A 56,925-nucleotide genomic window follows, 5' to 3' on the forward strand; every position below is an offset into this window, starting at 1 on the left:
TCCATGGCACTGCAGCCGACCCGCGACGACAAATTTTCTTTCGGCCTGTGGACGATCGGTTATAACGGCACCGATCCGTTCGGTGGTCCGACCCGGCCGCCGCTGGATGTCGTCGAGGCGGTGACCCGGCTCGCCGAGCTCGGAGCCTACGGTCTCACCTTCCACGACAACGATCTGTTTGCCTTCGGCTCCACAGAGGCCCAGCGTCAGCAGCAGATCGACCGGCTGACGCAGGCGCTGGCCGACACCGGCCTCATCGTGCCGATGATCACCACCAACCTGTTCAGTCAGCCCGTGTTCAAGGACGGCGGCTTCACCTCCAACGACCGCGGCGTGCGCCGGTTCGCGCTGCGCAAGGTGCTGCGCAATCTCGACCTGGCTGCCGAGCTGGGTGCCAAGACGTTCGTGATGTGGGGCGGACGTGAGGGCGCCGAGTACGACGCGGCCAAAGACATCCGGGCCGCATTGGAGCGCTACCGCGAGGCCGTCAACCTGCTCGGCGACTATGTCACCGACCAGGGGTACGACATCCGGTTCGCCATCGAGCCGAAGCCGAACGAGCCGCGCGGCGACATCCTGCTCCCGACCGTCGGGCACGCGCTCGCGTTCATCACGACGCTCGAGCGGCCGGAATTGGTCGGCATCAACCCCGAGGTGGGGCACGAGCAGATGGCCGGCCTCAACTACGCGGCCGGGATCGCGCAGGCCCTGTACCAGGGCAAGCTCTTCCACATCGACCTGAACGGGCAGCGCGGCATCAAGTACGACCAGGACCTCGTCTTCGGCCACGGCGACCTGCACAACGCGTTCGCCCTGGTCGACCTGCTCGAAAACGGCGGACCGGACGGCGGGCAGACCTACACCGGCCCTCGCCACTTCGACTACAAGCCCTCTCGCACCGAGGACATCACGGGGGTGTGGGACTCCGCTGCCGCGAACATGCACACCTACCTGCTGCTCAAGGAGCGGGCGGCGGCGTTCCGCGCCGACCCGGAGGTGCAGGAAGCGCTGGCCGCGTCCCGCGTGCCGGAGCTCTCGGTGCCGACGCTGGGCGAAGGCGAGTCGTACGCCGAGCTGCTGGCCGACCGATCGGCGTACGAGGACTTCGACGCCGACTCGTACTTCGGTGGCCGCGGCTTCGGCTTCGTGCGCCTGCAGCAACTGGCCACCGAGCATCTGCTCGGCGCGCGCTAGCCTCCCGCCCGGTCCCTGCATCCGGCTCCGCAGCATCCGTCGCCTCGCCTTCATCATTCAGGAGGGTGCGTGACTGACGGGGCTGCTGGGCTGGCTGAGGTCACCAGCAGCATCGTCTGCCACTGTGGTCACACAACCTCCTGAATGATGAAAGGGGCACGGATGCCATTGGTTGCGGGCGTTGATTCGTCGACGCAGAGTTGCAAGGTCGTCATTCGGGGGCTCGACGACGGCGCCATAGTGCGCACCGGTCGTGCGGCGCATCCGGGTGGCACCGAGGTCGATCCCGAGGCGTGGTGGGCGGCGTTGCGCGCGGCGGTGGCGGATGCCGGGAGTCTAGACGACGTGTCGGCGATCTCGATCGCCGGTCAGCAACACGGGATGGTCGTGCTGGATTCCGCCGGCCGCGTCATCCGCCCGGCTCTGCTGTGGAACGATACCCGCAGCGCACCGGCGGCCCGAGATCTTATCGACGAGGTCGGAGCGGAGGCCTTCGCGCAGCGCACCGGCACGGTGCCGGTCGCCTCGTTCACCATCACGAAGCTGCGCTGGCTGCGCGACCACGAACCAGACAACGCCGCCCGAGTGGCGGCCGTCGCCCTCCCGCACGATTGGCTGACCTGGCGGTTGCGCGGCTATGGCCCCCTTGGCGAGAGCGCCCTCGGACCCGACCTCGCCGCGCTCAGCACCGACCGCTCCGAAGCGAGCGGCACGTCCTACTGGAACCCGGGTACCGGCGCCTACGACCTCGACCTCGTCGCTCGTGCGCTGCGTCGACCGCTCCCCCTCGGAAATTCAGGAACCCAAGGGCTACCGATCCTGCCGACCGTGCTAGGTCCGGGGGCGCGTGCCGGCACGGTGGCCGGTTTTCCTGAATTTCCGGGGGGCGGGGCGGATGCCGGGCGGACCGACGGTCGGATCGTGGTCGGTGTCGGGATGGGTGATAACGCAGGCGCCGCACTCGGCCTGGGTGCCACCGCCGGCGACGTCGTCGTCTCGATCGGCACCAGCGGCACCGTGTTCGCTGTCACCGAGCGACCGGTGCGCGACGCGAGCGGTACGGTAGCCGGGTTCGCGGATGCCGCGGGCGGCTTTCTACCGCTGATCGCCACCCTGAACGCGGCTCGCGTGCTGGACTCGATGGCAGGGCTGCTCGGTGTGAATCACGCGGAACTCGCGCGTCTGGCACTCGAAGCGAATCCGGGCGCGGACGGCGCGGTGTTGCAACCGTACTTCGAGGGAGAGCGGACCCCCAACCTGCCGGACGCGACCGCGACGTTGTCAGGTCTCACGCTCGCATCCACGACCCGTGGCAACGTCGCGAGGGCGGCCATCGAAGGTATGCTCTGCGGGCTAGCGGACGGGCTGGACGCGATCCGGGCGCAGGGCGTCCATGCGCAGCGCATCCTGCTCATCGGCGGCGCCGCACAGAACGAGGCGGTCGCGACGATCGCAGGTCAGGTGTTCGACCTTCCGGTCGAGCTGCCGTCTCCGGCAGAATATGTCGCGCTCGGCGCAGCGGTGCAGGCCGCCTGGGTGCTGAAGAACAGCCGCCCGCAGTGGCCGCTGGAAGTGTTGGCCACGCCCAGGCACGACACGCAACCCATCATCCGCGAGCAGTACGCCGCTCGCCGCTGAATCGTCCGGTGCCGAATCGTCCGGTGCCGAATCGTCCGGTGCCGAATCGTCCGGTGCTGAATCGTCCGCGCTGAGCGGTGCCGTCGGCCCCGTGGTTACCCCTCAACCTCGGGAATCGTGCGGGTCGCAGCCAGCTGCGCGTACCAGAAGGCACTGTCCTTGGGCAGGCGCTCGAGGGTGTCGTAGTCGACCCGCACGATCCCGAACCGCTTCGAGTACCCGTAACCCCACTCGAAGTTGTCGAGCAGCGACCAGACGAAATAGCCGCGCACATCAACGCCCGCCTGGAGCGCACGATGCGCCGCCGTCACATGCCGTCGCAGATAGTCGACCCGGTTGCCATCATGCACCGCCGCTCCACTATCGTCCTCGATCACGACATCCTCGAATGCGACTCCGTTCTCGGTTACCATCAGCGGCAGATCCGGGAACTCCGCGTGCACGGACAGGAGGAGCTCTTCGAGCCCACTCGGCTCAATGTTCCATCCCATCGACGTGTAAGGCCCGGGCTGCGGCAGGAACTCGATGTCATCGGCTCCCGGCCAGGGCGAAACACCGACGGCCTTGTGCCCGTCCCAGCTGGAGCGCTCCCCGTGGCCGTCCCAAACTCGTACCAGCGTGGTCGCGTAATAATTCACCCCGAGTACGTCGATCTCCTGGTGGATGATCTGCGTGTCTCCATCACGCAGGAACGACCAGTCGGTGATCGCTGCGGTGTCTTCCAGCAGGTCCTGCGGATACGCCCCGTGCAGCATCGGCCCGGTGAAGACGCGGTTGCCGACCGCATCGATGCGGCGCACCGCCTCGGCACCGGTCGGCCCGTCGCCGCGCAGCGCATGCAGGTTGAGCGTGACGGAGAACTGCGGCTCGTTCGCGACCACCGTGCGCAGCGCCTGGATGGCCACGCCGTGCGCGAGGTTCAGGTGGTGCGCAGCCCGCAACGCCGCCAGCGGCTCGGTTCGACCCGGGGCGTGGGCACCGGAGGCATAGCCCAAGAACGCGGCACACCACGGTTCGTTGAGCGTCGTCCACACGGCGACCCGGTCCCCCAACGCCGCCCCGACGATGCGCGCGTATTCGCCGAAGGCAAGGGCAGTGTCGCGGTTGGCCCAGCCTCCCTTGTCCTCGAGCGCCTGGGGTAGATCCCAGTGATAGAGCGTCGCCACCGGCGTGATCCCGCGGTCGAGGAGCCCATCGACCAGTCTCGAATAGAAATCGAGACCGGCTTGGTTGACCGGCCCACGACCGGTCGGCAGTATGCGCGGCCACGCGATCGAGAACCGGTATGCAGCGAGGTTGAGACTTTCCATCAGGTCGAGATCCGCGTCGACGCGGTGATAGTGGTCATCGGCCACATCGCCGGTGTCTCCGTTCAGCACCCGTCCCGGCGTGTGGCTGAAGGTGTCCCAGATGCTCTGACCCCTGCCACCTTCCGCGACGGCGCCCTCGACCTGGTACGACGCGGTGGCCGATCCGAACACGAACCCCTCCGGAAACACCAGTCCACTGTCGCGATAATCCGCATTGTTGGCCGTCATCGTCCTGCCCTCATCTTTCGTCTCGTCGTACCGGTTCGATCCGCGCTGGCTCCAACCACACCCGTCACCGACTGCGGGGCAGCGAAGTCACCAGTTGTCCGGGGTCGCCCCGAACGGCACCGGTTCGGGCTGCTCTACCGTGCTCACCAGTTCGACAACCCGTTTCTCGGCGCCCGCACGGAGCACGGCATCCATGATTTCCAGCACATGGAACGCGAGGTCCCCCGACGCCCGGTGCGGACGACCAGTTTCAATCGCGTGTGCCATATCTGCCAGCCCGAACCCGCGTCCGGCGCCCGCATAGCCGGCGGATACCGGCACCCCTGTCCATTCCGGTCGGTCCACAGTCCAGACCTCGACGGGGTCGGAGAACCGGTTGGGATCAGGCACCGCGATCGTCCCCGCTGTTCCATACAGTTCGAACAACGGAACGCGCGATGCCCACACCTCGAAGCTCACCGTCAGGGTCGAAGTCAGCCCGTTCGCGTGTTCAAGGATCGCGCTGACGTGTGTGTCCACATCCACGGGGAATGTGGTTCCCGCCTGGCTGCCCTTGGCGATCACGCGCTGCCGGCCCGACCGCGTCGCGACGCCGGATACCCGGACCACGGGACCTAACAGCGTGACCAGGGTCGTGAGGTAGTACGGGGCCATGTCGAACAGCGGCCCGCCACCGTTCTGATAGTAGAACTGGGGGGCAGGATGCCAGAGTTCGTGTCCGGGCGAGCTCCAATGCACCGACGCGGCAACGGGTTCGCCGACCGCCCCGGACTCCAGTAGCGCACGGGCGGTCTGCACACCCGTGCCGAGCACCGTGTCCGGCGCGCTGCCCACTCGCAGTCCTCGCGTCCGCGCGAGTTCGAGCATCTCCCCTGCTGCGCCGGGGTTCAGCCCCAGCGGCTTCTCGCCATAGACGTGCTTACCTGCCAGGAGCGCCCGGGTCGCGAGTTCGACGTGCACGGCGGGGACGGTGAGGTTCAGCACCGCATCGATGCGAGGATCGGCGAGCAGCGCGTCGACGCTGAGCGCCTCGACCTCGTACTGCGCTGCCACCCGGGCCGCCCGAGATCCGTCGAGATCGGCGACTGCCAGGATGCACAGTCCGGGTAGCTTGGGGAACTCGGCGAAGTACTGGGCGCTGATCGTGCCCACTCCGATGACTCCGATGTTCATCGCGCCGCCCACAGAAGACCCCTCTCCACAATGGTGCGCACATTGGGGTCGTCGAGAATCTCGAGCCGGTGTCCTGGGGCGCAGACGAAGATCCGACCCTTGCCCCACTGCCTGGTCCAGACCGCGGGAGCGGTGACCGGCCGGTTCCAGGCGTCCCACGGCCGGACTTCCTGGGTGGTGGTCGCCAGCACATCGTTGTACTCATCGCTCAGCACCCAGTACTGTTCCGTGACCAGGTCGAAGTCGGCGATCCCCTGCGTGATCGGATGTCTGCGGCCGAGGTCGGTGATATGCACTGTGTATGGAATGTAGTTGTCGGACTGGTCGCCGGTGCGCTCGGCCGGGTTCTTGCCTGCGTGGTGGGCAAACTGCCCGCCGATCATGTGCAGGTAGTCGGCACTGTTGCGATACGAGTCCGCGATGCCGCCGTGCCATCCGCCCATCCCCGTACCGTTCAACACCGCGGTCTGGAGACCGGCGAGTTCGTCCTTGCTGATGGATGCCATCGTGTTGATCTGCAGGATGAGGTCGACGGTGGCGAGGTAGTCGGCATCCGTGTAGATGGCGGGAGACTCTTCGATGCGCACCGTGAACCCGTTTCTGGTCAGGAACGGAATCGTGGAATTGGTCGTCTCGACGGGCTGATGGCCGTCCCACCCGCCCCGCACGATCAGGGCATTGCGTCCGCCCGGCATGACGGTCACCGCGTGCTCGCTGTCTGGACAAAGTTGCTCATAGGTTTCTTCCCTGTTCTCGTTCCGCGGCATTGCCATGGTGCTCCACCCTGACCCAGCGACTGCCGTCGGCGGAGCTTGCCTCAACCGCTTCGAGCACTCGCTGCACCTGGAGGCCTTCGTCGAACGACGGCCGCGGCTGTGTACCGGCGGCGATATCGATCAGCAAGTCGCGCACCTGGTGCGAAAACGGGTGCTCGTAGCCGAGGCCATGGCCGGTCGGCCACCAGGCCGAAAGGTACGGATGCTCTGGCTCGGTGACGAGGATGCGGCGGAAGCCGTTCTGCCCGGACTGATCCGTGGCGTCGTAGAAATCGAGCTCGTTCATCCGCTCGAAGTCGAACGCTATCGCCCCCTTCGAACCGCTGAACTCGAGGCGGAACGCGTTCTTGCGCCCGGTCGCGTATCTCGTCGCCTCGAACGAGGCGAGCACGCCGCCGTCCAGCCGTGCGGTGAACAAGGCAACGTCATCGACGGTTACCCGGCCGCGTTCGCTCGATGCAGTGCCGCTGAGCCCAACCGACTCGCCGAGCAGTGGCCGCTCGGGTACAAGCGTTTCCAGGACTCCGCTGACGCTCGTCACCGGGCGGCCCGTGATGAACTGCACGGCGTCAATCGCGTGCGCGCCGATGTCACCGAGAGAACCCGAGCCGGCGAGGTCCTTGTCCAGCCGCCAGGTCATCGGTCCTTCGGCGTCGACGAGCCAGTCCTGAAGGTAGAGCGCGCGTACCTGTCGCAGCTGTCCGATCTTCCCAGCGGCGACCAGATCGCGGGCGAAGGTGATCGCGGGCACCCGCCGATAGCTGAATCCCACCATGGCGTAGGCGCCGTGTGCTGCTGCTCGCTCGGCTGCGTCGGCCATCCGTTGCGCTTCGGCGACCGTGTTGGCGAGAGGCTTCTCACACAGCACGTGTTTGCCCGCCTCCAGCGCCGCTATCGCTATCTCGGCATGGGTGAAGCCGGGGCTGCAGATGTCAACGAGGTCGATGTCGTCACGCTCGATCACCCGGCGCCACTGTGTTTCCGCCTCCGCCCATCCGAAGCGCTCCGCCGCCGCTTCGACGCGGGCCGGGTTTCGCCCGACGATCACCGCCATCCGCGGCTCGACCGGAAGTTCGAAGAAGCGCGGCGCGACGCGCCATGCCTGCGAATGCGCCGCTCCCATGAAGCCGTACCCGACGAGTGCAATGCTGAACTGTTTCTTGCTCATGTGTGCACACTCCCGTTCGTATGGTCGAGCGAACGGACCAGCCGATACTAGCCCGTGTCGTCACGGTATCCGGTCACGGCAGCCAACGCAAGCTTTCTCGTCTGGCTCAGAAACATATCGCTCGCATCTCGCTTCAATGCTGGCCGTGCCGGACTCAAGCCTTCGGCGGCGCCGTGCTCGCCCGCACGATGAGACTTGTCGCAAGATCGAGACGAACGAGCTTGTGATGCGGATCGTCGCGCATCGCGAGCACAAGACGCGTCGCCTCTTCCGCCATCTCGATCAAGGGCTGACGTACCGTTGTGAGCTTGGGGCCCATCCAACTGGCACTCGGAACATCGTCGTAGCCAACCACGGAAACATCGTCCGGGATGACCAGGCCCTGCATGCGTGCGGCTTCATAGACCCCGAAGGCCTGGAGATCGTTGCCTGCGAAGATCGCAGTCGGTCGATCCGCTCTGGTCAAGAGCCTCGTACCGGCAGCAACCCCATCCTCGTAGTGAAAGCTGCCAGCTTCGATGAGCGTCGCCTCGAACGGGATGCCCGCCTCGTCCAGCGCAGCGCGGTACCCGGACAGCCGAGCGCGCGAGCACAGCATTTCCTGCGGGCCATTGACCATGGCGATCCTGCGGTGACCGAGCTCGATCAGGTGCCTCGTAGCCGCCAGGCCGCCCGACCAGTTGGCCGACCCCACCGACGAGACATCCTGGTCCGGCTCCCCGGCCGGGTCGAGCACGACAAACGGAATGTTGCGGGTTCTCAGCTGTCTCTTGTGGTCAATCGAGAGGTCCGAAAAGAGCAGGATGACGCCGGCTGGTTGCCGTCGGAGGATTCCGTCGATCCAGTCGGGTGCGAGCGACAGGTGTCTCCCGCTTTCCGTGAGGATGACACTGAGACCCCTCTCCCGCGCGACGCTCTCGACTCCCCGGATGATCTGAAGCGACCACTCGCTGTCGATGTTGTCGAACACTAATTCAAGGAGGATGCCCTGTTCATGGGCGGTGCCACGCCGGCTATACCCCGCGGAGTGAAGCAGGCCTTCGATCTGTTCGCGTACCGAATCAGAGACGCCGGCTCGGCCATTGAGCACCTTTGAAACCGTCGACACCGACACTGAGGCACCGTGCGCAATCTCGGCGAGTGTGGCACGCGGCTGCGAAACCTTTTGCTGGCTCATGCGCTCATGGTACCGGTCAAACAGGCTCGCGCCGTGGCCGCTGGACGCAGTCCGTCTCGACTTTTTGTTGACAATGCCCGAGAACCCATGAATACTGATGCCGTCGCTGAACGAAACCTTTTCATGAACAGAGCGACAATTGCATCCAACGACGAATCAACACCGCTGCCACTGTCGACGGCGGCTGGAAAGGAAACTGTCATGGCTTCACAATCCACAGGATCTTCCTTCTCGAGGCGCGGTTTCCTGGGAATCGCCGGAGGCGTCGCAGCGACTGCCGTGCTCGCAGCCTGCTCGACCGGAGGGAAGGCCGGAGCCGGTTCTGCCAAGGCGATCAAGTTCTGGAACATGCCGTGGGGCGGCACCGAATTCAACCCGACCGACAAGAAGATCACGCTGGCGTATACACCCAAGAGTGGCCTCGGGGCGGCAACCTATCAAGAAATTCAGTGGGCGAACTTCACTCAGACGTTCTCGTCCGCCGTCGCATCCAACACCGGTCCAGCGGTGAGTTCCGGTGGCGGGACGCAAGCCTTCCAGTTCGCCCATCAGGGCAAGATCGCCTATGCAGATCACCTGCTCGACAGTTGGAAGAAGTACGGCATCTACGACGACTTCTTCGACGGCCTGGTAGACACGATGAAGACCGATGAGGGCTACGCGGCAGTGCCGTACAACCTTGACGTGCGGATCTCGTGGTACAACAAGACCCTGCTCGAACAGGCGGGTGTCGAGCCGCCAACAGACTGGGACTCTTACAGGAACGTCTGCGCAGCGCTCAAGAAGAATGGCGTCTACGGGTTTGGTCTCGGCTCCGGCGCCGGCAGCTTCACCGGCAGCCACATCCTCACGGCGTTCATGATCAACAACGGAGGCGGGCTGTTCAACGCCGATAAGAAACCAGACTGCGTCACCCCGCAGAACATCGAGGCCATGGAGTACATCCTGGATCTCGTGAAGAGCGGATACAGCGACCCGGCGGCAGCGACCTACACGAGCGCCAACGTGCAATCGCAATGGAAGGCAAAGAAGTTCGGCTTCGGGTGGGACGGCGCAGGTCTCGCCGCTGGAGCCGTGGGTGATGTTGCGGGCGACCTTGTAGTCGGGAGCCCGCTCACCAGTCCGAGCGGCAAGAAAGGCGGTCTGTACTTCCCGAACAACATCATGATGTACAAGAACACGCCGAGCCAGGAGAGTTCCGAGGCGTTCCTTACCTACTACTACCAGAACATGAAGGAGCTGTGGTTGAAGAAGACCGGGATCGGCCTGCCGCCGCTGAAGTCGATCTCGGAGACCGCTGAATTCCAGTCCGAACCGAACAATGTCAAGATCATCAAGGAATGGCAGCCCGTCTTCAAGACCTGGGCCGCACCGGGCGGTGACGGACTGTTCTACAACATTGCCAACACCGTCGACGGAACCGCTCCGATGATCACCTTCGCGCAGGCGATCCTCGGTGGAAGGACCGACGCAAAGAGCGCTCTGACCACGTTGCAGACTTCTATGGAAGGCCTCATGAAGTAAGGCCGAACGGGGGTGGGCCGAGCGCAAGCCGGGCCCGCTCCCCTTTGACCATCACCGGGATCTTCGAAGGAGAAGCACTATGGCGACCCTGTCCGTGATCGGAGCGCTCAAGAAGGCGCGGAGCGGCGTGGGGAACGCCGGGTCGCCGCGGCCCCGGCCATCCAGCAACCGAGAAACCAAGCGCGCGTTCTCCCACTCTCGGACATTCTTCTTTTTTGTGCTGCCGTCGCTGATACTGCTTCTGCTCTTGAACCTCTACCCGGTGATTTACGCGGGCCTGCAATCCCTGCGCAACGGCGACCTGCTGAGCGCGGGCGATTTTGTCGGCATGCACAATTACGTCTCGATCGTGCAGACCCCGGCGTTCTGGCACGCCACCGGCTTCACTATCGTCTTCACCCTCGTGGGCGTCTTCGGAAGTTGGGCCATCGGACTCGCGCTCGCCCTGCTGCTGCGCACCCGGATCCCGGCTAACGGCTTGTTCAAGGTGCTGCTGCTGCTGCCTTGGGTGGTCCCGGTCGTGGTTTCGGCGACATCGTGGAACTGGCTGGTGGCGACACCGCAATCGCCACTGCCGATGCTCGCGCAGGCGCTGGGCCTCGGCAACGTGCTGTTCCTCGCAGATCCGCTGCTCGCACAAGTGACGTTGTGCGTGTTCAAGGTCTGGATCAGCTTCCCGTTCATGATGATGATGATGTCCTCGGCACTGGCTTCGGTGGACATCAACGTTTACGAGGCATCCAGAATCGACGGCGCCTCGAGCTGGCAGATCTTCGGGGGCATCACACTGCCGATGATTTCGCGCTCGACATACATCAGCTGGATCTTGATGACGATCTTCTGCGTCAACGACTTCCCGAGTGTGTTCCTGCTGACCGGCGGCGGGCCGGTCAACTCCACGCAGACCCTCGTCGTCCTGGCCTACTCGACCGTCTTTCAGAACTTCCAGACCGGGCCGGGGGTCGCGATCGCCTTCATCATGACCATCGTGCTCGTGATCATCGCCACGATGCTGTACCGCCAGATTCGAAAGGTGAACATCGAATGAGTGTGATTACTTCGGAGGTCGCCGATACCCGCCTGAGCCAACCCGCGGCACCTCCTATCAAACGGCGTACCCTCACCCAAGCAGCGGAACGAGGCAAGTGGTGGCGTTTTCTCGCCGTGCTGATCATCTCCGCCATCGTGTTGGTCCCCATCGTCGCCGTGGTGCTGCTCTCGCTTGAACCGTCGCTCGGTAGCACGGAAACCGGTGCGACGCTGGAGAACTTCGGCAAGGTCTTCGCGCAGACGTCGGTAGGAGCGTGGCTCGCGAACAGCCTCATCGTCACCCTGGTCACCGTCGTCATCGCGGTGATCGTCGCGGCACCCGCTGGATATGTGCTCTCCCGAGGCCGCAGTCGGCTGGTCTCCGGCTACTCGCTCATCCTATTCATCGTGCAGTCGCTGCCGGTCGTCACCGCGGTGATTCCCCTGTTCATTCTGTTCGCCCAGGTCGGTCTGGTCGATAACTTGGCAGGCGTCACGATCATCTACGTGGGTTCGACCATGTCCGTTGCGATTTGGATGATGGCCGCGTACTTCGACTCGATTCCGATTACTCTCGAAGAGGCCGCATGGATGGACGGCTGCTCGGTTTTCGGCAGCTTTGCCCGCATCGTATTGCGTAACTCATTGCCTGGTGTGCTTTCCACCGCCATCTTCGCGTTTCTGCTTGCCTGGAACGACTACCTGGTCGCTGTGGTGTTCCTACGCTCCGACGCGAACTACACCCTGCAGATCGGCCTGCAGACGTTCTTCCAGCAGAATCAGACGAACTGGGGACTGGTCATGGCCGTCGCCGTCATCATGATGCTGCCACCGGTCATCCTGTTCGCGGTGCTGAACAAGTACTTCAGCGTCGGGGGGATCGGCGGCTCGCTCGCCGGACGCTGAATCCCCCGTCAGGCGGTGAACGCACCGGGGCGGAAAGGGAACATCGCCCGGGGTAACCGTCGTCAGTGCCCGCCGGAGCGCCGCTTGTTGAACACGTCGAACGCCACGGCGAGCAGCAGCACCAGGCCCTTGACCGCCTGCTGCCATTCGATGCCGATGCCCATGATCGACATGCCGTTGTTGAGCACGCCGATGATGAGGCCGCCGATGATGCCGCCGGCGATCGTACCGACGCCACCGTGGATGGCCGCACCGCCGACGAACGCGGCCGCGATGGCCTCGAGCTCGAATCCGTCGCCGGCCTTGGGGCCGGCGAGGTTGAGGCGTGCCGTGAAGACAAGCCCGGCGATCGCGGTGAGCACGCCCATGTTGACGAACAGCCAGAACGCCACGTTCTTCGTCTTGACGCCGCTGAGCTCCGCCGCGTGCAGGTTGCCCCCGATCGCGTAGATGTAACGCCCGAACGGTGTGCTCTTCATGACCACGCCGTAGACGAGCACGAGGATCGCCAACAGGATCAACGTGATCGGAAGGCCCTTGAAGGTCGCCAGCGCGTACGCCAGGAAGAGCACGCCGACGGACACGAGCACGAGTTTGGCGACGAACCAGGCGGCGGGTTCGACTTCTTGTCCGTAGCTCTGCCTGGCGTGCCTGGCGCGGGTCTGGGTCACGGCCAGGGCGACGATGGCGATGATCGCGATCCCCATGGTGACCGGGTCGACTTGGTATTCCCCGAGGAGGTCGGTGAGGAACCCGTTGCCGATCGCCCGGTATTCGAGCGGGAACGAGCCGATGTTGGCGTTGCCCAGTACCACGAGCGCAAGCCCGCGGAAGATGAGCATGCCGGCCAGCGTCACGATGAACGACGGTATGTCGACATAGGCGATCCAGAAGCCCTGCCAGGCGCCGGCCAATGCGCCGACCAGCAGCGACAGGATGATCGCAAGCCACCAGGGCAGCCCCATGTTCACCGCGAAGACGCCGGACACCGCTCCGATGAACGCGGCCATCGAGCCGACCGAGAGGTCGATGTGGCCCGCAACGATGAGCATCACCATCCCCATGGACAGAATCAGGATGTAGCCGTTCTGCACGATGAGGTTGGAGATGTTCTGCGGACGCAGCAACACGCCGTCCGTGAGGAACTGGAACAGCACCACAACGACGATGAGTGCGAGGAAGATCCCGTTTTTTCCGATGTCGCTGAGAATGTGGCCGAGTGCGGATCCCGGGGTGCGGTTGCCGTCGCGCTTGCCCGCATCCGCCTTGCCTGGCTTCGGCCGTTGCATGGTGTCAGTCATTGACGTGAAGTCTCCTTGTGAGTCTCGTGCGGCGCCTGCCTAGGACGCTTTTTCCATGGTCATGAGTTTGATGAGTGCTTCCGGGGTGGCCTGCGCGATCGGCAGTTCGCCGGTGATCCGCCCCTCGGCGAGCGTGTAGATCCGGTCGCAGGTTCCGATGAGCTCCGGCAGTTCGGACGAGATCACGATGATGCCTTTGCCCTCCGACGCCAACCGGTTGATGATCGTGTAGATCTCGTACTTCGCGCCGACGTCGATGCCGCGAGTGGGCTCATCCAGGATGAGCACCTCCGGGTCGGCGTAGATCCACTTGCTCAGCACGACTTTCTGCTGGTTTCCGCCGCTGAGCTGCCCGGTGTTCGACAGCACAGAGGGAGCCTTGATGTTCATGCTCTTGCGGTACTTGTCCGCGACGGCGTACTCCTTGTTGTCATCGACGAGTCCCAGCCGGGTCAGCTTGCCCAGCGACGCCATCGAGATGTTCCGCTTGATGTCCTCGAGCATGTTCAGCCCGTAGTTCTTGCGGTCCTCGGTGGCGTAGGCGAGCCCGTTAGCGATGGCTTCCGAGACGGTGCGGGTCTTGATCTCCTTGCCGTGCAGGTACACCTTGCCCGAAATCCGGCTCCCGTAGGAGCGCCCGAACAAACTCATCGCGAATTCGGTGCGGCCGGCGCCCATCAGCCCGGCGATGCCGACGATTTCGCCTCGGTTGACGGTGATGTTGACGCCGTCCACCATGACGCGCGTCGAATCCTGCGGGTGGTAGGCGGTCCAGTCCTCGACGCGCAGGATCTCCTCGCCGATCGATGGGGTATGGTCCGGGTAACGGTGTTCGAGGTCCCGACCCACCATGTCCTGGATCATGCGATCCTCGGTGACGTCGTCTTTGGCGATCGTCTCGATTACTCGGCCGTCGCGGATAACGGTGACGGCGTCGCCGATCTTCTTGATCTCGTTGAGCTTGTGGGAAATGATGATCGAGCTGATGCCCTCGGCCTGGAGGCTGCGAATCAGCCCCAGCAGGTGCGCGGAGTCGTCGTCGTTGAGAGCGGCAGTTGGCTCGTCGAGAATGAGGAGCTTCACCCGCTTGGAGAGTGCCTTGGCGATCTCCACGAGCTGTTGCTTGCCGACGCCCAGTTGCATGACGGGGGTGGTCGGGCTTTCCCTCAGTCCCACGCGTTCGAGCAGCGCCACGGCTTCCTGATTGGTCTTGTTCCAATCGATGAGCCGGTTCTTCCCCTTGATCTCGTTGTTGAGGAAGATGTTTTCGGCGATCGACAGGTAGGGGCTCAGCGTCAGCTCCTGGTGGATGATGACGATGCCTTGGGCTTCGCTGTCCCGGATGTTGCCGAACGCCACCGTCTCGCCCTCGAAGACAATGTCGCCCTCATAGCTGCCGTGCGGGTAGACCCCGCTCAGCACGTTCATGAGTGTGGATTTGCCGGCGCCATTCTCGCCGCAGATGGCGTGGATCTCGCCTCGACCGACGGTGAGAGTGACATCCTGGAGCGCTTTGACTCCGGGGAAGGTCTTGGTTATCGACCGCATCTCCAGGATGTTCGTCGTCACGTGAGTCACCTGTTCCTTGGGTCAGAAGATGTTCAGAAGTGTAGGGGTAACGGTGTGCCGGTGGGGGCGGAATGCGCCCCCACCGGTGTACCGCGCTCTGCTGCGATCAGCCGTCGATGTCGGACTGCTTGTAGTAGCCGACGTCAACCAGTGCTGTCTTGATGTTGTCCTTGGTCACCACGACAGGCTCCAGGAGGAACGACGGCACGACCTTCTTGCCGTTGTCGTAGTCCTTGGTGTTGTTGATCTCCGGCTTGCTGCCGGTGAGCACCGCCTGTGCCATGCTCACGGCGACCTTGGCGAGGTCGCGGGTGTCCTTGAAGATGGTCGAGTACTGCTCGCCCGAGACGATCGCCTTGACAGAGTCGAGTTCGGCGTCCTGACCGGTGATGATCGGGAAGTCGTCTCCGACCTTGTATCCGGCGTCGGTCAATGCGGAGATGATGCCGCGCGACAGACCGTCGTACGGTGCCAGAACACCCTGTACCTGCGACCCGTCCGAGTAGCTCTTCGTCAGAAGGTCCTCCATGCGGCTCTGCGCCAGTTCGCCATCCCAGCGCAGGGTGGCGACCTTGGTGAAGTCGGTCTGCCCCGACTTGACGACCAGCACGCCCTTGTCGATGTACGGCTGGAGCACGGACATCGCACCCCTGAAGAAGAACCCGGCGTTGTTGTCATCCGGGCTGCCGGCGAAGAGCTCGACATTCAACGGACCGGTGACACCCAAGTCCTTGCCGTCGGCGTCAACGACGCCCAAGCCGGTGAGCAACGAGGTGCCTTGCTGCACGCCGACCTTGAAGTTGTCGAACGACGCGTAGTAACTCACGTTCTTGGTGCCGTTGATGAGGCGGTCGTATGCGATGACCGGAATGTCTTGATCGGCCGCTTCCTGAAGCACGTTCGTGAGGGTGGTGCCGTCGATCGATGCAATGATGAGCACCTCGGCGCCCTTGGTGATCATGTTTTCGATTTGGTCGACCTGCCGCGGGATCTTGTCCTCGGCATACTGCAGGTCCACCTTGTAGCCGGCAGCCTCAAGTTGCTTCTTGATGTTGTCGCCGTCCTTGATCCACCGCTCGGATGACTTCGTCGGCATCGCGACGCCGATTAATCCGCCCTGGCCCGCTCCGTCGGCTCCGTTGGTGCCGGCTTTGCTGGAGGGCGCGCAGCCGACGAGACTGGCCACCATAGCTCCGGCGGCAAGCGACGCCAGAATCACTCTCTTCTTCACTCTTGTTTCCTCTCGAATCTTTCGATGGACGTCGTTGTCGTGCCTGTGCTGTGCGGATCCGGGTTGTCCATGAAGCCCGGCCGCTCGGGAACACCGAGTTGGTGCGCGCCGTGGAGCGTTGTATTGCGAAGGGAATCCCGCAATGTGACCGTTCACATTGCGTGACCTTATGCTGACCCTTCGCGGAGCGAGTTGTCAAGTCCGAGCGCCGGTCCAGTCGATTGGCGAAAGACGAATTCGGGTTGGGTGCGTGACGGACCCAGCTCTCGCCCTGCGAGCGCCTCCTGAAGGGTCACCATGATGCGCCGGCCCAGTTCGCCGAAATCCTGGCGCACGGTGGTGAGCGGCGGCGTGAAATGTTCCGATTCTGGAATATCATCGAAACCGACGATGCTGACATCCGCAGGGACCGAGATCCCCGCCTCGGTGAACGCGTGCAGCAGCCCGAGTGCCATTTGATCGTTGGCACAGAAGATGGCCGAAAACCCGCCGGTCGCGGCGAGCCTGCGGCCACAGCGGTAGCCGCTGCCTGCCAGCCAGTCGCCGACGAGAGGATCGGCCGCGGGAAGCCCCCGCTGTGTCAACTCCGCCCGCCAGCCACGCTCACGCTCGGCGGCGTCCAGCGATCCTGCCGGGCCGGCCAGGTGCAGGATGCTGCGGTGACCGAGGTCGGCCAGGTGAGCGGTTGCCATCCTGGCGCCGGCGAACTGGTCAATCGACACGCTGTGCAGCCCGGTACGGCCACTGCTCTCGGCCGTGATCAGTGGCACGCCAAGGGTGACCCCCTGGATCGCTTCGAGCGAAGATCGGTCCGCCGCCACGAGTACGAGTGCTTCGACATCCTGCCGCAGCAATCGGTCGACTGCGGCCAGCATCGCGCTGCGCTCGGCGATTGCCATGCTGGCGATACTGACCTGGTACCCGGCCTGCCTCGCAGCTTCGTTGAAGCCGAGCATGATGCTGGACGGGCCGTAGAGGGCGCTGCCCGTGCTGATCAGGCCGATCGTTCCGGTCTTGCGCGTGGCGAGAGCCCGAGCCGCGGCGCTAGGCCGGTAACCCAGCCGTTGGATGGCGTCCTCGACCCTGGCGCGAGTGCTCGCCCGCACCGTGCCTTCCTCGTTGAGCACCCGCGAGACGGTCTGGTGCGAGACGCCCGCGAGTTTCGCGACGTCGGTGATCGTGGCCACCGGTCAGAAGCCCCTGGCGAGTCGGTAATAGGCCTGGTTCCACCGCAGTTCGCGGGTGAACTCGCGCAGGGTGGTGTTCTGGTCGATGACGACGAGCTCGTTCTTCGCGATCTGTGCGAAGTCCTCGAAGACCTCTAGCCCCACCTGCGTACTCATGACGGTGTGGTGGGCGGCACCGGCGGTGAGCCACGCGGCGGCCGAGGTGGCCAGATCGGGCTCTGGCTTCCACACTGCTCGTGCCACCGGCAGCTTGGGCAGCGGGTGAGGCAGTGGCACGACCTCGACGACGTTGGCGACCAGGCGGAACCGGTCACGCATGTCCGAGAGGGCGACGACGATGCCGGGACCGGCATCCGTGTCGAAGACGAGGCGCACCGGGTCGTCGCGGCCGCCGATTCCGAGCGGATGGATCTCCAGGCGCGGGCGCGAGGAGGTGAGGCTGGGGCACACCTCAAGCATGTGAGCGCCGAGGATGACCTCCTCACCCGGGACCAGGTGGTAGGTGTAATCCTCCATCAGCGAGGCGCCGCCTGGCAGTCCCGCGCCCATGACCTTCGCGGCTCGGACGAGCACCGCGGTTTTCCAGTCGCCCTCAGCCCCGAACCCGTAGCCGTCGGCCATCAGGCGTTGCACGGCGAGCCCTGGCAGTTGACGCAGTGCGCCCAGGTCTTCAAAGCTCGTGGTGAACGCGCCGAACCCGCCGGCCTCGAGGAAGAAACGCAATCCCAATTCGATGCGGGCGCCATACCGCAGGCTGTCGTGCCTCGCGGCGCCTCGGCGAAGTTCCGGTGCCACGTCGTAGCTCTGCTCGTATTCCCCCACGAGGGCGTCCACGTCCTGCTCGCTCGCGGCAGCCACCGCGTCGGCGAGGTCATTCACCCCCCACGTGTTGACCTGCACCCCGAACTGCAGTTCGGCTTCGGTCTTATCGCCCTCGGTGACGGCGACGAATCGCATGTTGTCCCCGAACCGGGCGAGTTTGAGGTCGTGGGTGGCCGCCCAGCCGGCGGCCGCGCGGGACCAGGTGCCGATCTTGGCCGTGACCTGTGGGTTGGACGCGTGTCCCACCACGGTCTTGCGGGCGACCCCGAGGCGGGTCTGAATATAGCCGAACTCGCGGTCGCCGTGCGCCGCCTGGTTGAGGTTCATGAAGTCCATGTCGAGGTCTGCCCAGGGCAGTCCGACGTTGGCCTGCGTGTGCAGATGAAGCAGGGGCTTTCGCAGCAGGTCGAGGCCGGTGATCCACATCTTCGCGGGGCTGAACGTGTGCATCCAGGCGATGACACCGATCGTCTTGTCGCTGGCGTTCGCCTCGATCGCTGCGCGGCGGATCGACGCGGAGTCCGTCAGCACGGGTTTCCAGACGACGCGCACCGGAATGTCACCGGCCTCGTCGAGCATCCGGGCGATCGTCTGAGACTGCTGCGCGACCTGACGCAGGGTGTCCTCGCCGTAGAGCCCTTGGCTCCCGGTGAGGAACCACACCTCGAAGTCGGCGAGATCGGGGATGATGCTTCTGCTCACTGGTGTTCTCCTGACACGTGCTGGCCATAGACGTTCTGGTACCGGTTGAAGAGGGCGTCGATCTTGTCCGGCGGGATGGGGATCGGTTCGCCGAGTTGCCGAGCGAGGTGCACGGTGCGGGCGACGTCCTCGGCCATCACCGCGGCCTTCACGGCGTCGCGAGCGTTCCGCCCGATAGTGAACACGCCGTGGTTCTGCATCAGCACCGCCCTGGACCGGTGTCCGCTGAGCGTGGCGACGATACCTTCGCCGATCGACTCGTCGCCGATGATGGCGAACGGTCCGACGGGGATCTCTCCCCCGAATTCGTCGGCCTGGCCGGTGATGACGCACGGCACGGCTTCGCCGCGTGCCGCCCAGGCGGTGGCGTACGGCGAGTGGGTGTGCACGACGCCGCCGACTTCGGGCATATGCCGGTAGACGTATGCGTGTGCCGCGGTGTCGCTGGAGGGCGCAAAGTCGCCTTCGAGGACTACGCCGCCGAGGTCGCACACGATCATCGATTCCGGAGTCAGGTCGGCGTAGTCGACCCCGCTGGGCTTGATCACGAACAGATCGGTGCCGGGAACCCGGCCGGAGACGTTGCCACCCGTCCACACGACGAGGCCGTACCGCACCAAGTGCTGGTGCAACGCTGCGACGTCGGCGCGCACCGTTCGTATCGCATCCGCGGTCGCCGAACCGCTCACATCCTGGTTTGTCATGCCTGCTGCCTTTCTTCTGCGTCAGCCGTGCCGTCTCGCCCGGTGCGGAAGCCCTCGCGCCTCAGCGCCGTCAACCGGTGCATCACGTCGTTGCCGCCGCGGCCGAAGTAGTCATGCAGCTGCACATATTCGGAGTACAGCTTGTCGTAGGCATCCGCGGCCCGGGGGTCCGGGGTATAGGCGGCCCGGTTCACCGCACCCATCCGGTTGCCGGCCGAGCGGACATCCGGGTATGCGCCCGCGGCAACGGCCGCGTGAATGGCCGAGCCGAGAGCCGAGCCCTGGTCGCTGGCGATAGTGGAAATGGGCATCCGCAACACGTCGCTGTAGACCTGCATGAGGAACTGGTTCTTGAGCAGACCGCCCGCGACGATGAACTCGGTGACCGGAATACTGCCGGCTGAGAACGTCTCGATGATCCGACGGGTGCCGAAGGCGGTTGATTCCAACAGCGCGCGGTAGATTTCCTCCGGCCGAGTGGCCAGGGTGAGTCCCACGATGGTGCCGCTGAGTTCGTGGTCCACGAGCACCGAACGATTACCGCTGAGCCAGTCGAGCGCAACGAGCCCGTGGCCCCCGACCGGTTGGCTCGAGCACAGCTTCGTGAGGTACTCGTGGATGCTGACGCCGGCGGCGTGCGCCCGCTCGTGATAACTTCCCGGAACCTGATTCTTCACGTACCAGGCGAAAATGTCGCCGACGCCTGACTGGCCCGCCTCGTATCCGTACAGCCCGGACACGATGCCGCCGTGGACCACTCCGCACATGCCAGGGACGTCTTCCAACAGATCCGAGTTCATCACGTGGCAGGTGGAGGTACCCATGATCGCGACCATCTGCCCCGGCTCCACGGCGCGCGCGGCCGGAGCAGTGACGTGCGCGTCCACATTGCCCACCGCGACCGCGATGCCCGCCGGCAGTCCCGTCCAGGTGGCGGCCTGAGCAGTGAGCGTTCCGGCACTCTCACCGAGCTGCCCGATGTCGTGCGCCACCTTGTCCTGGGCGAACGACGCGAAGGCCGGATTCAGCGCGCCCAGGAAGTCACGGCTGGGATAGGCGCCGTCCTGATAGATGCCTTTGTAACCTGCCGTGCACGCGTTCCGCAGGTAGCGGCCGGTGAGCTGCCAGACGATCCAGTCGGCGGCCTCGACCCAGTGATCCATCCGCTCGTACAGCTCCGGGTCCTCTTCCAGTAATTGGAGCCCCTTGGCGAATTCCCACTCGCTGGAGATCAGTCCGCCGTAGCGCGGCAGCCAGCTTTCGTGCCGGGATGCCGCGAGTTCGTTGATGCGGTCGGCCTGCGGTTGGGCGGCATGATGCTTCCACAGCTTGACGTAGGCGTGCGGCCGGTTGACGTATTCCGGCAGCTCGCTCAGCGGGGTGCCGTCCTGGAGCACGGGCACCATCGTGCAGGCGGTGAAGTCCGTGCCGATCCCGATGATCCTGGCTGGATCGATGCCCGCCGCCTTAACCGCTTGGGGAACGGCCGTCTTCAGCACGTCGATGTAGTCCGAGGGCACCTGAAGTGCCCACTCCGGCGGCAGCGCGGCGTCGGCGCCGGCCACGGTAAGGCGCTGGTCCATCACCGAGTGCGGGTACTCAAGCATGGCACTACCGAGCTCCGTTCCGTCCGACACCCGAACCACCACTGCCCGTCCCGACAGCGTCCCGAAGTCGATCCCGATGACGAAGCTGTCATCAGCGTGCTTCGTTTCCGCATCCATCTGGAACCACCGCTCTTCCCCGAAATGTGACCGCTCACATTGATTGGTGCCATGCTACCGCGGATGGCTCTGCGGCTCACGCCAGAGGGCGCGCCGGCCCGGTCGACTCGCGGATCACCAGTTCAGGAACGATGCGGTGCCCGGCGTCGTCGCTGTCCGTACCCAGTTCGCCGAGCAACAGCCGGATCGCGCGACGGCCGAGTTCGGCGAAGTCCTGGTGCACGGTGGTCAGCGGCGGCCAGAAGTGGGCGGACTCCGGGATGTCGTCGAAGCCGACCACGCTGACATCGCCGGGAACGTTCAGGCCGGCTTCGCGGAACGCGTGCATCAGGCCGAGGGCCATCTGGTCGTTCGCCGCGAACACCGCGGTGAAGTCGCGGAACCGTGCCAGTTGCCGACCAGCGTGGTGGCCGAAGTCCGCCGTCCAGTCGCCGAGGATCGGCGGGTGCGTGCGCAGGTCGGCGTCGCCGATTTCCTGAAGGAAGCCGCGCATCCGTGCCTCTGCCTCGATCCAGTCTTGCGGGCCGGCGACATGCACGATCTCCTCGTGGCCGAGGTCGATCAGGTGCCGGGTGGCCAGGCGTGCGCCGGCGAACTGGTCCACCGCGAGGCTGCGGGCAGCATCCCGGTCGGTGGAGTCGAGGGTCACCAGCGGCACGTTGAACGCAAGCTCCTTGACCGCATCCAGCACCGTGACCTGAGGCGCGATGACGACGAGGCCCTCGATGGCTTGGCTCATCAGGTGTTGCAGCCCGTCCAGGATGGCAGCGCGGTCGCTTGTGGCCAGACTCGTCGTGCTGATCAGGTAGCCGGCTTCCCTGGCGGCCTGCTCGATCGCGTGCAGGCTCGTGGTGGGCCCATAGAACGCCGTCTGGGAAGTGAGCACCCCGATGGTCCTCGACCGGCTGGTGACGAGGGTCCGCGCGGCCTGGTTCGGCCGGAAGCCGAGCTCGTTGATGACGTCGAGCACCCGTTGTTTCGTGGCTGGGCGGATGTTCGGCGAATCGTTGAGAACTCGCGACACGGTTTGGTACGAGACGCCGGCCAGGCGTGCCACATCCCGGATGTTGGGCGCGCGAACCTTGTCAGGATCCATCTGTTCGCACCCGGCTTCATCGTTGATGTGTACGGTCACATCGTTCGGCGGTTGACACCATTATGGCGCAGTCAGGGTTCCCAGCTTCGCGTCACGCTCGCGGCCTCGTGCGGCGCTGCACCAGCGTGACGACCAGCGCGGCGATCGCCAACCCGGCGGCGATGGCGAGATTGACGCCGGCGAGTACGAGCAGCCCGGCGACCAGCACGCACGAGATGATCGCGAGCCACCAGCCCAGTGACCAACGCTCGAGCAGGCGCACAGCCGCGAGCATCCCGAGTGCGTAGACGGAGATCATGCAGCTGGTGTGGATGAGGATGAACGGCGTGAGGTCGAGCCCCTCACTCACCAGAGAGACCAGGTACACCGTCGCCAGGCCGCCCACCACAAGCAGGCTGCGCCGCGGGATGCCGCCGGTTTCGGCCCCTGCGGCGAGCCATCTGGGCAGGTCGCCGTCGCGGCCGAGGGAAGCGCCGAGTTTCGCGAACGCTCCCAGGTAGGTGTTGAGCACGCCCAGTGAGACCACGGTGGCCACGGCCGCGACGCAGGCGGGCCCGATCCCGGGCGCGGTGACGGCGACCAGGTCGAGCAGCGGCACGGGGCTGCCGCCTGCGGCCGTGCCCAGCACCGCGACGGTGACCAGCTGCAGAGCGAGGTAGGCGATGCCCACGGCGGCGATGGCGATGGCGGTGGCCAGCGGAATCGTGCGCCGTGGGTTCTTGAACTCGCCCGCGATGTGCGTGACTGCCTCCCAGCCGGCGAACGCCCAGACGAACAGGCTGACCGCGGCTCCGACGCCGCCCCAGCCGCCCGGTAGGAACGGCGTGAAATTCTCCGCCCGCGACGCCGGTGCTGAGACCGCAACGACGCCAACGACGATCACCACGAGCGCGCCGGTGAGCCAGAGCTGCACGGCCCCGGAGACCCGAAGGCCGTAGGCGTTCGAGACGAACGGCGGCACGAGAATCACCAGCGCGACGGTCACCACCGCCCAGGGCGGTCCGCCGAAGATCGCGACGATGTACGAAGCACCGAGCACGGCGACAACGGGGATGCCGACGGTAACGCCGAAGAAGAACCAGTATCCGGCCATCCGCGCCGCCGTGGGACCGAGGGCGAGCCGGACGAAGGTGGCGACGCCACCGGCATCCGGATAACGGGCGGCCAGGGCGGCGAACGTACCGGCCAGCGGTATGGACAGCAGCAGCACGGCCAGCACGGCCAGGATCGACGCGGGGCCGGCCTTGGCGGCGGCCAGAGCGGGAAGCACCAGAATACCGGTCCCCAGCACCGCGGCGATGTACAGGGCCGAACCCTGCAGGAGCCCCACGGTCGGCACGTGCGCGCGCGGGGCAACTACCGGCGAGACGTTTCGGATGCTCATGATCTCAATACTCGTCGTGGCAGTAATGCATCGTCCAGTGAAATCCGGTCACGCATGCGCGACTTCGCGCCACGAACGGCGCAGCCAGCCCATCTCAGGATGCCGGCAGTGCCTGCAGCACGTCGTCGACCAGGTCGCGCTCTCCCTCGATGCCCACCGACAGTCGCACGATGTTGTCGGCCACCTCGAGTTCGGTGCCGCGCACGGACGCATGGGTCATCTCGGACGGGTAGTTGACCAGCGACTCCACTCCGCCGAGGGACTCGGCCAGCTGGAACAGGTGCAGTGACTGCGCGAAGGTCCGCGCCGCCGCACTGCCGCCAAGCAGACCGAGCGACAGCATCCCGCCGAAGCCGCGCATCTGGCGCGACGCCAACTCGTGTCCTGGGTGGCCCGGCAGGCCCGGATAGTAGACGCACTCGACAGCCGGATGCCCCACCAACGCCTCGGCGATCGCCTGCGCATTGGAGGAGTGGCGCTCCATCCGCACGGCCAGGGTCTTGATGCCGCGGATGGTCAGCCAGGCATCCAGCGGCCCGGACACGGCACCGGCGGCGAACTGCAGGAAGCCGATCTTCTCGGCCAACTCGTCGTCGTTGACCACCAGCGCGCCGCCGAGGACGTCCGAGTGCCCGCCGAGGTATTTCGTGGTGGAGTGCACCACGACGTCGGCGCCGAGGGCCAGCGGGTTCTGCAGGTACGGAGACGCGAACGTGTTGTCCACCACCACGATCGCCCCGGCGGTGTGGCCGATCTCGGCCAGCGCGGCGATGTCGCTGATCTTCATCAGCGGGTTGCTCGGGGTCTCCAACCACAGCAGAGCGGTGCCGCGACCGACGCTGGCTCGCACGGCATCCAGATCCGACAGCTCAACGGTCTCCAGCGCGACGCCCCACGGCACGTGGATGCGGTTGACCAGTCGGTGCGTGCCGCCGTAGACGTCGTTGCCCATCACCACGCGGTCGCCGGGCTTCAGGATGGCGCGCAGCGCGACGTCTTCTGCGGCCAGTCCCGCCGCGAAACTGTAGCCGTGCTTGCCGCCCTCCAAATCGGCCAGTAACTCCTGCAGGCTGTCGCGGGTCGGGTTGCCACCACGGGTGTACTCGTACCCGCCGCGCAGGTCGCCGATCGACTTCTGCACGAAGGTGGAGGTCATGTATACCGGCGGGACGACCGATCCGGTGGTCGGGTCGAAACCCTGGCCGACGTGGATGGCGCGCGTTGCGAAGTCGTGGTTGGACATGGATGCTTTCTGTTGGGTCATGCGGAGAGGAAGGTCAGGAGGTCGTGCCTGGTGACAACCCCGGTGGGCTTGCCGTCGGTCAACACGAGCAGCGCATCCGCGGTGGTGAGCGCGGTCTGGGCCCGCTCAAGCGACTCGTTCACGCCGATCAGCGGGAGTCGGGGGGCCATCAACGGCTCGACCGGGTCGTCCGGTTTCGTCTGGCCACTGGTGAGCCTGGCCACCAGTTCCCGCTCGTGGATCGTGCCGATGACCTCTCCCAAGACGACGGGCGGCTCGGCGGAGAACACCGGCAGATCAGACACACCGTGCTCGCTCATGAGGGCGATGACCTGGCGCACCGTGTCGGAGGGACGCGCGTGCACCAGGAGCCGGCTTCCGGGTGCGCCACCGAGCGCGTCGGCGACCCTCGCACCCTCGGACGGCGCCGTGAACCCGTGCGAGGCCATCCAGTTCTCGTTGAAGATCTTGCCGAGGTAACCGCGGCCGCTGTCCGGCAGCAGCACGACCATGATGTCGTCGGCGCTGAGGTCCTTCGCCGCCTTCAGCGCGGAGGCGACGGCCATGCCGCTGCTGCCGCCCACCAGCAGTCCCTCCTCGCGGGCCAGCCGCAGTGTCATCTCAAACGCCTCGGCATCCGAGGATGCGACGATCTCATCCACCACGGACGGGTCGTATGCGGCGGGCCAGAAGTCCTCGCCGACGCCCTCTATGAGGTACGGACGGCCGGTGCCGCCGGAGTACACCGAGCCCTCGGGGTCGGCGCCGATGACGCGTACCGCGCCGCCCGACACCTCCTTGAGGTACTTCCCGGTGCCGCTGATTGTGCCGCCGGTGCCCACGCCGGCGACGAAGTGGGTGAGCTTACCGTCGGTGTCCGCCCAGATCTCCGGGCCGGTGGTCTCATAGTGGCTGAGCGGGCCGTTCATGTTGGAGTACTGGTTCGGCTTGAACGCGCCGGGGATCTCTCGAGCCAGCCGGTCGGAGACGCTGTAGTAGGACTCCGGACTCTCCGGCGCCACGGCAGTCGGGGTGACCACGATCTCGGCGCCATAGGCGGTGAGCACGCTGCGTTTGTCCTCGCCGACTTTGTTCGGCAGCACGAACACGCAGCGGTAGCCGCGCTGCTGCGCGACCAGAGCCAGCCCGATGCCGGTGTTCCCGGAGGTGGGCTCGACGATGGTGCCACCCGGCTTCAGCTTGCCCTCCCGCTCCGCGTCATCGATGATCTTGACGGCGATGCGGTCCTTGGACGATCCACCCGGGTTGAGGTATTCCACCTTGACCAGCACCGTCGCGGCGATCCCTTCCGCCACTGAATTCAGTTTGACGAGGGGAGTGTTCCCGATCAGATCGAGCACGGAATTGGCGTATTTCATGATGGCTTCAATCTATCAGCGGCCCCGCCGCTGCCTCAGGGTGGAATACCACCGGCGCTACCAGGTTTGACTAGAGGACGGTGATCTAGATTGTCACTATCCACGATTCATCAACAGTGAGGACATGCTCCGTGGCACGACCTACGCGCCCCTCCGCCGGCAATGCCGCGGACCCCGCCAAACCGGCTCGACCGCTGACGGTCAAGGAAGAGCGCCAAGAGCGACGGCAGGCGAAAGTTGCGGCATTCAAGCGGGAGCAGGTTCGCGCCAAACGTCGGCGTCGGCTGGCCGTCATCCTCAGCTCCGTGGCAGGTCTTGCCGTGGTCGGTCTCGTAGTGGGGTTTGTGATCACCGCCAACTCTTCGGATGCCGAAGCGCCTGCCGTCGACCTGAACGGCGTGCAGACGTGGGACGTACCCGGCGCGGTTCACGTGGATCCGAAGACCGTGGACTACAAGGGCGAATTCGGCATGGATCCCCCGGCGGGCGGCCCTCATTGGGCGGTGTGGCTCAACTGCGGCATCTACACCCAACCGCAGCAGAACGAGCGCGCCGTGCACGACCTGGAACACGGAGCGGTGTGGGTCACCTACAATGCGGACAAGGTTAAGGGGGAAGCGCTGGCCAAGCTGCGTGATCGGATTCCGGACACCTACGCTGTGCTGTCTCCGTACCCCGGCTTGGATGCCCCGGTGGTCGCCTCGGCGTGGGGAGCTCAGGTGAAGCTGACCGGTGTGGATGACAAGCGGCTCGATGAGTTCATCAAGAAATACTGGCAGTCGCCCGACGCCCCGGAGCCTGGCGCGCCCTGCACAGGAGGCGTGGATGGCCCAGGTCGAATCTGACCACCGCCTGCCCACCCGCCTGATCGTCGCCATCATTCTCGGCGCCGCCCTGTTGTTAGCGGTGGGCATCGGAGTCGGCCGGCTCAGTGTCCCGAACACCGCGATCCCCGACACCTTCAGTGCCGAGGCCGGCTTCGCGCGCGACATGCAGACCCACCACCTTCAGGCCGTGGAGCTGTCGATGATCATCCGGGACGCCACCGACGACCAGGAGATCAGGTCGCTGGCCTACGACATCGCCACCGCGCAGTCACAGCAGTCAGGTCAGATGCACGGCTGGCTGAATGTGTGGGGGCTGCCTCAGGCGGCACCGGAGCCGTCGATGACCTGGATAACCCGCCCCGCGCCCGGCGGCAGCGGCCATAGCCACGGCGCGCTGGGCAGCGGTCACGTTCCCGGTGCTCGGATGCCGGGCCTCGCGACCGACGATCAGCTGGCGCAGCTGCGGTCACTGACCGGCGTCGAGGCCGAGAAGCTTTTCCTGCAGCTGATGATCGCGCACCACAACGGCGGCATCGAGATGGCGGAGGCGGTGCTGGATCGCACCACCAACAAAACCGTCTCCTCGCTGGCGCGCGGCATGGTGAAGGCTCAACAGAGTGAGGTCGATTACATGGAGGGCTTGCTGGCCAGGCGGCGCTGACGCAGGTACTCGGCCCAGGTCAGCGGGCGCGCACCTGCTCCGTGTAGAGCCGCGCGTATTCGCCGCCGGCGGCGATGAGTTCGGCGTGGGTGCCGCGCTCCACCAGCCGGCCGGCCGCGATCACGAAGATGACGTCGGCATCCAGCACGGTGGACAGCCGATGCGCGATCGCGATCGTCGTCCGTCCGCGCGATGCGGCATCCAGTGCCTCCTGCACGATGCGTTCCGACACGGAATCAAGCGCGCTGGTCGCCTCGTCCAGGATGAGTACCGCGGGGTCCTTGAGCAGCACCCGGGCGATGGCGATGCGCTGCTTCTCTCCGCCGGAGAGCCGGTAGCCGCGCTCCCCCACGATCGTCGCATAGCCGTCGGGGAAGGAGCGAATAGTGTCGTGGATGTTCGCGGCTCTGGCGGCCGCCTCGAGTTCCGCGTTGCTCGCCTCGGGTTTGGCGTAGCGCAGGTTCTCGGCAATCGTGGCGTGGAAGAGGTAGGTCTCCTGGCTCACGATGCCGATGTTCGCCACGAGGGAGTCCTGCTCCAACTCGCGCACGTCGTCGCCGGCGAAGCGGATGCTGCCGCTGGTGGCCTCGTGGAAGCGCGGGATCAGATACGCGATCGTGGTCTTGCCCGCCCCGGACGGCCCGACGAAGGCCGCGAACTGGCCGGGTTCGATCGCGAACGAGACCCGCTTAAGTGTGGGCGGCGGCGCGACGCCGGCATCCGGGTAGGAGAACACCACGTCGTCGAACTCGACCCGGCCGAGCCGCGCCTCGTCCACCGGATGCGCGTTCGGCGCATCCACGATTGCCGGCTTCAGGTCAAGGTACTCGAAGATCCGGGCGAACAGTGCCTGCGAGGTCTGCAAATCGAGGGCGACCCGCATCAGCCCGAGCAGCGGGAACATCAGGCGGGCCTGCACCGTGGTGAATGCGACGATCGTGCCGGCGGTCACCGGCACCGAGCCGAGGATCAGCCAGGCAGCGACGAGGTACACCACGGCCGGAATGATGGCCAGGAAGATCTGCACCAGCGCGAAGAACCATTGGCCGCTCATCTGCTGTCGCACCTGCAGGTGGATTTGGTTGTCGTTCTCGGCGGCGTAGCGGCCCACCTCGGCGCCCTGCTGGTTGAAGCTCTTGGCCAGCAGGATTCCGGAGACCGACAGAGTCTCCTGAGTGATCGCGGTCATGTCGCTGAGCGACTCCTGCGTTTTGGTGGCAATGCGCGCCCGAACCCGGCCGACCCGTCGCTGGGCGGCGACGAGGATCGGCATGAGGATGACGGCGACCACGGTCAGCTGCCAGGACAGCAGCAGCATCGCCACGAACGCGGCGATCACGGTCACCGTGTTCCCCAGCACGCTGGAGACGGTGTTGGTGAGTACTCCGGCAACCCCACCGACATCGTTCTGCAGTCGAGACTGGATGATGCCGGTCTTCGTGTGCGTAAAAAACGCCAGTTCCATCCGCTGCAGATGGCGGAACAGCTTGACCCGCAGCGCGCCCATGACCTTGTTGCCCACCGTGGCGGTGAGCCAGGTCTGCCACACCCCGAGCGCGGCGGAGGAGACGTAGATGAGCACCATCAGCGAGACGATCTCGACCAGCACCGGCACATCGGGGCGACCGCCCCGCGGAAACAAGCCAAGGTCGAACGCGCTCTTGGTTAACAGCGGCGGCAACACGGACAGTCCGGCGCCGAGGATCACCAGCACCGCCGTGAGGATGAGCGCTCCGCGGTGCGGCAGGAACAGTTCACCGATTCGGCGCAGCAGGTGCGGCACGCGGGGCGCCGTGGCGTTGATGGCGCGCTGGGCCTGCGCGTCGCCGCTGCTGATGCGGCCACCGTGCCCGCCGCGCATCCCGCTCATCCCTTTATTATTCAGGGAACGGCTGGGTGCGGGGCTACTTGGTGGAGCCGGCCAGCAGCGCCGAGACGAAGTAACGCTGGAAGGCGAAGAAGACGATCAGCGGCACGATCATCGACAGGAACGCGCCCGAGGAGAGAATGTCGATGTTGGCGCCGAACTGGCGCAACTGCGACTGGATGGCCACGGTCACCGGCTGCGACGTGGCATTGGTGAAGATCAGCGCGACGAGCATGTCGTTCCAGGTCCAGAGGAACTGGAAGATCGCCAGGCTCGCGATAGCCGGCAGCCCGAGCGGCAGGATGATCCGACTGAAGATGCGCCACTCGTTCGCTCCGTCGATGCGGGCCGCCTCCAGCATCTCCCCGGGCACCTGGGTGAAGAAGTTGCGCAGCAGGAAGATCGCGAAGGGCAGGCCGTAAGCGGTGTGGAAGATGATCACCCCCACGATCGACCCGAACAAGCCGATGCTGCCGTACAGTTTCGCGATCGGGATCAGTGACACCTGAAGCGGCACGGCGAGCAGCACGATCACCACGACCAGCAACCAATCCCGGCCAGGGAACCGGATCCACGCGAACGCGTACCCGGCGAGCGCCCCGATGATCACCACCAGCACGGTGGCCGGCAGCGTGATCGCGATCGTGTTGACGAACGAGCCCATGAACTGCGCGTTGCCGAGCAGATTGGCATAGTTGTCGACGGTCAACTCGGCCGGCTTGGTGAACACCGTCCACCAACCGGATGCGCTGTTGTCGGTGCTGGAACGCAGTGACGCCAAGAACAGCCCGATCGTTGGCACCAGCCAGAACACCGCGACGATGATGAGCACGATGTTGACGACGCCCTTGCCGAAGAACTCGGCGATGCGGCCGCCCACGCCGCGCTTCGGCCGAACCATCGTCAGTTCGGTCATTGCTCCCGCTCCATCCTGAACCGTCGCACGTTAATGATCATGAACGGAAGCACGAGCACCAGCAGGAGGATGGCCAGCGCGCTGCCAAGACCCTGATCATTGCCGCCGCCGAAGGAGACGGACCACAACTGCACGGCAATCACCGTCGCGGAGGGCAGCGAGGAGCCCGGTGGGATCACATAGACAAGATCGAATATCTTCAGCACGTTGATGATGAGCGTGATGAAGACGACGATCAACACGGGAGCCAGCAGCGGCGCGGTGATCCGGCGGAACACTTGCCACTCATTCGCACCGTCCATCCGTGCGGCCTCCTGCAAGGAGACATCCATGGCCGACAAGCCGGATGCGATCATCACCATAGAAAAGCCCGCCCAGATCCAGACGTAGGCCAGGATGATGACCGCGGTGACCAGACTCGGACCGAGCCAGGAGACACCGGAATATGGGGCGGTGAAGTTCGACGCCGGCAGCCCGATATTGTAACTGCCGGACTTCAGTCCATCGATGACGTAGGTGCCGTTGTCGGCGGTGGTCGCCGAGGCAACCACCGTTCCCGAGGAGTCCACGGCGTTGACCACCACCCCGGGCAGCCCCTTCTTCCCGTCACCCAGCTCTCCTGCGGTACCTCCTCCCCCTCTGACGAAGTCAAGCCAGACGGTGCCGGAAATCTGATCGCCGGCCGGATTGGCGGCGTCCACCGCGTCTTTCGCACTACTCGGCACCGTGTTTTGGAGGATTCCGACGAGCGGGAAATCCTGCGTGCTGCCGACATCGACGGGCCCGGAGGTCAGCACGCCACGATCCGCCACGGTGAGATTGGTGTTCTCCCGAGGCCGGGCGCCGGGATAGGCCGCCCCGCCGGAGAAGGCGCTGTGTACCGCGACCAGGCCGGCATTCACCGCCCCGAGATTGGGGTTCTCCTGGAACAGCGTGCGGAAGATGACCCCGGAGGCGACCATCGAAATCGCCATCGGCATGAAGATGATCAGCTTGAACGCGGTAGCCCACTTGATCCGGTTCATCAGCACGGCGAAGATCAGTCCGAGGATGGTGCAGGTGATCGGCGCCACGATCACCCAGATGATGTTGTTGCGGATCGAGATGAACGTCGCCGGATCGGTGAACATCGTGACGTAGTTTGCTCCGCCGACGAAGTGGGAGCCGCTCGCGTCATACAGCGAGCGCACCAGCGAGTAGATGACGGGGTATCCGATGAGGAATCCGAGCAGCACCAGCGCCGGCGCAAGGAAGATCAGCGCCGTGACCAGCTTGCGGCGGCCCCCGGCGCGGGGAAGGCGGCCGTTCCGTTCCAACCCGGAATCGGTGCCCTCCCCGCCGGCCAAGATCGCCGGCGCGGCTTGCCCAGTGGACACGCCGGCCCGTTCAGCCCGTGTACGCGGACGCCGCAGCCGCCTCAAGCGCGGCCGCCGTGCCCTGGATGTCGCTGGGGTTGTTGTAGAAGTCGATCAGGATCTTCCATTCACCCGAACCCGGCGTGCCACCGAACGCGCTCGGCGCCTGGTCGGACATGTCAAAGCGGAAGGTCTTTGCTCCCACCAGCGCCTCGGCGATCTGCCGCGAGGTGTCATCCGGGTAGTCGCCGGTGTCGACGGCCTTGTTGGGCGAGGTGAATCCACCCAGCTTCACCCAGATGGACGCCGCCTCCGGCGACGCAAGGTAGGTCATCAGCGCAGCGGCGCCCTTGTTGTCCTTCAACTGGATGGCTGCGTTACCGCCGCCGACGACCGCAGGGTCCGAGCCGTTGATCGACGGGAAGTCGTAGAACTTGGCGTCGGTTCCGATCTTGGCTTTCGTCTGTGAGGTGATGTTCCCCGCGACAAAGTCACCTTCGTACACCGTGCCGGCCTTGGGTGGATCGCCGAACACCTCGGTCACCGAGTCCCCGAAGGTGCGCTGTGCGCCGCCGGGCTCGAGGATCGTGGTGTCGCTCCAGAGCTTGGACAGCACGGTCAACGCCTCGATCACCGACGGATCGGTCCACGGGATCTCGTGCTTGGTGAGCTGGTCGTACTTGTCCGGCCCTGCCGTGCGCAGGTACACGTTCTCGAACCAGTCGGACAGCGGCCAGCCGACGTCCGCGCCAACCGACAGACCGGCGACGCCGGAGTCGGAGACGAGTTTCAACTGCGCAACGAAGTCATCCCACGTCTTGGGCACTTTCGCCCCGGCATTGTCGTACACCGAGGTGTTGTACCAGACCGTCGACTTGTTCGATCCCTTGAACCACACTCCGTAGGCCTTGCCGTCCACGGAACCCAGGTCGACCCAGTCTTTCGAGAAGTTCTTGTTCACGGCGTCGAGTGTGTCTTTGGACAGCTCGATCAGGCTGCCGCCCTTGACCAGCGACTGCAGCAGCCCAGGCTGCGGGATCACCGCGACGTCGGGCGGGTCACCGCCGGCGATCTTCGTGTTGAGCGTGGTCGCGACGTTGCTTCCATAGCTGGTGTAATTCACCGTGGCGCCGGTGTTCTTGCTGAAGGCGTCGAGTACTTTTTCGAAGTTGGCCTGCTCAGCGCCGGACCAGTCGGCTGCGACGTTGAGGGTGACGCCCTTGAGCTCTGCTCCCCCACCACCGCTCGTGCCGGGGGTCGGCGTGCCCGAACTGCAGCCGGTGAGGATCATCCCGACGGCCCCGATCGTGGCGATGGGAGCCAGTAGGCGGCGATGGAAGGTGGAAAGCATGGCTTCTCCTCGATGTCTCTCGGATGCGCAGTGGCATGAGCCAGGACGCCACTGGAAGACATCACGCTAGGCGTGAGGGGGAGGTCTGAAAAGGGGTAGTTTTCGCCGATTCGTCGAGATTTACCCAATCGTTACCGATGGCGAGTGGGCAGCCCCGTCGCCGGGACTGCCCACTGCGCGTTACCAGCGAAGCGGGGTTCGGGGCACCCGCTCCCTTCACCCGCACCAAACATCTGCCATTGGCTAGCCAGAGGGTAAGACTGTCTAGAATTTCGCGGACGTGGTGTGGTGAGCACGGCACTGGTATCAACAATCGGGGGGCCGATGTGTGATGTCCTCATTATGGCGGACACGAACAATCCGGCACAAGACTTTTTTGGGAGATCTTCACGAAAAATCCCCCGGCCGAATTCGGCCGGGGGATTTCGCGAATGTAGCTGTTCCGGCGCCGCTGGGCGCCTCAGGCTCGCTACTTGAGGGTGACGGTGGCGCCCGCCTCTTCGAGCTGGGCCTTGGCCTTCTCGGCGTTCTCCTTGTTCGCGCCTTCCAGCACGACCTTCGGTGCGCCGTCGACGAGGGCCTTGGCCTCTCCGAGGCCGAGGCTGGTGAGGGTGCGCACCTCCTTGATGACCTGGATCTTCTTGTCGCCAACGGCCTCGAGCACGACGTCGAAGGAATCCTTCTCCTCGACCTCTTCCGCGGCGGCCGCACCGTTGCCGGCGGCGGCAACGGCCACGGGGGCGGCTGCGGTGACCTCGAAGGTCTCCTCGAACTTCTTCACGAACTCGTTGAGCTCGATGAGGGTCAGGTCCTTGAATGCGTCAAGCAGCTGGTCAGTTGTCAGTTTTGCCATGATGTTCTCCTTGTATTACGTGTGAAACGTTGTGGACTGGTTCGCGCCGCTACTGCGCTTCTTGCTTCGCGCGCAGCGCATCGACCGTGCGAACGGCCTTCGACAGCGGCGCGTTGAACAGGTACGCGGCACCGAACAGCGACGCCTTGAAGGCGCCAGCCAGCTTGGCCAGCAGCACCTCCCGGCTTTCGAGCTCGGCGAGATCGTTCACCCCGGCGGCGGTCAGAGGGTTACCGTCGAAGTAACCGCTCTTGATCACGAGCAGGGGGTTTGCCTTGGTGAAGTCGCGCAGTGCCTTCGCGACGGTGACCGGGTCACCGTGAACGAAAGCGATGGCGGACGGGCCGGCCAGGTCGTCGTCAAACGAACTGATCCCTGCCGCGTTGGCCGCGATTTTGGTGAGCGTGTTCTTCACCACGGCGTATGTTGCGTGCTCACTGATCGACATCCGCAGCTGCTTGAGCTGGGCGACGGTGAGACCGCGATACTCGGTGAGCAGTACGGCGTTCGAGCTGCGGAACTTCTCCGTGAGCTCAGCGACCGAAGCTTCCTTGTTCGCCATGGCACTCCTTCTGGTTAGTGACAGCAGGCGGAGCGCACATAAAAAATGCTCCGGCGCAAGGGCACGGAGCTGGACAACCTTGCCGACTGGTCAGCAGCCGGCAATCAACTTCACACACCTGCGCGGGCCTTCGCATGAGCGAACCTTCGATCGACGCATCCGTCGTTCCGAAGAACAACAGGGCGCCGAAAACCTGCGGTCTTTGGCTCCGGTAAGACTATCGGGTCAGTTCTCCTCCGCGCAAACCGGTGCCGGCGGGGTCTCCGGCACAGTGACCGCCTCCGGTGCCGGCGCCTGGCGATTGGAGCGGACTCGCCGACGGTCCGGCAGGAGGACGAAGGTCGCCAGAAGCACCACCACGACGCCGAGGGTGATGCCGGCGATCAGCAGTCCTTGGTTCACCGGGGTGGCCGGTGTCGGCGCGGCCGCGCGAGAGAGGCTGGCCTGGTAGTCCTGCACCGGCGTCGGCGTCCGCACGCCGGACGTTCCGGTGACCAGCGGGGTCAGCACGCCCTCCGCGAGGGCGAACCAGGCCGAGTGGTCCTGATCGTGCAGCAGTGTCGCATCCGCCGGCAGCGCCGCTATCGCGGACACGATGCGCGAACCGGCGGTGAAGTCGGCCAGCTCTGGCAGGTTGGTTGCCGGGTTGATCCACACGATGGCCAAGCCCAGCGGCCGGTCCTTGACCCGGACGGGTGCCACCCAGCTGTTGGTCAATTGAGTCGGAATCTTCGTGTGTGTTCCGGCCAGGAACGGGGCCGTCCACTCGCGAACTCGTGAGATATGACCGGCCTTGGTATCGGCGACCGAACCGGCATCGGGGCCGTACAGGTCGATCAGTCGCGGGACGAGGCCGGCGGTGAAGTACTCGCTGACCTGCTCTGGCACCGGATCGGCGTCGGCCCGGGCCGGCATGGCGCCGAACACCGCCGTGAGCAGGGCAATCCCGAACACGATCAGTCCGGCGACGATTCGATATCGCGGCACCGGCGTCGCCTGCGCCCCAGTGCCGCGAAGAAGATCAGGCATGGTCACGCCAAGAGTGCTGCGGGTCGTATCCCAGCACCCTTCGCGCTTTGTCGATGGACAGCAGCGTCTCGTGCTCGCCAAGAGTCTTTCTGACCTCGACATCCGGGAACACTTCGGCGGCCAGACTGGTGCTGGAGCGGCTCATGACGGTGTCCTCCGCGGCGATGATGTAGGTGTCGAACCCGCGTTTGTGCAGTTCCAGGGCCTTCGCCACCGCCTGGGCGCCGTCGCGCGCATCGATGTAGCCCCAGAGATTCCACTTGCGGATGCCCGGGTCAGCGTCGAAGTCATCGAACGCCGCATAGTCCTCCGGGACCATGACATTGGAGAATCGCAGCGCGGTAATGCTCAGCTCCGGATCCCAGCGGACAAGCTTGGACGCCAACTCCTCCTCGAGATGCTTCGTCAGCGCATACACCGACTCCGGGCGGGACGGGTATTGCTCGTCTACCGGAAGGTAGGGCGGCGGCACATCGAACGGGATGCCGAGCAGCGTCTCGCTGGCGGCGTAGACGATGGTCTTGATCCCGGCCCGGCGACAACCTTGGAACACATTGAAGGTCGCCAGCATGTTGTTGTGGAAGGTTTGCGCATCCGCCAGGATGCCACCGGCGGGGGCCGCGGCGAGGTGCACGACGGCGTCCAGGCCGTTGTGACGATCGTTGATGCCGAACAAGGCGTCGACGGTCTGTCCGTAGTCGGTGAGGTCGATCTGGGTGAAGCCCGGTCCGCGCTCGCCCACGGCATCGAGCACGTGAACGGCGTGCCCCGCCTCTTTCAGCACGCGCACGACGGTGCTGCCCAGTTTTCCGGAGCCTCCGGTTACAGCAATTCGCATTCGGGTTCCTCACACTGCACGGGTAGTGCCAGTGTGGCACGATCCCGGCACCACAGAGGCGGCGACAGGCTACCGGCCGCCAGCCAGCGGAAGTTCCACGCGGAAGACCGTGTCGCCGGGCACGCTGGTCACCGATACGGTTCCGCCGTGGCTGGCGACCACGGCGCGCACGATCGCGAGGCCGAGCCCTGTCGAGCCGGTGGCCCTCGAGCGGGAACGCTCACCGCGCGCGAACCGCTCGAACAGCACCGCCCGGATGTCATCGGGGATTCCGGGGCCATTGTCGGCGACAGCGATGACCGCGGTTGCCTCGCCGGTGCCGAGCGTGACGGTGACCTGGGTGCCCGCTGGAGTGTGGATCCTCGCGTTGGCCAGCAGGTTCATGACGACCTGGTGCAGCCGCGTCGCGTCTCCGCTGACCACGACCGGGGCATCCGGTACGTCGAGGCGCCATTCATGCTCCCCTCCGGCGGCGTGCGCGTCACTGACCGCGTTGACCAGCAGTGGACCCAGATCGACCGGGGCGCGCTGCAGGTCGCGGCCTTCATCGAGACGTGCCAGCAGGAGCAGGTCCTCCACGAGTGACGTCATCCGCACCGCCTCGGATTCCACCCGGCCAATCGAGTGCACCACGTCGTCGGGCAACACGTAGTCTCCACGCCGGGTGAGTTCGGCATACCCGCGGATCGACGCGAGCGGTGTGCGCAATTCGTGACTCGCATCCGCTACGAACTGCCGCACCTTGTTCTCGCTCGCCTGGCGGGCGGTGAGGGCGGAGGCGACGTGGTCGATCATCCGGTTGATGGCGGCGCCGACCTTGCCGACCTCGGTGCTCGGGTCGGCGTCGCGCTCCGGCACGCGCACAGCCAGCGCGACCTCGCCGCGGTCGAGCGGGAGGGCCGACACGTCCGAGGCGGTCTGGACCACGCGGTCGAGCGGACGCAAGGCCAGACGCACGATGGCGGTGCCGCCCACGGCGGCGAGCGCGAGCGCGGCGGCCGTGACCAACGCGATCACCACGACGAGTCGCACGAGGGTGGCCTGCACTTCCCCCATCGGCAGCCCGGTGACCAGGAGCGCATCCGCCGCGATGCGATTCACCGCGACGCGGTAGTCCCCCAGCCCGCCGCCCAGGCCGACCGTTGCGGGTTTGCCGTCGGCGTGGACGGTGAGTAACCGGGAGATCTGCTCGGCGGACAACGCATGCTCCGCACCGGACGCATCCAACACCCCGGCGACGCTGCCGCGGCTGGTGATCACGGCGCCGAGCATCTCGGGACGTTGCCCCGGCAGGGTGAGAAAGCCCGGGGTGGCCACCGAGGCGTCCGGCTCACCGACCACCTGCCGAGACCGTCCGGTGGTGGACGTGAGCTGGCTGTCCAGCCGATCAAGCAGGAAACCCTGCAGCGCAAGCACTCCCACCGTGCCGATGATGATGCTGGTCACCGCCAGCAGTCCGACGACGCTGACGACGAGCCGGCGGCGCAGGGTCCAGCCGGCGGGGTGGAGAACTGCTCGCATCCGGTGCGACGGCGGATACGGCACCGGCGGTGCGGCATCCATCATCCAGGCGCCTTGATCATGTAGCCAACACCGCGCACGGTACGGATCATCGGCTTCTCGCCGGCGTCGATCTTCTTGCGCAGGTAGGAGATGTAGATCTCGACGATGCTCGACCTGCCGCCGAAGTCGTAGCTCCACACCCGATCGAGGATCTGCATCCGGCTCATCACCCGCCTAGGGTTCCGCATGAGAAAACGGAGCAGTTCGAATTCTGTGGCGGTCAACTCGATCTGCCGATCAGCGCGGCGCACCTCATAGCTTTCCTCGTTGAGCACGAGATCTCCCACCTGCAGCAGCGGGTCGACGGTCTCGGACACGACGGTGGTGGAGCGGCGGATCAGCCCGCGCAGCCTGGCCACCAGTTCCTCGAGGCTGAACGGTTTGGTGACGTAGTCGTCCCCGCCGGCGGTGAGCCCGGCGATCCGGTCGTCCAAGGAATCCTTCGCGGTGAGGAAGAGCACCGGGATGTCGGTGCCGTCGGCACGCAGCCGGCTGAGTACGCGCATCCCGTCCAGGTCGGGCAGCATGATGTCGAGGACAACGACGTCGGGCCGGAACTCCCGAATCAGACTCAGCGCGCTGTGTCCGTCGGCAGCGCTGCGCACCTCCCAGCCCTCGTAACGCAGCGCCATCGACAGCAAATCGGTCAGCGATGCCTCGTCGTCCACCACGACGACACGAACCGGGGAACCGTCGCGGCGCCGGAACCGGGCGCTGGCCGGCGCGACAGCATCCTCTACGCTCATGCCTTCCAACTATCGCCAGAATTCTGAGAGAAGACTATGAGCCTGCTGGGTTTCTCACCGGTGGTTTGGCGCTGAACGCGGCATCGAAGGAGGCGGCCGGCAGCTCCCAGAGCAGCGAGCGGATGTACTGCAGCGCCTCCTTGGCGCCGTGCAGGCGGTCCATCCCGGCGTCTTCCCACTCGATGGAAATCGGCCCGGCGTAGCCGATCGACCGCAGTGCGCGGAACGCGTCCTCCCAGGGCACGTCGCCGTGGCCGGTCGAGACGAAGTCCCACCCGCGTCGCGGGTCGCCCCACGCCAGGTGCGAACCGAGGATGCCGCCGCGGCCGGTCTGAGGCCGCAGCCGGGTGTCCTTGCAGTCCACATGGTAGATCCGGTCGGCGAAGTCGACGATGAAGCCGACGGTGTCGATGCCCTGCCAGATCAGGTGGCTCGGGTCCCAGTTGAACCCGAACGCGTTCCGGTGATCGATGGCCTCCAGCGTGCGCACGCTCGTCCAGTAGTCGTAGGCGATTTCGCTCGGATGCACTTCGTGGGCGTAGCGCACACCCTCGCCGTCGAACACGTCGAGGATGGGGTTCCATCGATCGGCGAAGTCCTGGTAGCCGGCGTCGATGATCGACGCGGGCACCGGGGGGAACATCGCCACATACCGCCAGATGCTGGAGCCGGTGAAGCCGACCACCGTGTCGACGCCCAGTTTCCTGGCCACCTTGGCGGTGAGTTTCAGTTCCTCGGCAGCGCGCTGACGCACTCCTTCGGCCTCACCGCCGCCCCACACCCTGGGGCCCACGATGGCCTGGTGACGGAAGTCGATCGGGTCGTCGCACACCGCCTGGCCAGCCAGATGGTTGGAGATCGCGAACACCTGGAGGTTGTAACGGGCCAGAAGGTCGAGCCGCCCCTTCAGATAGGCGTCGTCCTCGGCGGCACGCCAGATATCCAGATGCTCCCCCGAACAGGCGATCTCCAGGCCGTCGTATCCCCAGTCGCTGGCGTATTTCGCGACTTGTTCCAGCGTTAGGTCGGCCCATTGTCCGGTGAACAGGGTGACCGGGTGGGTTGTTTCCGTCATGTCAATCGTGTCCCTTCGTTTCGTCACATCGCTCCGGCACCAGGGTGGCGGCTCTGGGATCCCACTCTTCCTCGAGGGCCGGGGCGATCTGCACGGTGCTGGTGATGTCGACACTGTCGTGACGCTCGCCGGATTCGATCGTGGAGGCCATCACATCGAGCACGTGGAAGCCGAGTTCCCCGGATGCGCGCTCCGGGCGGCCGGCACGGATGGCCCTGGCCAGTTCGACGACCCCGATGCCGCGGCTGGTCGTGGTGCCCTTCGCCGGCCAGGTGGTGATCTCGTCCCCACTGCGATGCACCGAAATATCGCCGTCGAAGAAGTTGGGGTCCGGAACGACCATGCTGCCGTCGACTCCGGCGATCTCGAACTGGGTTCGGCGGATGTTCGAGTCGAAACTGAACACGCTCTGCGCGCTCTGACCGCCGGCGAACTCGTAGAGCGCCCCGACATGCGTCGGCACCGTCACGTCGAAGCTCTCGCCGGACCGCGGACCCGAGGCGATGGTGCGCCGCATCCTCGACCTGGAGGTTCCGGCGCTCACCCGGGAGATCGGCCCGAAGAATTGGACCAGAGCGGTGATGTAGTACGGGCCGACGTCGAACAGGGGACCGGCGCCGTCCTGGAAGAGGAAGTCCGGGCTCGGATGCCACAGTTCCGGTCCGGGGTTCTGCATGAGCGTCAGTGCGGTGAGCGGCGTCCCGATCTCGCCGCTTTCCACCAGGCGCCGAGCCGATTGCAGGCCGGCGCCGAGGAACGTGTCCGGAGCGGATGCGGCGCGCAGTCCGGCGGCGTGGGCTGCGTCGAGCAGTTCCCTTCCGCTCGCCCTGGTGATCGCGAACGGCTTCTCGCCCCAGACGTTTTTGCCGGCCGCGAGCACCTGGAGAGCGACCTCAACGTGCACCTTGGGAATCGTGATGTTCACCACGATCTCGATGCCGTCATCGGCGAGCAGTTCGGCAACCGATCCGAAACCCGGGACGCCGAACGCGGCGGCCTGGGCCTGCGCCCTGGGCTGGTCGATGTCGGCAATGAACCGCACGTCGAGGTCGGGAAAGGCCGTGAGGTTCTTCAGATATTGGGTGCTGATCACGCCGGCGCCGATGACGCCGACGCCGACCGCGCCGGTGTCCATCACGCGGCCGTCCCGGTGGTGAGGAACGCGAGGCTGTCGGCGATGGCCTGGAATCGGTCGCCTCGGGAGTCGTCCAGTTCGATGACCCGCAAGGCGTCGGGGGCTGAGGCGATGATGTCCCAGATCGCCAGCGAACCGGCACCGACGGCGACCTGGTCCTTCGTGTCCGGTGTTCCCGGGCCGTCCTTGATGTGCAGCGCCTGCACCCGTCCGCCCAGGTTGTCGAGTACCGTCACCGGGTCCTGGCCGGCCACCGCGACCCAGTAGGTGTCCACTTCGAGCATCACCGCGTCATCCAGTGCGTCGGCGAACACCTCAAGGGCGGGTCGGCCCTCCAGCAGGATCGACAGCTCGTGGGAGTGGTTGTGGTACCCGACGCGCACGCCATGCTGGGCGCCGACCTTCGCCGCCGCGCCCAGCTCTGCGGCCACCGCGCGCACGCTCTCGAGGCTCCTCCAGCGTTCCGGCTCGACATAGGGTTCGATGACGGTGCCGATCCCGAGTTCTCGCGCCGCGGCAAAGACGGAGCCGGCATCGCGGCCGACGAAGTGGGCATGGGTGGTCGGCGCGGTCAACCCCGCCGCCCGTAGCGCCGAACCGAGACCACCGAACGCCGTGAAGTTGTACGGTTCGACGAGGGTGAAACCCATCCCGGCGATGCGCTCCAGCGTGCCCTGCAGATCCGCCTCCAACGCTTCGCGCACCGTGTAGAGCTGGACGGACGGCTGGGACCTGGTCATGATTCTCCTCGGATGCCGCCGCGACGGCGCGGCGACACTTTCCCATCATCGCCCCAGACAGCGGCCACAGCCCTGAACTGCTGGGCTCATTCGCGGACGGGCCGGCGTCGAGCCGCCCCGTGGCATCCGGAACGCGCGACAATGTGTTGGTGATGACCCAGCCGACGCTCTCCTTGTTCGCGGAGCCGGCAACGCTGCCGACGCGTCGAATCGTGGCACACTCCGAGGACCGCGTCGCGTGGCTGAGAGCGCGTCGCGCCGGGGTGACGGCGACGGATGCCGCACAGCTGTCCAGCGCTCGGTCTGTGCAACGGCTCGTGCTCGAGAAACTGATCGGCGGCGGATTCGGCGGCAACTCCTACACCGATCACGGTCGCGCGCGGGAGCCGGAGATCGCCAAATGGGTGCAGGAGCGGCACGGCATCGCACCGAGCACCGCCCTGTTCCGATCCACGACGCAACCTCTGCATCTGGCGACTCCGGACGGGATCGCGCTGCTGGATGGCGAGGTGGTCCTGGCCGAGATCAAGACCACGAACAAGCCGTGGCGTTCGATCCCGCGTTCGTACCTGCGTCAGGTGTGGTGGCAGCAGTACGTGGTCGGTGCCGAGCGCACCCTTCTGGTGTGGGAGGAGCACGTCGACTTCGTGCCCGTGAGCGCGGAGCCGCAGTGTCGTTGGATCGAGCGGGACGACAACCAGATCCACGTACTGGTGGGGCTGGCGAATCGGGTGCTCGAACTTCTGCACCGCTGAAGGCCCCGGCACACTGTTTCGTGCATCGTTTCTCCACCGCCGCGGACCGTACGGTAAATTTCGGTACATGACCGCAACGGATGTCCCCACCACCATGCGTGCGATTGTTGTGGACCACCCGGGGCCGCCTGAGGTGCTCACCATCGCCGAGGCGCCCATGCCACTGCTGATCAATTCCGAGGTGCTCGTCAAGGTGGCTGCGGCTGGGATCAATCCCATCGACGCCAAGACCCGGGCGGGTCGCGGGGCCGCGGCAGCGGTCCGCTGGCCCGCGATTCTCGGCTACGACTTCAGCGGAACCGTCGCCGCGGTACCGTTCGAGGCGCATCCGCTCCACGTGGGCGACGAGGTCTACGGAATGACGGCGATGCCCCGCAGCGAGGGCAGCTACGCGCAATACCTGAGCGTCTCCAGCCTGAGCGTCACGAAAAAACCGGCACGACTGTCCCTTGTCGAGGCCGCGGCCGTGCCGCTGGCCGCGATGACGGCGTGGGGCATGGTCGTGGACGTGGCGCAGGCGCACCCGGGACAGCGGATGCTGATCCACGCCGGGTCCGGTGGCGTCGGCCACTTCGCGGTGCAGTTCGCGCGGCACTTCGGTGCCGACATCACGGCGACCGGGTCCGCCGGGAACCTGGACTTCTTGCGCGAACTGGGCGCTCGTGAGGTGATCGACTACGGCTCGACCCGCTTCGAGGAGGTCGCGCACGACATGGATGTCGTGCTGGACTTGATCGGCAACGTGCACGACAATACCGGCACCCGGTCCTTGTCCACACTGCGTAAGGGCGGCCTCATGGTCAACGTTCCCACCGGAAGCTGGCCGACCGTGATGGAAGAGGCCGCCGCGGCAGGCGTTCAGGCCACCCACTTCAAGCTGGCCCCGGACGCCCGCTTACTGGATCAGATCGGCGCGCTCATCGACTCCGGCCAGGTGCGGGTGCACGTGGACGAGGTGTTCGATTGGAAGCGGGCCGCGGCCGCGCACGCCGCCCTCGAAGGCGGGCACACGCGCGGCAAGATCGTGCTCGCGATCGCCTGACCCGTTTCAAGGAGAATTTGACCAGTCCAGGGCCTCTCAACGGGGTTTTGGAACCTCGGCGACAGAATCTCCGTGAAACGGGTCAGGGGTCAGATGGATGCGGTTGCGCGCGGCACCGGCAGCCGCGCCCTCACCGCGAAGCGGCGGATTCATGTGCCGAGCCAGATACCGGGCGTCGCGGCGCACGCCGGTGACGGTAGCGGAAACGGCCGAGAAGAGAAACTCCTGGCCGAGAAAATACAGGCCCGGCACGGAATCGACGATTCCGCGCGCCTGAGCCGGCCGCGCTCCATCCTGGAAGCCGGGCAGGTGCACCCAGTTGAAGTCGGTGCGGTAGCCGGTGCACCAGATAACGTTGTCGACGCTCAAGGCCGAATCACCGTCGGTCATCGGCATCCCGTTCGCGACCGTGACCACCCGGGGTACCGAGCGCACCCCGGCCGCGGCGAGATCGGTCATCTTGGTACGGATGAGCGGCGCAGCGCGCGTGGTCATCGCGAGGTGCGCCTTGCGGCCAACCGGAGTCGCCATGGTCAAAACGTGCAGAGCGACGAAGCGGACCAGCGGGAGCAGAAACCGAGCCGCCGCCCTCCCGTGCCGCACCGGAAGTTGGCCGCTGGGGGTTCCGGCCAGCCACGTCGGATGCGAGCGGCTCACCTCCAGCGCGATCTCTGCCCCGGAGTTGCCGACGCCCACCACCACAACGGCCCCTGGCCGCAGCTGGGCCGGGTTTCGATACTCGCTGGAGTGCAGTTGCAGCACCTCTGGACCGATCGATGCCGCGAGCTGCGGGAGCCTCGGCCGTTGGCTGCCGCCCGTCGCCAGCACCACGTTGTTGGCCAGCCACCGGTCGGCACCGGCGGTGACCAGGAAGCCGTCCTCATCGCGCCACACCGCGTCGACCATGACGCCGGTGTGCACGGGCAGGTCGAACCGTGCGGCGTAGTCCTCGAGGTAATCGGCTTGCTGGTCCTTGGTCGGGAAGGACAGCCGATCCTCGGGGAAGCGTACGCCGGGTAGCCCGTCGAACTTGGCCGGTGTGAACAGACGAAGCGAGTCCCAGCGCTGCCGCCAGGCATCCCCAACCCGCGCATGAGCATCCAGTATCACAAAGTCACGCTGTTGCTGCGCCAGGTAGTAGCCGAGGGCCAGCCCGGCCTGGCCGCCACCGACGACCACCGTGTCGACGTGTTCGGTGGCGTTCATATCAGTGCCCCCAATTTCTGGACGGGCTGCAGTTTCTTCACGGATTGGGCGGCGTCTTCGGCTGCCAGTGCGAACGGGTGCCGACGGTAGCGCAGGCAGAGGGTCAGCATCACGGCGGATGCGATGAGGTAGAACGAGTGCAGAAACCAGATCGGTCCGGCGGGCAGACTGAACACGTAAATCGAGTGGACGGCGTTGGCCAGGTTGATCAGGGCGATGCTGCCCAGGCTGTACGAGGACAGGTCCTTGGTGCGCACCGCCTTGATCAGCATCGGCAGGTTGCTGATCCCGAAGATAACGGTCGATACCGCACCAGCGATGATGGTGACGTTCATAACGACAACGCTACGAATGTCGACTCTTCGCCGCGTGGGGCATACGCCCCATCTTCACCCGGCATCGGTATGGGTATTTCTACCCAGTGCCGGGCCGCCGACGAGTCCGTTCTGGTATGCGTACGCCGTGGCCGCCGCCCGCGAGGAAACGCTCAGCTTGACGAAAATGTTGCTGATGTGCCGAGCGACCGTCTTCTCGCTGAGGAACAGTTCCCTGGCGATGACCCGATTGGTCGATCCGGCCGCGATCAGGCGCAGCACGTCGGTCTCCCGCGGCGTAAGCGGAGTCGCGGTCGGGCGGGACATCCGATCCAACTCGGCGAGCGCGGCGCGGGCGCCGAGCTCGAAGAAGACGGCCCGGGCCGCATCGATTTCCGCGGCGGCAGAGTCCTCATCCCCTTCGTCCCGGTGCGCACGGGCGATGAGGACACGGCAGCGTGCCACCTCGTACGGCGCGTCCAGTTCTCGCCACACCCGGCACGCCAGGCGCAACCGCCCCGACGCTGCCTCCGGATTTTCCTCACCGAGCAGCACGGCGCCCTCGGCGTAGGCGCAGACCGCGTCCAACATCGGCATCGGGCTGGCCTCGCTCATCGCCACCAGCGCATCCACGTTCCGGCGCGCCGCCTCGACGTCGCCACAGGCCAGGTCGATCTCGACGGCAGCCGGGAGGAGGTGCCGACGGGTCGCAGGATCTGCCGCACGAAGGCTCCGGCGAATGCTGGTCTTGGCCTGTTGTGCCTTGCCCTGTGCGAGGCGTAGGAGCGCCAGGCCGGGCTGGGGCTCGAATCCGGAGTCGCTGGCCAGCGCAAAGCTTTCTTCCGCGGCCGCAAACTCGCCGCGTAGGCGCTGCACCTCGCCGCGCTGGTAGTAGGCGCCCCAAGCGGCGTCATGATCCCCGCGTCGAAGCCGCTCCTCGGCAACCCCGGCCGCGGCGAGCGCTTCGGACCAGGCACCGTGCAGGCGGAACAGCTCAGCTCGATGGGCGTAGCACTGGCCGCTGAACGCGACCATGCCGGGCTGCGCGCCGCACCAATGATCCAGAGCGCTCGTCCACTCCTGGGCCCGACGCAGATCGAACGCCAGATGGCAGTACCCGATCACCGCGCAGTAGACGATGCCGGACGGAATCGGCGAAACCTCCCCGGTGGTGACTGCGACCATTGCCTCGTCGAACAGTCGCAACCCCTCAATGGTGCGTCCCAGCATGATCCGCGCCTGCCCCTGCCCCAGTTCGGCGAGAGCGATCACGTCGGCGTCGGTCAAGCGGTGTCCGATCTCGGCGACCCGGTCGAATAGTTGCTCCGCCGCCGTGGCATTCCCCTGAAACAACGCATCAAGCGCCGCCGGGATGAGCACCAACCCGTCTACGGAGCTGGGTTCCGCTACCTGCTGGGTGAGTCGCTCGGCCCGGGCGAACCAGCCGGCGCTCCGCGATCGGTCTCCGATACCCATCAGATGAATACCCATCCACCCGGCGCACCGCGCGGCCCCAGCAAGATCGTGTGCCGCGAGGAACTCCTCGTGTGCCCGGGTGAGGGCGTCGAGACCGTCGGCTTTCCTGCCGAGGAGGAGTGCCGCCGTGGACCACCACTCCAGGTCAGCCGCCGAAAGTGCACCCGTCGCATCCGCAGCGGCGAAGCCGTCGAGGGCATCCTGCCAGCGATGCTCCGCGTAGGCGGAGTGCGCAGATTCGATGGCAGCAGGCGCGCTCATGACCCTCCGGCGAGCGTCCAGCACCCGGACGGTGCCGTGGGCGCCCGTCTTGTACGCGTTACGGTACTGCCGCCCGAGGCCGCGCGCAAGCCTGCCCGACAACCGGCCGGCACCTCAACCGTTGACCCCGCTTCAAGTCGATCGGTTGACCCCGTTTCAAGGAGAAACCGACCGGCCGGCACCGTCCCATCGAGATGTCAGGCTCTCGGAAGCAGAATCTCCGTGAGACGGGTCGGCGTGATCGGCTAGCCTGAGCGGCACGACCGCATCATCGAGGAGCACTCATGGACGAGCAGCAGACCGCGTTTGTGGAGACCTTCCGCCGGTTCATCGACGAGCTGATCAACGTGCCGAGACCACGGCCGGAGATGCTTACTCCGCTTGGGGAGGTCGTGCAGTCGTTTCTGGGCACGGATGTGACTGCCCTCCCGCTGGTCACCGAGGATTTGCCGCCGCATCGGCTGGTAGATGTCGATCTGGCGCTCGAGGCGCTGGCATCCCAGTCACCCCATTCCCAACTGGTCGGGGTTTCCGGTGGACAGCAGCGGGAACAGTCCGCGTTCCCGGAACTTCTGAGCAATCCCTTCATGCGTTTCGCGCCGGGACCTGTGGATTACGTGGAACGCGCGACCGGGCCGGATACCTCGCGGCAGGTCGTTGCGTTCGGCTTACGTCTACTCCAGGTGGACGGGCATCCGCTCGCCGTATTGCAGCGTGGCTCCAGACCCGAGCACGGCCGTCCCGCCGCAAAGCTCGAAGTCCTCACCGCTGATCCGGCCACATCGGCGTTGTTTCTGGCGCGGGTGCGGCGGCTCATGCTGGAGCGCAGTGTGCTGCGGGGACAGGTGCTCTCCTTCACCGGCAACGAGTACAGCCCGGGCGCGGCGGGGGCCACTTTTCTACCCCGACCGGATGTTCAGGCCAGCGACATCATCCTTCCGGCGGGTGTGTTGGAAGATGTGGCGGGCCACGTAGTGGGAATCGGCGAGCACCGGAACGCCCTGCGCGCAGTGGGTCAGCACCTCAAGCGCGGTGTGTTGCTGTACGGGCCGCCCGGTACCGGCAAGACGCTCACCGTGCGTCACCTGCTCAGCCGCACGCCAGGGACTACCGCCGTGCTGCTCACCGGCACGAGCATCCGCTTCATCACCGAAGCGGCGGAACTGGCGCGTGCCATGCAGCCGGCGATCGTCGTGCTGGAGGACGTCGATCTCGTCGCCGCCGAACGCGGAATGTTCGGCGGCCCGCAGCCGCTGCTGTTCGCCGTGCTCGACGCCCTCGACGGGCTCGACACGGACGCCGACGTCGCCTTCATCCTGACCACGAACCGGGTCGACGTGCTGGAGCAGGCCCTGGCGCAGCGGCCCGGCCGCGTTGATCTGGCGATGGAAATACCGCTGCCGGATGCGGACTGCCGGAGGCGCTTGTTCGCGCTGTACGCGCGGGAGCTCCCGCTGTCGGCCGCCGCTGTGGCGGATGCCGCTGACCGCTCCGAGGGCATGACCGGCTCATTCGCCAAGGAGCTGATGCGGCGCACGGTGCTGTTGGCAGCGCAGGAGGAACGCCCAGCGGCGGATGCCGACCTCACCGCGGCCTTGGATGCGCTGTTGTCCGCGCGGGAGCACCTCACCCGGAGTCTGCTCGGCGGGCACGACCGGCGGCATCCGGCGCCTCAGTCCTGACCCAACCAGCCTCGAGCAAACCCGTCTCAAGGAAAAACTGACCTACGCGAGCCAGCCCATCGGGTAAAACGGCCCCCCAGTACAGAAACTCCGTGAAACGGGTTAGGGCAGGAGTCGCTCCCGCACGAAGTCGTCCTCCCATTTGCCGCCGAGCAGGAACTTCTTGCTGCCGACGATGGCGAAGCCGTTCTTTTCGTAGAACCGGTTCGCCCGCGCGTTCTGCTTGTTCACGCCGAGCCACACACTGGCAAACCCGCGTGAGTGGACCGTGTCGACGGATGCCGCCATCAGCGCGGCGCCCACCCCGCTGCCGTGGTGGCCCGCCAGCACGTACACCTTGCTCAACTCGGCCGTGGGCCGCGTGTGGACCACGGATGCGACATCCGGATCGGTCGGCGCGCTGCCGATCGGGTCGGGGAGGATGAGCATGGTGTATCCGGCGGCCACACCGTCGGCCTCGGCGATGAGAATCACACGGTCGGAGGCTGCCGCGTAGTGGGCGAAGGCAGCCTCGGACAACTGGTGGGTGACGAAGTCGTCGATGCCGGACTGAAGGGTTCCCGGGGGACACGCCATGGCGAATGTCGCCGCTGCCAGGGAATGCAGCAACGCGGCGTCCGAAGACGCCGCGTTGCGAATTGCCACAGTCACCTGGGGAGCCTACAGAACGTTAACGTCCAGCGGGATGCCGGGGCCGAACGTCGTTGAGACGGTGCCCTTGAGGATGTACCGACCCTTGGACGAACTCGGCTTGAGCCGGGCGATCTCGTCCAGTGCCGCGGTGATGTTCTGGCTCAGCTGCTCGGCCGAGAACGAGACCTTGCCGGTGACGAAGTGCACGTTGGCGTGCTTGTCGACGCGGAATTCAATCTTGCCGCCCTTGATGTCGGACACCGCCTTCGCGGTGTCCTGGGTGACGGTTCCGGTCTTCGGGTTCGGCATCAGCCCACGCGGGCCGAGGATCTTGCCCAGGCGTCCGACCTTGCCCATCAGTTCCGGGGTGGATACCGCGGAGTCGAACGCGGTGTATCCGCCGGCAACCTTCTCGATGAGGTCGTCACCGCCGACCTCGTCGGCGCCGGCCGCGATGGCTGCTTCGGCGGCGGCTCCGGTGGCGAAGACGACGACGCGGGCGGTCTTGCCGGTGCCGTGGGGCAGCACCACGGTGCCGCGGACCATCTGGTCGGCCTTGCGGGGATCGACGCCGAGGGTCAGCGCCACCTCGACGGTCGAGTCGAACTTGCTGGAACCGGTCTCACGAGCGACCGCGACGGCCTCGCTGGGCGTGTAGTACTTGCCCTCTTCGATCTTGTCTGCGGCGGCCCGGTAGGCCTTGGACTTCTTTGCCATGTTGTATCTCCTGTATCGAGTGCGCGGTAGGTGTGAGCCTGGCTGGCTCTCCCGCTGGTGTGGTGCTGAGGTGGAACGACTACGCGTCGACGGTGACGCCCATGCTGCGGGCGGTGCCGGCGATGATCTTCTCGGCGGCTTCGACGTCGTTCGCGTTGAGGTCGGTCATCTTGGTCTCTGCGATCTGGCGTAGCTGCTCCCTGGAGAGCTTGCCGACCTTGGTGGTGTGCGGCGTGCCGCTGCCCTTGGCAACACCCGCGGCCTTTTTGATCAGTTCGGCGGCCGGCGGTGTCTTGAGGATGAACGTGAAGGAGCGGTCCTCGTAAACGGTGATCTCCACCGGGATGACGTTTCCGCGCTGCGATTCGGTGGCGGCGTTGTACGCCTTGCAGAACTCCATGATGTTGACGCCGTGCTGTCCGAGCGCCGGCCCGATGGGCGGTGCTGGGTTGGCGGCGCCCGCCTGGATCTGAAGCTTGATGAGGCCCGTGACCTTTTTCTTCGGTGCCATTGTTTTCCCTCTTTCAGTGATCGAGCGGGCCGGATGCCTCCGGCCATGCTCTCCCGTCGGTTCGGCCAATCCGGACCGCGGTGGTTTTAGTGTGGGTCTCGATACGCCGCTGCGCGGCTACTCGACCTTGCAGCTTCGCTACAACTTGGTGACCTGGTCGAAGCTGAGCTCGACCGGGGTCTCGCGTTCGAACAGGGACACCAGCACGATGAGCTTGCCGCTCTCCGGCTTGATTTCGCTGATCGAACCGGGGAGCCCAGCGAACGAGCCCTCCTTGATGGTAATGGTTTCGCCGATCTCGAAGTCGACTTCTTGCGGGATGGACCGGCCGACCGCCTTGCCGCCGCGCGCGCCGGCCTTCGCCGGAGCCTCCACGATCTGCACGAGGCTCTTGAGCATCGAGAAGGCCTCTTCGAACCGCAGCGGGGTCGGGTTGTGCGAGTTGCCAACAAATCCGGTGACACCTGGGGTGTGCCGCACGACGGACCAACTGTCTTCGTTGAGTTCCATGCGCACCAGCACATAGCCGGGGATGCGCACGCGGTTGACCAGTTTGCGCTGCCCGTTCTTGATCTCGACGACATCTTCCATCGGCACCTCGACCTGGTAGACGTAATCTTCCATGGCCATGCTGATGCGGCGGTTCTCGATGTTCTGCTTGACTCGCTTCTCAAATCCCGCGTAGGAGTGGATGACGTACCACTTGCCCGGCTTCGCCTTGAGTTCGGCGCGGAACTCAGCGTACGGGTCCACTTCTTCCGGCTCCGCCTCGTCTTCGACTGCCTCAGCGGCAGCCTGGGCCTCGTCGACGGAATCGATGTCCAGCGCGTCGTCCACGACGGCATCCGCTTCTGGATCGTGTGCCTGGGCTACCGCGTCCAGTGCCTCGAGGTTCTCCTCCTCGGCGGCGCCCTCGACGTGCATGGCATCGCTCTCGGCCGCTTCGACCGATTCCTCTTCGGCGGCGAGTACGTTGCCCTCTTGCGCCTCGTCTTCCTCGGAGGACTGCTCCGCTGCCGTCGCGAGGTCCAATGAGGCGCGTTCTGTGTCAGACACTAAATCTCTTCCATTTCCGTGTTGCCCTCCGGCGCGCTGCGCCGGAGAAGTTTGTGTGGCCGCGACGTTCATTCGACCATCTGGGCTACTTCGTCGGCCCGTTGCCCCAGATGTACCCCACGGCAGTTCCGAATACCAGGTCGAACCCGGCAACCAGACCCATCATGATGGCCACGAAGACCAACACGACGCCCGTGTAACTGAACAACTCCTTGCGAGTCGGCGTGATGACCTTCCGCATCTCCTGCATCACCTGCCGGAGGAACAGGATTATGCGACCGATCGGGCCGCGCCGGGTGGCGCTGTCCAATTTGGCGCTCGCGACGATATCCTCACTCGGCTCGTCGACTGCTTTTCCCGCCACGCTCACAACCTTCCGGTTTCATCAACCCGTGCCGATCGGCACCCGACGGCACCTCTCGCAGCAGGGCGGACAGGACTCGAACCTGCAACCTGCGGTTTTGGAGACCGCTGCTCTACCAATTGAGCCACCACCCTAGACAGAAGAACACGCGCTGCTTTGTCATGCGATATTTTCAGCATTTCTTCGAAAATGGGCATAGAAAAGCATGGCAGATTTCAACTACCTCGGAACAGTCTAGGTCACGCCGCTGGAGGGCGCAAAGCTGGCAGACGGCCCCCAGGCACGAACGCCGAGTGCTTTAAGCTGTTGGGCGTGACCATACCTCTTTCTCGTGTGTCCCGCAGGATCGCCGCCATCGCCGAATCGGCGACTCTGAAGGTGGATGCGAAGGCCAAGGCGCTGAAGGCCGAGGGCAGGCCGATCATCAGCTATGCGGCCGGCGAACCGAACTTCGCCACACCCGACCACATCGTCGCCGCCGCCTCAGCCGCGGTGCTGGACCCCAAGAACCACAAGTACACCCCCGCCGCTGGTCTTCCCGAGTTGCGGGAGGCGGTCGCCGCCAAGACCTTGCGGGACAGCGGCCTGGCGGTCTCACCGTCCCAGGTGATCGTCACGAACGGCGGCAAGCATGCCGTGTTCCAGTCGTTCGCCACCCTGCTCGACCCCGGCGACGAGGTGCTGATCCCGACTCCGTATTGGACGACCTATCCCGAGGTGATCAAGCTCGCCGGCGGCGTGCCGGTCACCGTGTTTGCCGGCGCCGATCAGGGTTACCTCGTCACCGTCGAGCAGTTGGAGGCCGCGCGCACCCCGCGCACCAAGGTGCTGCTTTTCGTCTCACCGTCCAATCCAACCGGCGCGGTATATTCGCCCGAGCAGACCGCGGCGATCGGGCAGTGGGCTCAGGAGCACGGTCTCTGGGTGATCTCGGACGAGATCTACCAGAACCTGGTTTATGACGGCGTGAAGGCGGTCTCCATCGTTGAGGCGGTCCCCGAGTTGGCCGACCGCACGATTCTGGTCAACGGGGTTGCGAAGTCCTACGCGATGACCGGATGGCGGCTGGGCTGGATGGTCGGGCCCTCGGATGCGATCAAAGCCGCCAGCAACCTGCAATCGCACCTGACCTCGAACGTGTCCAACATCTCGCAACGCGCCGCCATCGCCGCACTGAACGGTCCCCAGGACACGATCGAGAGCATGCGGCAGGCCTTCGAGACTCGGCGCAACGTGATCGTGGCGGAACTGAACAAGATCCCCGGCATGCTCACCCCGACGCCGCAGGGCGCGTTTTACGTGTATCCGGATGTCTCGGCACTGCTGAACCGCAGTTGGGGCGGTGTGACGCCGACGACCTCGCTGGAGTTGGCTGACCTGATGCTCGACCAGGCGGAAGTCGCCGCGGTACCCGGCGAGGCCTTCGGCCCGAGCGGTTTCATCCGGCTCAGTTACGCGCTGGCCGACGAGCCGCTGCTGGAAGGCATCCAGCGCCTCCAGCGCCTCTTCGCCTGACCCCGATCAGGTCAAAGGAGTTTGCGCTCCAGCGCCCAGGCGGTCAGTTCGTGCCGGGACGAGAGCTGCAGCTTGCGCAACACGGCCGACACGTGGCTCTCCACGGTCTTCACCGAGATGAACAGGTCGGCAGCCACCTCTTTGTACGCGTAGCCGCGCGCGATGAGGCGCATCACCTCGCGTTCCCGTGCGGAGAGGCGATCCAACTCGTCCTCGGTGGCGGCCTGCTCTCCGGCGACGGCACCGAACGCATCCAGCACGAACCCGGCCAGCCGCGGCGAGAACACCGCGTCACCGCCGGCCACCTTGGCCACCGCGCTGCTCACCTGGGCGCCGGAACTCACCTTGGTGATGTAGCCGCGGGCGCCGGCCCGGATCACCCCGACAACATCTTCGGCCGAGTCGGAAACGCTCAGCGCCAGGAATCGGGTCGACGCCAGCAGCGCAGCGCTGCGCCGGATCACCTCCGCCCCGCCCCCGCCCGCGCCGCCGGGTAGGTGCACATCTAAGAGCACGACCTCCGGCATCAGTGTGGCGATCTGCGCCACCGCGTCGTCGACATCCGCGGCCTCGCCCAGTACGTCGATGGATGCGTCCAGGTCTGCCCGCAATCCCGACCGGAAGATCGAGTGGTCGTCGACAATGAGCACGCTGGTCATGCGGAACCTCGATCCTGGGGAATGTCGAGGTGCAGGTGTACCTCGGTGCCGACACCGCCCGCACCGGGCGCGACCGTGCCGGAGCCGCCGGCCCGGGACATCCGGCCGATGATGGACTCGCGGATGCCGAGCCGGTCGGCTGGCAGCGCGTCCAGGTCGACTCCGGCACCTCGGTCGCGGACGAAGACGTCGACCGCGTCACCGGAGCTCTCGACGTAGACGGAAACATCGCCCCCGGCGTGCCGCGCCGCGTTGAGCATGGCTTCGCGGGCGGCGGCGACCAGTGTCGAATTCGACGGGCCGGCGGTGTCCCCGGCGGCCACGACGTCCATCCGCACGGGATAGTCGAGTTCGATGGCGGCGGCCACTTCGCGAAGCTGCGTGGCCAGGTCGGCGCCGGAGGCCGCGGTGCCGGCGAAGAGCCAGTCCCGCAGCTCACGCTCCTGCGCCCTGGCGAGCCTGGCCACCTCGGAGGAGGGCCCGGCTCGGTTCTGGATCAGCGCAAGGGTTTGCAGCACCGAGTCGTGCAGGTGGGCGGCGATCTCGGCACGCTGTTCTTGGCGGATGCGCGCGGACCGCTCGGTCATCAGGTCGCTCCACAGCCGCACCACGCCGGGGGCGGCAATCACGCCGGCCCCGATCACGATGACCACCACCGCGAAGACCGCGGTAAGGGCATCCGGGCGGGCGCCCTGGGAGAGCAGCAGCAGCATTCCGGTGACGATCAGCACGCCGGCGCCGAACGTTCGCACAAGCACGCCGTAGCGGGCGCTGCGCAGCGGGTCGGGCCGATCGAAGGCAAGACTCCAGGCGACCGCAGCGCCGGTGAGCATGGTGGCCACGACGATGGCCGCATACGGCAGGCGCCCGCTGTTCGCCTGAGTCACCGCCACCACGGCCACGATCGCGCCACCGGCGAGCAGGATCGGTGCGACGGCGAGCCGGTGACCAGGTTCGACGTCCGTCTCGGAGGACGCGAGGGGGGTGAACGCCCACAGCCACAGGTAGAGCAGCGCACCGGCACCACCGAAGAACGTCAACACCACTATCAACAGCCTCACCCGGCGCACGGGCTGACGCAGGTGCTCCGCGAGGCCGGCACACACCCCGGCGACCAGCGCACGGCGGGGCCGCACCAGTGGCGGTCTGCTCGACAACGCGGATGGGGTGCTCACCATCCCATCCAAACAGAATCCACGCGTCCCGCACCCGCCGAGAGCAAAAGTCAGGGTGCGCTCAGGGTGATACCCCATAGCGGGCCGGCAGCGCCGCCGGGAGGATCGAAGCATGGCATCTGACCCCCACACCACCTCCACCGGCCCGACGGACCCTCCCGGTCCCTCCGGCTCCAACCGCTTCTTCGATTGGATGCGCGGCCTTGGCATCGTGCGCTCCCCCGGTTGGATCGGCGGCGTCTGCACCGGCGTCGCCGCCCGGCTCGGCATTGACGTGGTCATCGTGCGCGGGATCGTCGTGGTACTAGCCTTGTTCGGCGGCCCCGCCCTGCTGTTGTACGCCGCGGCGTGGCTGCTGCTGCCAGACTCCGAGGACCGGATCCACCTCGAGCGGCTCACCCATGGAGAATTCACCCCTCCGGTGATCGCCGCGGGAGTGCTCGTCCTGCTCGCGCTGCTCCCGATCAGCGGCCTGTGGTTCTCCAACCCGGCACTGTGGATCGGCCCGGCGTCCTGGCCCGGCTTCTGGGGAGGCGCGGTCGGGCCGATTCTGTGGACCTTGGCCGTGATCGGATCGATCGTCTGGTTTGTGATCTGGGCATCCCGACGCTCCGGCCAAACAGGCAGTTGGCAGGCATCCGGTGGGCCATCCTCGGGACCGGACGCCCCACCGACGGCGGCGACGCTGCCCACCGATACCGTGCCAGCACCGGTGGCACCGACCCCGCCGCCGGCCCCCGACGCCGGCGCCGCGGAAGCGGACTTCGCGTCATGGAAACTCCGGCAGACCGAGTGGAAGCGCGCGCACGAGGAGTGGAAAAGCCAGCAGGCAGCCTCTGAGCGGGCGCTCGCCAAGCAACGAGGGGACGAACAGCGCCGCCTCCGCCAACAGCAGAACGAGGAACGCCGACAGGTCTGGCTAAAACAGGGCCGCCGTACCAGGTCCAACCCGCTCTACACATTGACTGCGGTGGGTGTCGCGCTGATGGCCGGCGCGGTCGTCGCCCTGACCCTTGCAGACGGAAGCTGGACCCTCACCGCGGCGATCGCCGGCATGGCGGTCACCCTGGCCGTGCTCGGACTCGCGATTGTCATCAATGGCATCCGCGGCAAGCGCAGCGGCGGCGCCGGCGGGGTGGCGGTTCTCGTCACCATCGCCCTCGTGTTCAGCTCGCTGTTCACCTGGGTCAGCGGACCGGTCATCCAGAACCGGTCGCTGGACTGGTCGCCAAGCTACTCGGGCGAGGACTGGAACCAGCGCACCGTTGTCAACGGCGGCGCCACCCTCGACCTCACTGACTACTTCGCTGGGCCGGCCCGCGAGGACGGCAGCCACGACAACGGCCGGGTGCGCCTCGTGGTCATCAACGGCGATGTCGAGGTCACCCTGCCGGCCGAGGAATTCAGTCAGGTGCGAGCCAACTCCGTGAACGGATCGGTCACCTCCACCTCACGGACCCGCCGCGGTCCGTTCGCGAGCGCCGACGTCGATTTCACTCCGAGCAACGCCGGCACCCGGATGCACCGGGACGTGTTCGTGCAGGTCTGGGCGCTGAACGGCGACATCACCATTTCC

Annotated in this window: 51 protein-coding genes and 1 tRNA gene (1 of these 52 cut by a window edge); 12 read left to right on the forward strand and 40 right to left on the reverse strand. The window is 65.9% G+C overall.

Annotated elements, in window-relative coordinates; genetic code table 11:
* Window positions 1-3 precede the first annotated feature (3 nt).
* Window positions 4-1,194 carry a xylose isomerase gene (gene xylA, locus ABFX56_RS06695; RefSeq protein WP_346232481.1) on the forward strand — a complete coding sequence of 397 codons (1,191 nt, stop codon included), beginning with the start codon at window positions 4-6 and terminating at the stop codon, window positions 1,192-1,194.
* A gap of 162 nt (window positions 1,195-1,356) precedes the next feature.
* Window positions 1,357-2,832, forward strand: coding sequence for a xylulokinase (gene xylB / locus ABFX56_RS06700; RefSeq protein ID WP_346232482.1), 1,476 nt, complete (start codon window positions 1,357-1,359; stop codon window positions 2,830-2,832).
* A 95-nt stretch (window positions 2,833-2,927) separates the two neighbouring features.
* Here the strand turns inward: xylB and ABFX56_RS06705 are convergent, their stop codons facing one another.
* The 5 genes from ABFX56_RS06705 to ABFX56_RS06725 all read right to left on the reverse strand — a co-directional run bounded on the left by ABFX56_RS06705 (window position 2,928) and on the right by ABFX56_RS06725 (window position 8,664).
* Window positions 2,928-4,370 (reverse strand): GH1 family beta-glucosidase, encoded by a 1,443-nt coding sequence (locus tag ABFX56_RS06705; protein ID WP_346232483.1) that lies wholly within the window; start codon window positions 4,368-4,370, stop codon window positions 2,928-2,930.
* Window positions 4,371-4,457: 87 nt separating this feature from the next.
* On the reverse strand, window positions 4,458-5,543 hold the full coding sequence (locus ABFX56_RS06710) for a Gfo/Idh/MocA family protein (RefSeq protein WP_346232484.1): 1,086 nt from the start codon (window positions 5,541-5,543) through the stop codon (window positions 4,458-4,460).
* Window positions 5,540-6,238, reverse strand: a complete 699-nt coding sequence (locus tag ABFX56_RS06715) for a ThuA domain-containing protein (protein ID WP_346233164.1) — start codon at window positions 6,236-6,238, stop codon at window positions 5,540-5,542. The genes ABFX56_RS06710 and ABFX56_RS06715 overlap by 4 nt, the downstream gene beginning before the upstream one ends.
* Window positions 6,239-6,275: 37 nt before the next feature.
* Window positions 6,276-7,487, reverse strand: a complete 1,212-nt coding sequence (locus ABFX56_RS06720; protein WP_346232485.1) for a Gfo/Idh/MocA family protein — start codon at window positions 7,485-7,487, stop codon at window positions 6,276-6,278.
* 154 nt (window positions 7,488-7,641) lie between these two features.
* A complete protein-coding gene (locus ABFX56_RS06725; protein WP_346232486.1) occupies window positions 7,642-8,664 on the reverse strand; it encodes a substrate-binding domain-containing protein in 1,023 nt (340 codons plus the stop codon).
* A 201-nt stretch (window positions 8,665-8,865) separates the two neighbouring features.
* Between ABFX56_RS06725 and ABFX56_RS06730 the strand changes: the two genes are divergently transcribed.
* The 3 genes from ABFX56_RS06730 (at window position 8,866) to ABFX56_RS06740 (ending at window position 12,123) form a co-directional block, all read left to right on the forward strand.
* Entirely contained in the window at window positions 8,866-10,188 is a 1,323-nt protein-coding gene (locus tag ABFX56_RS06730) for an ABC transporter substrate-binding protein (protein WP_346232487.1), read from the forward strand.
* A gap of 79 nt (window positions 10,189-10,267) precedes the next feature.
* Window positions 10,268-11,236, forward strand: a complete 969-nt coding sequence (locus ABFX56_RS06735; protein ID WP_346232488.1) for a carbohydrate ABC transporter permease — start codon at window positions 10,268-10,270, stop codon at window positions 11,234-11,236.
* Window positions 11,233-12,123, forward strand: coding sequence for a carbohydrate ABC transporter permease (locus tag ABFX56_RS06740; RefSeq protein ID WP_346232489.1), 891 nt, complete (start codon window positions 11,233-11,235; stop codon window positions 12,121-12,123). The genes ABFX56_RS06735 and ABFX56_RS06740 overlap by 4 nt, the downstream gene beginning before the upstream one ends.
* Before the next feature lie 62 nt (window positions 12,124-12,185).
* On the opposite strand, the gene mmsB is transcribed toward ABFX56_RS06740, so the two are convergent.
* The 11 genes from mmsB to ABFX56_RS06795 all read right to left on the reverse strand — a co-directional run bounded on the left by mmsB (window position 12,186) and on the right by ABFX56_RS06795 (window position 26,465).
* Window positions 12,186-13,424, reverse strand: a complete 1,239-nt coding sequence (mmsB, locus tag ABFX56_RS06745) for a multiple monosaccharide ABC transporter permease (protein ID WP_346232490.1) — start codon at window positions 13,422-13,424, stop codon at window positions 12,186-12,188.
* A gap of 39 nt (window positions 13,425-13,463) precedes the next feature.
* On the reverse strand, window positions 13,464-14,993 hold the full coding sequence (gene mmsA, locus ABFX56_RS06750; protein ID WP_346232491.1) for a multiple monosaccharide ABC transporter ATP-binding protein: 1,530 nt from the start codon (window positions 14,991-14,993) through the stop codon (window positions 13,464-13,466).
* A gap of 106 nt (window positions 14,994-15,099) precedes the next feature.
* On the reverse strand, window positions 15,100-16,182 hold the full coding sequence (gene chvE, locus ABFX56_RS06755) for a multiple monosaccharide ABC transporter substrate-binding protein (protein ID WP_346233165.1): 1,083 nt from the start codon (window positions 16,180-16,182) through the stop codon (window positions 15,100-15,102).
* A 209-nt stretch (window positions 16,183-16,391) separates the two neighbouring features.
* Window positions 16,392-17,411, reverse strand: a complete 1,020-nt coding sequence (locus ABFX56_RS06760; protein WP_346232492.1) for a LacI family DNA-binding transcriptional regulator — start codon at window positions 17,409-17,411, stop codon at window positions 16,392-16,394.
* A gap of 3 nt (window positions 17,412-17,414) precedes the next feature.
* Window positions 17,415-18,923: an L-arabinose isomerase gene (gene araA, locus ABFX56_RS06765; RefSeq protein WP_346233166.1), complete on the reverse strand. Its 1,509-nt coding sequence runs from the start codon at window positions 18,921-18,923 to the stop codon at window positions 17,415-17,417.
* A gap of 8 nt (window positions 18,924-18,931) precedes the next feature.
* Window positions 18,932-19,639, reverse strand: a complete 708-nt coding sequence (locus tag ABFX56_RS06770) for an L-ribulose-5-phosphate 4-epimerase (protein WP_346232493.1) — start codon at window positions 19,637-19,639, stop codon at window positions 18,932-18,934.
* Window positions 19,636-21,363, reverse strand: a complete 1,728-nt coding sequence (araB, locus tag ABFX56_RS06775) for a ribulokinase (RefSeq protein ID WP_346232494.1) — start codon at window positions 21,361-21,363, stop codon at window positions 19,636-19,638. Before araB ends, ABFX56_RS06770 begins: the two co-directional genes overlap by 4 nt.
* 76 nt (window positions 21,364-21,439) lie before the next feature.
* The gene (locus ABFX56_RS06780) at window positions 21,440-22,459 is read right to left on the reverse strand and encodes a LacI family DNA-binding transcriptional regulator (RefSeq protein ID WP_346232495.1); all 1,020 of its coding nucleotides are present in this window, start codon (window positions 22,457-22,459) and stop codon (window positions 21,440-21,442) included.
* Between the two features lie 91 nt (window positions 22,460-22,550).
* Window positions 22,551-23,843, reverse strand: a complete 1,293-nt coding sequence (locus tag ABFX56_RS06785) for an APC family permease (RefSeq protein WP_346232496.1) — start codon at window positions 23,841-23,843, stop codon at window positions 22,551-22,553.
* A gap of 94 nt (window positions 23,844-23,937) precedes the next feature.
* Window positions 23,938-25,107, reverse strand: a complete 1,170-nt coding sequence (locus ABFX56_RS06790) for a cystathionine gamma-synthase (protein ID WP_346232497.1) — start codon at window positions 25,105-25,107, stop codon at window positions 23,938-23,940.
* Window positions 25,104-26,465: a cystathionine beta-synthase gene (locus tag ABFX56_RS06795; RefSeq protein ID WP_346232498.1), complete on the reverse strand. Its 1,362-nt coding sequence runs from the start codon at window positions 26,463-26,465 to the stop codon at window positions 25,104-25,106. The genes ABFX56_RS06790 and ABFX56_RS06795 overlap by 4 nt, the downstream gene beginning before the upstream one ends.
* Window positions 26,466-26,596: 131 nt before the next feature.
* Between ABFX56_RS06795 and ABFX56_RS06800 the strand changes: the two genes are divergently transcribed.
* Together ABFX56_RS06800 and ABFX56_RS06805 are read left to right on the forward strand one after the other, a co-directional pair.
* Window positions 26,597-27,310 carry a thioredoxin-like domain-containing protein gene (locus ABFX56_RS06800; protein ID WP_346232499.1) on the forward strand — a complete coding sequence of 238 codons (714 nt, stop codon included), beginning with the start codon at window positions 26,597-26,599 and terminating at the stop codon, window positions 27,308-27,310.
* Window positions 27,291-27,953, forward strand: coding sequence for a DUF305 domain-containing protein (locus ABFX56_RS06805; protein ID WP_346232500.1), 663 nt, complete (start codon window positions 27,291-27,293; stop codon window positions 27,951-27,953). Before ABFX56_RS06800 ends, ABFX56_RS06805 begins: the two co-directional genes overlap by 20 nt.
* A 19-nt stretch (window positions 27,954-27,972) precedes the next feature.
* Here ABFX56_RS06805 and ABFX56_RS06810 read toward each other — a convergent pair whose 3' ends face one another.
* The 13 genes from ABFX56_RS06810 to ABFX56_RS06870 all read right to left on the reverse strand — a co-directional run bounded on the left by ABFX56_RS06810 (window position 27,973) and on the right by ABFX56_RS06870 (window position 41,983).
* Entirely contained in the window at window positions 27,973-29,823 is a 1,851-nt protein-coding gene (locus ABFX56_RS06810) for an ABC transporter ATP-binding protein (protein ID WP_346232501.1), read from the reverse strand.
* Between the two features lie 34 nt (window positions 29,824-29,857).
* Window positions 29,858-30,736 (reverse strand): carbohydrate ABC transporter permease, encoded by an 879-nt coding sequence (locus ABFX56_RS06815; RefSeq protein WP_346232502.1) that lies wholly within the window; start codon window positions 30,734-30,736, stop codon window positions 29,858-29,860.
* Window positions 30,733-32,112, reverse strand: a complete 1,380-nt coding sequence (locus tag ABFX56_RS06820; RefSeq protein ID WP_346232503.1) for an ABC transporter permease subunit — start codon at window positions 32,110-32,112, stop codon at window positions 30,733-30,735. Before ABFX56_RS06820 ends, ABFX56_RS06815 begins: the two co-directional genes overlap by 4 nt.
* A gap of 10 nt (window positions 32,113-32,122) precedes the next feature.
* A complete protein-coding gene (locus tag ABFX56_RS06825) occupies window positions 32,123-33,442 on the reverse strand; it encodes an ABC transporter substrate-binding protein (RefSeq protein ID WP_346232504.1) in 1,320 nt (439 codons plus the stop codon).
* Window positions 33,443-33,911: 469 nt separating this feature from the next.
* On the reverse strand, window positions 33,912-34,295 hold the full coding sequence (gene rplL, locus ABFX56_RS06830) for a 50S ribosomal protein L7/L12 (protein ID WP_346232505.1): 384 nt from the start codon (window positions 34,293-34,295) through the stop codon (window positions 33,912-33,914).
* A 49-nt stretch (window positions 34,296-34,344) separates the two neighbouring features.
* Window positions 34,345-34,857, reverse strand: coding sequence for a 50S ribosomal protein L10 (gene rplJ / locus ABFX56_RS06835; protein ID WP_346232506.1), 513 nt, complete (start codon window positions 34,855-34,857; stop codon window positions 34,345-34,347).
* Window positions 34,858-35,082: 225 nt separating this feature from the next.
* On the reverse strand, window positions 35,083-35,886 hold the full coding sequence (locus ABFX56_RS06840) for a hypothetical protein (RefSeq protein ID WP_346232507.1): 804 nt from the start codon (window positions 35,884-35,886) through the stop codon (window positions 35,083-35,085).
* A complete protein-coding gene (locus ABFX56_RS06845; RefSeq protein ID WP_346232508.1) occupies window positions 35,879-36,724 on the reverse strand; it encodes an NAD-dependent epimerase/dehydratase family protein in 846 nt (281 codons plus the stop codon). The genes ABFX56_RS06840 and ABFX56_RS06845 overlap by 8 nt, the downstream gene beginning before the upstream one ends.
* Window positions 36,725-36,793: 69 nt before the next feature.
* Window positions 36,794-38,290 carry a sensor histidine kinase gene (locus tag ABFX56_RS06850; RefSeq protein ID WP_346232509.1) on the reverse strand — a complete coding sequence of 499 codons (1,497 nt, stop codon included), beginning with the start codon at window positions 38,288-38,290 and terminating at the stop codon, window positions 36,794-36,796.
* Window positions 38,287-39,033 (reverse strand): response regulator transcription factor, encoded by a 747-nt coding sequence (locus ABFX56_RS06855; RefSeq protein WP_346232510.1) that lies wholly within the window; start codon window positions 39,031-39,033, stop codon window positions 38,287-38,289. The genes ABFX56_RS06850 and ABFX56_RS06855 overlap by 4 nt, the downstream gene beginning before the upstream one ends.
* Before the next feature lie 34 nt (window positions 39,034-39,067).
* Window positions 39,068-40,108 (reverse strand): sugar phosphate isomerase/epimerase family protein, encoded by a 1,041-nt coding sequence (locus ABFX56_RS06860; RefSeq protein ID WP_346232511.1) that lies wholly within the window; start codon window positions 40,106-40,108, stop codon window positions 39,068-39,070.
* 1 nt (window position 40,109) lies between these two features.
* Window positions 40,110-41,243: a Gfo/Idh/MocA family protein gene (locus ABFX56_RS06865; RefSeq protein ID WP_346233167.1), complete on the reverse strand. Its 1,134-nt coding sequence runs from the start codon at window positions 41,241-41,243 to the stop codon at window positions 40,110-40,112.
* Window positions 41,243-41,983 carry a sugar phosphate isomerase/epimerase family protein gene (locus tag ABFX56_RS06870; RefSeq protein ID WP_346232512.1) on the reverse strand — a complete coding sequence of 247 codons (741 nt, stop codon included), beginning with the start codon at window positions 41,981-41,983 and terminating at the stop codon, window positions 41,243-41,245. The genes ABFX56_RS06865 and ABFX56_RS06870 overlap by 1 nt, the downstream gene beginning before the upstream one ends.
* Before the next feature lie 152 nt (window positions 41,984-42,135).
* Here ABFX56_RS06870 and ABFX56_RS06875 point away from each other — a divergent pair, with 152 nt between their 5' ends.
* Both ABFX56_RS06875 and ABFX56_RS06880 read left to right on the forward strand, forming a co-directional pair.
* On the forward strand, window positions 42,136-42,738 hold the full coding sequence (locus ABFX56_RS06875; protein WP_346232513.1) for a YqaJ viral recombinase family protein: 603 nt from the start codon (window positions 42,136-42,138) through the stop codon (window positions 42,736-42,738).
* Between the two features lie 67 nt (window positions 42,739-42,805).
* Window positions 42,806-43,780 (forward strand): NADP-dependent oxidoreductase, encoded by a 975-nt coding sequence (locus ABFX56_RS06880; protein ID WP_346232514.1) that lies wholly within the window; start codon window positions 42,806-42,808, stop codon window positions 43,778-43,780.
* 36 nt (window positions 43,781-43,816) lie between these two features.
* On the opposite strand, the gene ABFX56_RS06885 is transcribed toward ABFX56_RS06880, so the two are convergent.
* From ABFX56_RS06885 to ABFX56_RS06895, 3 genes are read right to left on the reverse strand one after another with little or no spacing between them, the layout of a single operon-like run.
* Window positions 43,817-44,986 carry a flavin-containing monooxygenase gene (locus ABFX56_RS06885; RefSeq protein ID WP_346232515.1) on the reverse strand — a complete coding sequence of 390 codons (1,170 nt, stop codon included), beginning with the start codon at window positions 44,984-44,986 and terminating at the stop codon, window positions 43,817-43,819.
* Complete coding sequence (locus tag ABFX56_RS06890; RefSeq protein WP_346232516.1) at window positions 44,983-45,321, reverse strand: hypothetical protein; 339 nt, start codon at window positions 45,319-45,321, stop codon at window positions 44,983-44,985. Before ABFX56_RS06890 ends, ABFX56_RS06885 begins: the two co-directional genes overlap by 4 nt.
* Before the next feature lie 54 nt (window positions 45,322-45,375).
* Window positions 45,376-47,037: a LuxR C-terminal-related transcriptional regulator gene (locus ABFX56_RS06895; RefSeq protein ID WP_346232517.1), complete on the reverse strand. Its 1,662-nt coding sequence runs from the start codon at window positions 47,035-47,037 to the stop codon at window positions 45,376-45,378.
* 284 nt (window positions 47,038-47,321) lie between these two features.
* Between ABFX56_RS06895 and ABFX56_RS06900 the strand changes: the two genes are divergently transcribed.
* Window positions 47,322-48,719 carry an AAA family ATPase gene (locus ABFX56_RS06900; RefSeq protein ID WP_346232518.1) on the forward strand — a complete coding sequence of 466 codons (1,398 nt, stop codon included), beginning with the start codon at window positions 47,322-47,324 and terminating at the stop codon, window positions 48,717-48,719.
* A gap of 102 nt (window positions 48,720-48,821) precedes the next feature.
* Here the strand turns inward: ABFX56_RS06900 and ABFX56_RS06905 are convergent, their stop codons facing one another.
* From ABFX56_RS06905 to ABFX56_RS06930, 6 genes are all read right to left on the reverse strand, one after another.
* Window positions 48,822-49,370 (reverse strand): GNAT family N-acetyltransferase, encoded by a 549-nt coding sequence (locus ABFX56_RS06905; protein ID WP_346232519.1) that lies wholly within the window; start codon window positions 49,368-49,370, stop codon window positions 48,822-48,824.
* Window positions 49,371-49,379: 9 nt separating this feature from the next.
* Window positions 49,380-50,069 (reverse strand): 50S ribosomal protein L1, encoded by a 690-nt coding sequence (gene rplA, locus ABFX56_RS06910; protein WP_346232520.1) that lies wholly within the window; start codon window positions 50,067-50,069, stop codon window positions 49,380-49,382.
* A 79-nt stretch (window positions 50,070-50,148) separates the two neighbouring features.
* Entirely contained in the window at window positions 50,149-50,580 is a 432-nt protein-coding gene (gene rplK / locus ABFX56_RS06915; protein WP_346232521.1) for a 50S ribosomal protein L11, read from the reverse strand.
* 138 nt (window positions 50,581-50,718) lie between these two features.
* Window positions 50,719-51,636, reverse strand: coding sequence for a transcription termination/antitermination protein NusG (gene nusG, locus ABFX56_RS06920; RefSeq protein ID WP_346232522.1), 918 nt, complete (start codon window positions 51,634-51,636; stop codon window positions 50,719-50,721).
* 85 nt (window positions 51,637-51,721) lie between these two features.
* The gene (secE, locus tag ABFX56_RS06925) at window positions 51,722-52,000 is read right to left on the reverse strand and encodes a preprotein translocase subunit SecE (protein ID WP_346232523.1); all 279 of its coding nucleotides are present in this window, start codon (window positions 51,998-52,000) and stop codon (window positions 51,722-51,724) included.
* Window positions 52,001-52,061: 61 nt separating this feature from the next.
* Window positions 52,062-52,134: transfer RNA gene (locus ABFX56_RS06930), tRNA-Trp, on the reverse strand.
* A gap of 178 nt (window positions 52,135-52,312) precedes the next feature.
* Here ABFX56_RS06930 and ABFX56_RS06935 point away from each other — a divergent pair.
* Window positions 52,313-53,515 carry a pyridoxal phosphate-dependent aminotransferase gene (locus ABFX56_RS06935; protein ID WP_346232524.1) on the forward strand — a complete coding sequence of 401 codons (1,203 nt, stop codon included), beginning with the start codon at window positions 52,313-52,315 and terminating at the stop codon, window positions 53,513-53,515.
* A gap of 11 nt (window positions 53,516-53,526) precedes the next feature.
* Here ABFX56_RS06935 and ABFX56_RS06940 read toward each other — a convergent pair whose 3' ends face one another.
* Both ABFX56_RS06940 and ABFX56_RS06945 read right to left on the reverse strand, forming a co-directional pair.
* Window positions 53,527-54,174 (reverse strand): LuxR C-terminal-related transcriptional regulator, encoded by a 648-nt coding sequence (locus ABFX56_RS06940; protein WP_346232525.1) that lies wholly within the window; start codon window positions 54,172-54,174, stop codon window positions 53,527-53,529.
* The gene (locus tag ABFX56_RS06945; RefSeq protein ID WP_428834408.1) at window positions 54,171-55,352 is read right to left on the reverse strand and encodes an ATP-binding protein; all 1,182 of its coding nucleotides are present in this window, start codon (window positions 55,350-55,352) and stop codon (window positions 54,171-54,173) included. Before ABFX56_RS06945 ends, ABFX56_RS06940 begins: the two co-directional genes overlap by 4 nt.
* A gap of 109 nt (window positions 55,353-55,461) precedes the next feature.
* Here ABFX56_RS06945 and ABFX56_RS06950 point away from each other — a divergent pair, with 109 nt between their 5' ends.
* Window positions 55,462-56,925: the 5' portion of a PspC domain-containing protein gene (locus tag ABFX56_RS06950; protein ID WP_346232527.1), read on the forward strand. 15 nt of this gene lie beyond the right edge of the window; only the first 1,464 of its 1,479 coding nucleotides appear in the window; the start codon lies at window positions 55,462-55,464; the stop codon falls past the right edge of the window.

Source organism: Parafrigoribacterium mesophilum (assembly GCF_039652555.1).
Lineage (GTDB): Bacteria > Actinomycetota > Actinomycetes > Actinomycetales > Microbacteriaceae > Parafrigoribacterium > Parafrigoribacterium mesophilum.

Bases quoted from the DNA above. Each gene is read 5' to 3' on its own strand.
- ABFX56_RS06885 (WP_346232515.1), bottom strand. From the start codon at position 44,986: ATGAACGCCACCGAACACGTCGACACGGTGGTCGTCGGTGGCGGCCAG.
- ABFX56_RS06865 (WP_346233167.1), bottom strand. From the start codon at position 41,243: ATGGACACCGGCGCGGTCGGCGTCGGCGTCATCGGCGCCGGCGTGATC.
- ABFX56_RS06900 (WP_346232518.1), top strand. From the start codon at position 47,322: ATGGACGAGCAGCAGACCGCGTTTGTGGAGACCTTCCGCCGGTTCATC.
- ABFX56_RS06780 (WP_346232495.1), bottom strand. From the start codon at position 22,459: ATGGATCCTGACAAGGTTCGCGCGCCCAACATCCGGGATGTGGCACGC.
- ABFX56_RS06805 (WP_346232500.1), top strand. From the start codon at position 27,291: ATGGCCCAGGTCGAATCTGACCACCGCCTGCCCACCCGCCTGATCGTC.
- rplK (WP_346232521.1), bottom strand. From the start codon at position 50,580: ATGGCACCGAAGAAAAAGGTCACGGGCCTCATCAAGCTTCAGATCCAG.
- ABFX56_RS06850 (WP_346232509.1), bottom strand. From the start codon at position 38,290: ATGATGGATGCCGCACCGCCGGTGCCGTATCCGCCGTCGCACCGGATG.
- ABFX56_RS06720 (WP_346232485.1), bottom strand. From the start codon at position 7,487: ATGAGCAAGAAACAGTTCAGCATTGCACTCGTCGGGTACGGCTTCATG.
- ABFX56_RS06705 (WP_346232483.1), bottom strand. From the start codon at position 4,370: ATGACGGCCAACAATGCGGATTATCGCGACAGTGGACTGGTGTTTCCG.
- ABFX56_RS06840 (WP_346232507.1), bottom strand. From the start codon at position 35,886: ATGCCTGATCTTCTTCGCGGCACTGGGGCGCAGGCGACGCCGGTGCCG.
- ABFX56_RS06845 (WP_346232508.1), bottom strand. From the start codon at position 36,724: ATGCGAATTGCTGTAACCGGAGGCTCCGGAAAACTGGGCAGCACCGTC.
- ABFX56_RS06770 (WP_346232493.1), bottom strand. From the start codon at position 19,639: ATGACAAACCAGGATGTGAGCGGTTCGGCGACCGCGGATGCGATACGA.
- ABFX56_RS06735 (WP_346232488.1), top strand. From the start codon at position 10,268: ATGGCGACCCTGTCCGTGATCGGAGCGCTCAAGAAGGCGCGGAGCGGC.
- ABFX56_RS06710 (WP_346232484.1), bottom strand. From the start codon at position 5,543: ATGAACATCGGAGTCATCGGAGTGGGCACGATCAGCGCCCAGTACTTC.
- ABFX56_RS06740 (WP_346232489.1), top strand. From the start codon at position 11,233: ATGAGTGTGATTACTTCGGAGGTCGCCGATACCCGCCTGAGCCAACCC.
- rplL (WP_346232505.1), bottom strand. From the start codon at position 34,295: ATGGCAAAACTGACAACTGACCAGCTGCTTGACGCATTCAAGGACCTG.
- ABFX56_RS06730 (WP_346232487.1), top strand. From the start codon at position 8,866: ATGGCTTCACAATCCACAGGATCTTCCTTCTCGAGGCGCGGTTTCCTG.
- ABFX56_RS06875 (WP_346232513.1), top strand. From the start codon at position 42,136: ATGACCCAGCCGACGCTCTCCTTGTTCGCGGAGCCGGCAACGCTGCCG.
- ABFX56_RS06945 (WP_428834408.1), bottom strand. From the start codon at position 55,352: ATGGTGAGCACCCCATCCGCGTTGTCGAGCAGACCGCCACTGGTGCGG.
- ABFX56_RS06810 (WP_346232501.1), bottom strand. From the start codon at position 29,823: ATGAGCGGGATGCGCGGCGGGCACGGTGGCCGCATCAGCAGCGGCGAC.
- ABFX56_RS06715 (WP_346233164.1), bottom strand. From the start codon at position 6,238: ATGCCGGGCGGACGCAATGCCCTGATCGTGCGGGGCGGGTGGGACGGC.
- araB (WP_346232494.1), bottom strand. From the start codon at position 21,363: ATGGATGCGGAAACGAAGCACGCTGATGACAGCTTCGTCATCGGGATC.
- ABFX56_RS06790 (WP_346232497.1), bottom strand. From the start codon at position 25,107: ATGACCCAACAGAAAGCATCCATGTCCAACCACGACTTCGCAACGCGC.
- chvE (WP_346233165.1), bottom strand. From the start codon at position 16,182: ATGGTGGCCAGTCTCGTCGGCTGCGCGCCCTCCAGCAAAGCCGGCACC.
- ABFX56_RS06825 (WP_346232504.1), bottom strand. From the start codon at position 33,442: ATGCTTTCCACCTTCCATCGCCGCCTACTGGCTCCCATCGCCACGATC.
- xylA (WP_346232481.1), top strand. From the start codon at position 4: ATGGCACTGCAGCCGACCCGCGACGACAAATTTTCTTTCGGCCTGTGG.
- xylB (WP_346232482.1), top strand. From the start codon at position 1,357: ATGCCATTGGTTGCGGGCGTTGATTCGTCGACGCAGAGTTGCAAGGTC.
- ABFX56_RS06890 (WP_346232516.1), bottom strand. From the start codon at position 45,321: ATGAACGTCACCATCATCGCTGGTGCGGTATCGACCGTTATCTTCGGG.
- rplA (WP_346232520.1), bottom strand. From the start codon at position 50,069: ATGGCAAAGAAGTCCAAGGCCTACCGGGCCGCCGCAGACAAGATCGAA.
- ABFX56_RS06725 (WP_346232486.1), bottom strand. From the start codon at position 8,664: ATGAGCCAGCAAAAGGTTTCGCAGCCGCGTGCCACACTCGCCGAGATT.
- ABFX56_RS06815 (WP_346232502.1), bottom strand. From the start codon at position 30,736: ATGACCGAACTGACGATGGTTCGGCCGAAGCGCGGCGTGGGCGGCCGC.
- rplJ (WP_346232506.1), bottom strand. From the start codon at position 34,857: ATGGCGAACAAGGAAGCTTCGGTCGCTGAGCTCACGGAGAAGTTCCGC.
- mmsB (WP_346232490.1), bottom strand. From the start codon at position 13,424: ATGACTGACACCATGCAACGGCCGAAGCCAGGCAAGGCGGATGCGGGC.
- ABFX56_RS06785 (WP_346232496.1), bottom strand. From the start codon at position 23,843: ATGAGCATCCGAAACGTCTCGCCGGTAGTTGCCCCGCGCGCGCACGTG.
- ABFX56_RS06940 (WP_346232525.1), bottom strand. From the start codon at position 54,174: ATGACCAGCGTGCTCATTGTCGACGACCACTCGATCTTCCGGTCGGGA.
- ABFX56_RS06870 (WP_346232512.1), bottom strand. From the start codon at position 41,983: ATGACCAGGTCCCAGCCGTCCGTCCAGCTCTACACGGTGCGCGAAGCG.
- ABFX56_RS06855 (WP_346232510.1), bottom strand. From the start codon at position 39,033: ATGAGCGTAGAGGATGCTGTCGCGCCGGCCAGCGCCCGGTTCCGGCGC.
- ABFX56_RS06860 (WP_346232511.1), bottom strand. From the start codon at position 40,108: ATGACGGAAACAACCCACCCGGTCACCCTGTTCACCGGACAATGGGCC.
- ABFX56_RS06880 (WP_346232514.1), top strand. From the start codon at position 42,806: ATGACCGCAACGGATGTCCCCACCACCATGCGTGCGATTGTTGTGGAC.
- ABFX56_RS06895 (WP_346232517.1), bottom strand. From the start codon at position 47,037: ATGAGCGCGCCTGCTGCCATCGAATCTGCGCACTCCGCCTACGCGGAG.
- ABFX56_RS06795 (WP_346232498.1), bottom strand. From the start codon at position 26,465: ATGAAATACGCCAATTCCGTGCTCGATCTGATCGGGAACACTCCCCTC.